The organism is Rhizobium sp. P1_B8 (assembly GCF_056406515.1).
Genome location: NZ_JBFTZZ010000006.1, coordinates 170,068 through 223,824 on the forward strand (window position 1 = coordinate 170,068; position 53,757 = coordinate 223,824).

Below are 53,757 nucleotides of genomic sequence, written 5' to 3' on the forward strand. Positions count from 1 at the left end.
CGGCGCTCGCCGAGGAGATGGTGCTGACCACGGCCGAGCTCTCCTTCCTGCCGGATCGCCGGGTGGCGCTCGAAAATCTTGCAATGCGCACCCAGATCGAGCTGGTGCGCTCGGTGACTCAGGCGCTGATCCAGGCCGATCGCTACGGCACGCCGGTCGCCCAGGCGCTACGCGTTCTCGCCCAGGAAGGACGCGACGAGCGCATGAACGAAGCGGAAAAGAAGGCGGCCGCCCTGCCGCCAAAACTGACGGTGCCGATGATCCTGTTCTTCCTGCCGGTGCTGATCGCCGTCATTCTCGGTCCGGCCGGCATCCAGGTGGCAGACAAGTTCTGACGGCTGCGCCGGCGCCGGAAAGCGGATACCGCTTCCGGCAGAGGACGATGTGCATCAAGGACTGTCGGTCCGATCCGCCGTCGGCAAACGCGCGTGACCGCCGCCGGCAGAGCTGGTAAACGGGATGACGACCATCGGCAAGCGCCGGCGCGCCCGCGGCGCCCCTGGCGTTCGTTCAATCCAAAAGAGAGGTTTCCGATGTCTTCTGCGGGCATTTTCGTCAGCATCATGGCAGCCTTGGCGGTCGGCGCGATGAGCCCCGGCCCGAGCTTCGTCGTCGTTTCCAGGATCGCCATCTCGCGTTCCAGGCTGGATGGCCTTGCGGCAGCATTCGGCATGGGCGCCGGCGGTGTCGTTTTTGCCGTACTGGCACTCGCCGGGCTGACGGCGTTGCTGTCTCAGTTCGAATGGCTCTATGTCCTGCTGAAGGTCGCAGGCGGCGCCTATCTCGTCTATATCGCTGTCAATATCTGGAGGAGCGCCGGTCAGCCGCTCGAGGTCTCCGACGCCGTCAACGGCAATCGCGCGCCGAGATTGAGCTTCATGACCGCGCTGCTGACCCAGCTCAGCAACCCAAAGACCATCATCGTCTATGCCAGCATCTTTGCCGCACTTTTACCGAGGACGGTGCCGGTCAGTCTCATCGTCGCGCTGCCGCTCGGCGTCTTCGTCGTGGAGGCGGGGTGGTATTCGATCGTGGCCTTCGCCTTTTCGGCCCGTCACCCGCGGCGGCTCTATCTTGCCGCCAAGAGCTGGATCGACCGCACCGCGGGTGCCGTCATGGCCGGTCTCGGCCTTCGGCTCATTCTCGCCGGCGTAAGTGATCGATAAGCTGACGCGCGAGTGACTTCGGACGCTTCATGTTTAGAGGAGATCCGGTCAGTTGGTATTGCTGTCGCTCGGGGTCTTGTCCTTGGCGGCGAGTTTCTGCCAGGAATTCTGCTGCGAGAGCATGCCTCTGAGATAGGCGACATTGGCATCGGCCTGCTGCGGCGAAAGTTCGCGCCGGGCGATCTGCTCGGCTTCCGGGAATCGTCCTTGCAGGCCGACGACGAGGGCAAGGTTCTGCCTGACGCGGCTGTCGGCTGTGGGTTGACCGGCGGCGGAGCGCAGGTAGGTTTCGGCCGTGCGCAGATCGCCGGTCAGCACATAGGACATGCCAAGGTTGGAAAGGATGGAGGGCTCGTTCGGCTGGATGTCGAGCGCGTCGCGGTAGCGCTGCCTGGCATCGCTTGCCCGGCCCATCTGGTCGAGGATCGCGCCTTGGGCCGAAATCAGCTTCCAGTCCGGACGGTCGGGTGTTTGGGCGCGGCCGATCGTGTCGAGCGCCTGCTGGAACTGGCCGGCCGCCGCCTGCGCCTTGCCGTAGGCGGCCAGCACGTTGCGGTCGCCGGGATTGGCGATGGCCACTTGCTGCATGACGGCGAGCGCCTGGGTGTCGCGGCCGTTCATGCGCAGCAGATTGGCATAATTGACGCCGGTGACGGGATCGCGCGGGTTCTTTTCGTAGGCCTGGCCGAGCCGGTCCGTCGCCGAGCGCAGCTCCGTCGCATCCATCTCTTCAACCGGCTTGGTGAGCTTCGGCACCGAGCCGGTTGTCATCCGGTCCTTGGTCGTCGAGCAGCCGGCAAGCGCAAGGACGATCAGCGAGGCCGCAGCGCCCTGCAGGATACGATTCGTGAATGTGGTGAGCGAGGCAGGCATGATGCGTTCCTGGATTCCGAAATCGGCGCCTGACCTCGAAGCGGAACAGGGAAAGGTTTGACGCAATCTTCGCTCCAGCAATAGTCTGTTAACCCTAACAGACCGTTAAGGAACGATTCCTTACGACCGCCGAAGGACAATCATGGCCCCCTATCAGTTCATCGAGAGACCGACCCCTTTCAACACGAAGGGCGGTTTGACGCTGCCGATCTTTGCCGTCACGCCTGCCCATATCGAGACCGGCACGATCGATCCGATCGCGCTCGATTGGGCGCGCCGGGCAGGCTACAAGGCCGAAAGTGGGTCGCTGCTGCTGATCCCGACGGCCGAAGGCCATCTCGGCGGCGCGCTTTACGGCCTCGGCACCAATCCATCCGAGCAGCCTTACATCACCGGCCGGCTCGCTCGTGCGCTGCCGGCCGGTGACTGGCACATCGAGACCGCGCCGCTGACGGCAAATCGCCTGGCTCTCGGCTTTGGGCTCGGCAGCTACCGTTTCGACCGTTACAAATCCGAAAAATCGCCGGCGGCGACGCTGATGATCCCCCGTGATGCCGACGCCGCCGACATCAAGCGCCAGCTCGCCGGCGTCTTTCTCGCCCGCGACCTGATCAATACGCCGACGAATGACATGGGGCCGGTACAGCTCGAGGCCGTTTTCCGTGGCCTGGCCGGACATTACAAGGCGGAGATATCGGTTATTACGGGTGACGACCTGCTCAAGCAAAACTTCCCGCTGGTCCATACCGTCGGCCGCGCCAGCGCCGATGCGCCGCGCCTTCTCGAAATGCGCTGGGGCAAGAAGGGCCATCGCAAGGTGACGCTCGTCGGCAAGGGCGTCTGCTTCGACACCGGCGGTCTCGACATCAAGCCTGCCGCCTCCATGCTGCTGATGAAGAAGGACATGGGCGGCGCGGCGAATGTGATGGGGCTTGCTCTGATGATCATGGACGCCAAGCTGAAGGTCGACCTGCGCGTCATCGTCCCTGTCGTCGAAAACGCGATCTCGTCCAATGCCTTCCGGCCCGGCGACATCTATCGGAGCCGCAAGGGCTTGACCGTCCAGATCGACAATACCGACGCCGAAGGCCGTTTGATCCTTGCCGATGCGCTTGCCTATGCGGACGAGGAAGAGCCCGATCTGCTGATTGATATGGCGACGCTGACCGGCGCTGCCCGCGTGGCCCTTGGCCCGGATCTCCCGCCCTTCTTCACCGACGACGCCAATCTGGCGCATGACCTGACCGAAGCGAGCCTGGAAACCGACGATCCGATCTGGCGCCTGCCGCTCTATTCCGGCTACGAAAAGGATATCCGCACCAAGTTCGCCGATCTTACCAATGCCCCTGCCGGCGGCATGGCGGGGGCGATTACCGCAGCCCTCTTCCTCAAGCGTTTCGTCAGCAAGGCGAAGAGTTGGGCGCATTTCGACATTTACGGCTGGGCTCAAGCCGAACGACCGCATTCGCCGGGCGGCGGCGAGGCACAGGCGATCCGCGCGCTCTTTCACCATATCCGCGAGAGCTTGCGCTGATGCCATGCTAAAGCGCGTCGCGATCTTTCAGATCCGCTCCTTGCGCTTTAAGTCTTTGTTCTACGCATGTCGTATCGCAAAACCGCTGCACACTTTTGCGCAACATGCTTTAGAAATAAGCGCTGAGGCGCATCGCGTGATCCCTGTTCACGCGCTGCGCCTCGCTGCCGATCGTTAAAATTTTATTCACCCTGCCAGGCGGCAATTTCCAGCGCCCCTTGCATGTGCATGGCAACTACCGGAAAATGGAACGCTAGCGAAACGATCTTCCGGAGGGGCCGTGCCGATCGAACTGACCGCCTCGCAGGCGCTGGGGCTCTGGCATGGCGCGGCGCTCGATCAGGTCCGCCACGACGATCGCGATTTGACGTTGCGCCAGATGGCGATCCTGCTGCATATTTATCTGGTGCCGCCGCCGCACACGGTGCGCGGGCTTGCCGCCACACTTGATGTCACCAAGCCGGTCATCACCCGCGCCTTGGATACGATGGGCGAGATGGGGCTGGTCGACCGCGTGCGTGACGATGCCGACCGGCGCAACGTGATCATCAAGCGCACCGTCGGCGGTGCGCTTTACCTGGAAAAGCTCGGCGATCTCATACGAGATCAGGCCCGCCGGCTGCCGATCTGAAAGGAACGCGAATGACGATGCTCGACCGCCGCCTGCATGCCTACCGGCCTGATCTCGCGGAAGCCGGCCTCGAAGGCAAGGTCGAGGCGTCGCGCTTTGTGAAGGGCGCGCCGGCGCGTGTCGCCGTTCCTGTCCTGGCCGTGCGCCCTGAACCGGACCTTGCCCGCGGCATCGATACGGAACTGCTTCTCGGCGAGGATGTGACGGTTTTCGATCGCGCCAACGGCTGGTGCTGGGTGAAAGCCGTCGCGGACGGTTATGTCGGTTATGTCGCTGCGGACGCGCTCTTAGAAGGCAGGCCGGCGCCGACCCATATCGTCACCGTGCAGCGCAGCTTCGTCTATCCCGAACCGGAACTGCGCAAGCCCCACCAGGCCATCGTGTCGATGGGAAGCCGCGTCTACGTCGCCGGCGAGGCGGAAGCGCGGGGCAATCGCTACGTCGTGCTCGAGGACGGAACGGCGATCTTTGCCAAGCACGTCCAGCCGATCGGCGCTCTCGATGGCGCCGATTACGTGGAGATCGTCGCCCGTTTCCTGGAAACGCCCTACCTCTGGGGCGGACGTTCCGGCCTCGGCATCGATTGCTCCGGCCTCGTCCAGCTGGCGATGCTGATGACGGGCAGAGCTGCGCCGCGCGATACCGACCTGCAGGCAGCAAGCCTCGGCCAGCCGATCGACCGCTCCGAAATCCACCGTGGCGACCTCGTATTCTGGAAGGGCCATGTCGCCGTCTTCGAGGATACGGAAACCATTCTGCACGCCAACGGCCATAGCATGACGGTGGCGCGCGAGAATTTCGCGGCCGCCGTCGAGCGCATCGGCTGGCTCTACGAGCAACCGACCGGCTATCGCCGCCCGATCAGCTGATCGGAGGTCGCGGCCAGGATCTTACCCCGCCGGTCCAGTCCTCGAAGGCTTTCGACAGCCTCAGCACCCGCATGTCGTCGAAACGCGGCCCGACGATCTGCAGGCCGATCGGCATCCCTGATCGGGAGAAACCGCAATTGATCGAGGCGGCCGGCTGCTCCGACATGTTCCACGGCACGGTGAAACCGATATGCTCGAACGGCAGGGCCGGATCGTTGGTCGGCGATGCCCATTCGGCCGGATAGGAGATGATCGGATTGGTCGGCGAAAGCAGGGCGTCGACCTCGGTAAACAGCTGTCCGCAGCTCTTGCGCATCTCGATCGTCTGGTTGAAGCCCCTGACCGCATCGACACCGCTGATGTCGGCGCCGCCCATCGCCCAATCCCTGATATAGGGCAGGATGCTGTCGCGCCTGATGTCGTCGAGCTCGGCGATATCGCCCCAGAACCGGGACCGCCAGAATTTGTCGAGGCCATCCAGCATCGCGCGCGTCAACACCGGCTGGACTGATACAATGGTCGCACCGGCCTTCTCGAACTGCTGCGCCGCCGCTTCGACCGCGACCCTGATCTCGTCCTCCACCGTAAGCCCGCAGCCGGCATCGAGCATTAGCCCGATCTTCATGCCCGATAGGTCGATGTCGAGATCCATCCAGTTGAAATCGTTCGGCGGCAGACTGGTGCCGTCGCGCCAGTCCGGCCGTGACAGCGTCGCCATCGAAAAGGCCGCGTCCTCGACTGTGCGCGCCATCGGCCCGACGCAGCGCCCGACATAATAGGGATCGGCCGGAATGCGCCCATGGCTCGGCTTGAAGCCGAAGATGCCGGTCCAGCCGGCGGGAAGGCGCACCGAGCCGCCGATATCGGTGCCGATATGCAGCGGTCCGTAGCCGGCCGCCGCCGCTGCGGAAGCCCCGGCGCTCGATCCGCCGGGATTCTGCGCGGTGTTCCAGGGATTGCGGCTGAGAGGATGAAAGCTCGAAAGCCCGGAGGAAAGCATGCCGTAATCGGGGCAGGTCGTCTTGGCGAAGATCACCGCGCCGTCTTCGCGCAGCCGGGCGGCGGCCGGTGCGTCGGCGTCCGCCGGCTTCAGTTCCACTGCCCTCGTGCCGAGCGGCACCGGCTGGCCCTTCGTGGCGATCAGCTCTTTCAGCGTCACCGGGATGCCGTCGAGGGGGCCTAGCGTTTCTCCCTTGGCCCAGCGCTCCGTCGACGCTTTCGCCTGCGCGCGCGCCGATTCCGGATCGTAGAGGTAGAGTGCCGAAATCGAAGGCTCCCAGGCCGCTATATGGCCTTCGAGGGAAAGCCAGTATTCGAGAGGGGAGAGGCTCTTATCGGTGAAGCGCCGCCTGAGTTCGCGAATGGTAAGGTCGGTTTCGGTCATGGCATGGTCTTTCGGGCTTTTCGTCTTGGGAGGACATCAGCGGCTCGCCTCGCGCGGGTCGAGCAGATCGCGCAAACCGTCGCCGAGCATGTTGAAGCCGAAGACGGTGAGCGCGATGGCAAGGCCCGGCAGGATCGCCAGCCAGGGGGCGAGCGCCAGATAGGTTTGCGCATCGGCAAGCATCCGGCCCCAGGTCGGCGCCGGCGGCGCCATGCCGAGCCCAAGGAAGCTGAGTCCCGCTTCGGTGAGGATCGCCAGCCCCAGCTGGATCGCGCCATGCACGATGATCTGGCTCATGATATTCGGCAGCACATGGCGTAGCGAAATGGTCAGGCGCGTATTGCCGATCGCGCGCGCCGCCGTCACATAGTCGCGGCTCCAGGCCTGCAGCGAGGTCGCGAGTGTGACGCGGGCAAAGACCGGGATCATGAAGACGGCAATCGCGGTGATCGCGGTGAACCGCCCCGGCCCGAGAAAGGCGCCGAGCACCATGGCGGACAGGATCGGCGGCAAGGCGAAGATGACGTCGCAGATGCGCATCAGCAACGCCTCGAAAGGACCGCGGATCGCCGCCGCCGAAATGCCGGCGATCGAGCCGAGCGTCCCGCCGATCGCCACCGCGGCAATGGCGATCGACAGCGAATTCCAGCAGCCTGCCATCAGCATCGAAAGCACATCGCGGCCGAACTGGTCCGTGCCGAGCAGGCCGAAGGCAAGCGGTGGCTGTAATTTGTGGATGATCTGCATTTTCGCCGGCGGCAGCGGCGTCCAGACGAGCGACAGCAGTGCAACGGTGACCAGCAGGCCGATGATGACAGCCCCTGAGATCAGGTTCATTCGCCGGCTAAGTCTAAAGACCCGGCGGCGGCTCATGATTGCGGTGGATACGATCGGTGCCATGTGTCAGGCCGCCTTTCTCATCCTGGGATCAATCGCCAGATAAGAGAGATCGACGATGAAATTCATCACGATGACAAGACCTGCGAAAAACAGCACGACATCCTGCATCACGATGATGTCGCGCTGGGAGAGCGCCTGCAGCGCGAGCCGCCCGAGGCCGGGCAGGTTGAAGACGTTTTCCACCAGCACCGCGCCGGCGACGAGAAAGGTGAATTGCAGCCCGATCATTGTCAGGATCGGGATCAACGCGTTCGGCACGATATGCCGCCACAGCACTGCACTGCGTGACAGTCCCTTCGCCACGGCGGTGCGGGCAAAATCCTCATGCATCGTATCGAGCACCGCCGAGCGCGCCACCCGCGTCAACACGCCCGCTTGCGGCATCGCCAGCGCGACGGCGGGCATAACCAGCGCCTGCAATGCCGGCATCAGCCCGGCGCTCCAGCCCGGGAAGCCGCCGGCCGGCATCAGCCCGAGCATAGTCGAAAACAGGATGATCAACAGCAGTGCCACCCAGAAGGCGGGCACGGCGATGCTGATCTGCGAAAACAGCGTTGCGATGATGTCGAAGACACCGCCGCGGCGCGAGGCGGCTAGCACGCCGAGCGGCAAGGCAATCGCCACAGAAAGCATAATCGCCATCAGCGCCAGCGGCAGCGTCACTGCCAGCCGCTCGACGATCAATCCCGCGACTGGCACGCCATAGGTTAAGGAATTGCCGAGATTGCCGGAGAGCACGCCGGTCAACCATTGCCCGTAACGCAGCAGCAGTGGCTGATCGAGCCCGAGATCGTGGCGTAACGCCGCCAGCGTTTCCGGTGTTGCCGAGGTGCCGAGCATAATCGAGGCGGGATCACCGGGGAGAAGGTCCATGACGGCGAAGATCAGAAGCGAGACGACGACCAGGGTGACGAGGAGACCGGCGAAGCGGCGGGCGAGGAGTGAGATCATGCGTGCCACACTTTCGATGTGGAACGGGGAGGGCTGCGACCGGCGTCGAACGGCTCGTTATGCGGCTTCCCCTCGTTCATGCCTCTCAATCCGCCTTCACTGTTCGCCTACTCGTCCCAGGAAACGCCGGAGAGCACGTTGGAAGGGATCGGCTCGTTCTCCCACAGTCCCTTCAGCTTCTTGTCCCAGACGCCGAGTTTCGGCATGACGAAGAGGTAGAGCGCCGGCACGTCCTCGGCGAGGATCTTCTGCGCGTCGCCATAGATCGCGTTCTGCGCGGCGGGATCGGTCGTCTCCTGGACCTTCTTCATCAGCGCGTTGAAAGCGGGGTTCTTATAATTGAAATAATAGGGATCGCGGGCATAGATGTCGATGTCGAGCGGTTCGGCATGGGCAACGATCGTCATGTCGAAGTTGCGGTCCTTCATGATGTCCTGGACCCATTTCGCCGGAAATTCGGTCGGCTCGATATTCATCGTTACGCCGATCTCGGCAAACATCGCCTGCATCACCTGGGCGCTGCGCGGCGCATAAGCCATCTGCGGCGATTTGATCGTGAAGGTGAAGCCGTTGGGATAGCCAGCTTCGGCGAGCAACGCCTTCGCCTTCTCGACGTCGTAGGGGAGCACATTGGTCGTGTCCTGATAACCCGGATCGTTCGGCGTGTAGTGGCTGCCGATCGGTGTGCCGAGGCCCGACCATGCGCCGTCGATTACCGTCTTGCGGTCGATCGCCATCATCAGCGCCTGGCGGACGCGTTTGTCGTCGAACGGCTTCTTGGCATTGTTCATGCCGGCAACGACCTTGAGCTCGGTATTGCCGATCTTGGTGACCAGCCTCGCATCGCCGTCGAAAGAACTCATCAGCTCAGGCGCGGCAAATTCCGGAAAGGCATCGAGATCGCCGGATTTCAGCGCAGCCGCCTGCGCCTGCGGATCGGCGATGAAGCGGAAGGTCACCGTGTCGAGCTTGGCGGCCGCATCCTTTTTCCAATAATCGGCATTCCTGGCGAGTTCGACCTTGTCGCCCTTCGCCCAGCTGGCGAATTTGAACGGACCGGTGCCCACTGGCGTCGTCTTGTCGTCGGCAGCCGTCTTCGGTGCGACCATCACCGAGGCTGGCCAGCCGAGCCAGTAGATCAGGCTGCCGGTTGGTGCCGAGAGATGCAGCACCAGCGTTTCGGCATCGGGTGTATCGACCGAGGCGATCGAAGCGAAGAAGCGCTTCTGCGGATTGACGGAATCGGCGCCGCGGGCGCGGTCGAGCGAAAACTTGGCAGCAGTGGCATCGAAGACCTCGCCGTCATGGAATTTGACGCCGGTCTGCAGCTTGAACGTATAGGTCAGGCCATCGGGAGAGATCTCCCAGCTTTTTGCCAATTGCGGCTGGATCTTGCCGGCCTGGTCGATCGTCACCAGCCCCTCGAACACGTTCTGCCAGGTCACCTGGCCGATTGCGACTGGTGCTGCGATCGTCGGGTCGAGACCGGTTGGCTCGACGCTCATGCCAAGATTAAGCGTGGACTTCGCCGCCTCGGCCGGCGTCATCGCCGTCATCACCAGGCCGGCCGAAAGCGCAGCACCGAGCGAAAGCCGCCGGGCGAAACGCGCTGAAGGCGCAAACGAAAGCTTGATCATCATGTTCCCTTATCTGGCCGCGCGTCGATGACGAAGACCTTTTGCGAGGAGAGTGACACTATGCCGGTGCACACACAATGACGATTTTGTGTGCTCAGTGTAGCCGAAAAAGCTACACCGCAAATCCGCGGGCAATGCAAGCGCGAAGCGTCAGTCTTTCGTCTCGGTCCGGCGGTTCGTGCGCTCGCGCATGAACCTCTCGATGAAGTCGAGCAGTTTCGTCGCGGCAAAGGACAGCTGCCGGTCCGGTGCAACGCAGAGATCGACATGGGTGCGGATGCCGGTCTTGCCGGCGAGCGGAATGGCAAGGAGCTGACCCGCCTCGATCTCGCGGCGAACGGTCAGCGCCGGCAGCAGTGTGGCCGCAGCCCCGCTGAGCACCAGTTCCTTCAGCATTTCGAGCGAGCTGGTGACGAAGACGGGATCGAGGCTCAACCCCTCCTTCTCGAACAGCGCATCGAAGGCCTGGCGGAAGCCAAAAGATTGATCCGGCAGCGCCAATGCGTAGTCGGCGAGTTGCCCGATAGGGATCTCGGCATGCGCGGCGGCCGGGTGCTGCGGCGTGACGATGAGATCATAGGCGATCTCGGAGCGCAGCCGCACCTTGGTGCCGGACATCGGTGGCGCAAACAGCGTCACCGCAATATCCGCCTCGGCGCTGTTGACCGCATCGACCGCCTGCCGCGCGCTGGTAATCGTCACGGTAAAACGCAGCTTCGGATATTTCAGGCTGAATTCGGCAAGCGCCGGCGCCAGCAGATTGGCGACGGTCGCCCCATTGGCATAGATGCTGACACGGCCGCGCTGCAGGCCCTTCAGGTCTTCGATCAGCTGCTGCACGTGATCGAGTTCGCGCAGCGTCCGGCCGGCGCGGGCGGCAAGCAGTTCGCCGGCGGCCGTCAGCTTGACGCCGCGGGCGCTGCGTTCGACGAGCGGCGCGCCGAAATGATATTCGAGGTTCTCGATCTGCCGGCTGATCGCCGTCGGCGCGACATTGAGGTTCTCGGCCGCCTGGCGCATCGAATTGGTCCTGACCAGCTCGTCGAAATACATCAGCGCCCGGATCTGCATTCACGTCTCTCCGCCATTCGGCATATTAATCTGTAGAGAGTCTGACCCTATTCAATCAGCCGCTGCTCGGATAGCGGTCGCGCCAGGCCTTTTGCGCGCCCTCGACCGGAAGGGCGGTCGCGGCGTAGACGCCGCGGGCAATCGCCCGGGCCATGACGATGGTCGCGAGGTGGCAAAGCTCCATCAGGCTCACCATGTCGTCTCTTCGATGCTTGGCCGTCGAAGCGGCAAAGACGGTGTCGCCGTCGAGCGGCAGATGCGCCGGCAGCAGTGCTCGGGCGAGGCCGTCATGGCCGGCGAGCGAAAGCCGGTGCGCCTCGGCCTTCGTCAGCTGCGCATCGGTCACGACAGCGCCGATCGTCGTTGCCGGCGTGTTCATGCCCTTGAGCCGCATCCGGTGGTCGGCCACATCAGGCATGCCGAGCCCACCGAATTCCGCATCCTTTTCAAAAGGCGCCGCCCAGAAATGCGGTCCGTCGCCGATCGTTGCGGAGCCCAGCGCATTGACGGCGACGATCGCCGCAACGCGATGCCCGGTGCTGCTGACGGCGCTGGCCGAGCCGAGCCCGCCCTTGACGGTGGCCGTCGTCGCTCCTGTGCCGGCACCTGTCGTGCCGAGCGCGAATGCGCCCTTGGCGGCGGCCGTCAACGCCGCATAGCCCATATCGCGATAGGGCGAGTGAAGGCCCCAATCCTTGTCGCCGCCATTCAGCAGGTCCATCAGAATCGCCTGTGGCACGATCGGAATGCGCAGCGGCCCGACGACAAAACCGCGGCCGAGTTCGCGCAGGCCCGCCTGCACGCCGCCGGCGGCATCCAGCCCGAAGGCCGAGCCGCCGGAGAGCACGAAGGCATCCACGGCATTGACGGTCATCGACGGATCGAGCAGGCCGGTGTCGCGCCCGCCGGGCGCACCGCCGAGCACCGTGCCGGATGCGACGGCCGGTTCGTCGAAGACGATGACCGTGACGCCGGAACCGAGCGCAAGGTCGGTTGCATGGCCGACGGAAACGCCTTCGATGTCGGTGATGAGGTTCAGAAGATCGGGCAAGGGCGGATCCTTATGCGGAAAGGCCGCCGATAGGACTGCAATTGCCTTCAAAAAACAAGACCGGCCCCATTTTGCGGGACCGGTCGGACATCGGGAAAAGCCGCGAATGCTAATCGCGGCCTCATGCCCTCAGGCATGAAGCGGCTTCGGATGACGGCGGGTCATCAGGTCATGGATGGCCAGCCGCACCTCGTCGGGCGAGCCGAAACGCTGCTCGTCAAGGTCGTGGACATGAAATTTCACGGCGATGAACTTCAGCCGGTCTTCATCGGGAATGACGATCCCGACGGGAACGCCTGCATATTCGATAACTTGCTTCTTCATAGATAGAACTCCTGCCGCGCGACATGCGCAGCCATGGCGAATTGACTTGTCTGGTACCGTTGAAAGGAGGACGAACGTCACATTCGACAGTTCGGGCGGGAGAGGGCGCCCGGACGGTCATTGCCAAGCACAGATCGCCCAAGGAGATCGGCGAGAATATCGATGTCTATCATGCTCGTTCCTTGTGTTGGCGTTGCACTTGAGAGGTCCCGGTACAGCCCGGGGCCGGTGATGGCTGTCTTCAATAATCTACTATCTTGGTAGAGATTACCCGATAGCCTATCGGAAACATATTCCGAAACGTGTCAAAATATCGACGATCTGAAAAAATTCATTCCGTCGTAGCCCGAACTTACAGAAAGAAACATATCAGTCCTTCGTTAAATTCGCATGACAGAATCGGAAGTTCGATCGATCACAGCGGCAGACATAGGAAGCCTTGCTGTATCAGGCAATGGCCCGTTTCATTAAAAATCGACATGCCTCGAAATGACCGATTTGGTTAATGCTGGAAGCCCTGTGTCACCAGCCTTCTTCGAGCACCTTCTCCAGCATGTCCGCGAAAAAATCGGCGCTGTTGATGCTGAGGCAGAGCGGCGGTTTGATCTTCAGCACATTTTGGTGATCGCCCGTCGGCTGCATGATGACGCCGAGTTCGAGAAGCCGGTCGCAGATTGCAGCCGTCTCTTCCGTCGCAGGCTCCAGCGTCGTTCTGTCGCGGACGAATTCGAGGCCGAGATAGAGGCCCATGCCGTGCACGGCGCCCGCAATGGGATGACGGTCGATCAGCGCGGCGAGCCGCGCCTTCAGATGATCGCCGACCGTCCGGGCATTTTCCTGCAGCTTTTCCTCGGCCATGATGTCGAGCACCGCCATGCCGGCGATGCAACTGACCGGGCTGCCGCCGGTGGAGGAAAAGAAAGTGCCCTCCTTCTCCAGCGATTGCGCAATCTCCCGCGTGGTGATGACGGCGCCGAGCGGATGGCCGTTGCCCATGCCCTTGGCGACGGTGATGATATCGGGCACGACCCCTTGCTGCTCGAAGCCCCAGAAATAATGTCCGAGCCTGGAATAACCGACCTGCACCTCATCGGCGATGCAGAGGCCGCCGCGGGCGCGCACCTGCGCGTAGATTTCCCTGAGATAACCGTCCGGCAGCGGAATGCCGCCGGCATTGCCGTAGACTGATTCGGCGATGAAGCCCGCAAGGCCTTCGCCCGCAGCATCAATTGCTTCCAGCACCGGCGTCGCCATGCTGAGATAATCCGCTGCCGTATCGGGACCTCGGAAGTCGCCGCGATAGGTGTTCGGCGAAACGACGGTATGCACCCAGTCCGGCCGGGTGGTCGGTGCCTGCGGATTGTCGGCGATCGAGGTGGAGACGGCGTCGCTCGCCGCCGACCAGCCATGATAGGCTTCGAGCAGGCAGAGCATTTTGCGCGCGCCGCTATGGGCTTGCGCCAGCCGAAGCGCCAGATCGTTCGCCTCCGAGCCGCTGTTGACCAGGAAGACCGCGTCGAGCCCGTCCGGCGACAGGGCGGCGAGGCGTTCGGAAAATTCCGTGATCGCGGCATAGTGGAAGCGCGAATTCGTGTTGAGCCGCAGCCATTGGGCGTGGATCGCTGCCGCGAACCTGGGATGGCCATGGCCGAGAATGGTGACGTTGTTGACCATGTCGAGATAGGCGCGGCCCTCGACATCGAACAGATGCTCCCGCCAGCCGCGCTCGATCTGCGGCGCCGCCGCGTAATAGTTCTTCTGCGGCCTTGCGAGATGCGCCTGCCGCCTGGCGAGCAGTTCGGCGGTATCAGATCTCGGTGCATCGGCTTCCGGGCTGAGAAGGAGCGAGGGTGAGGGGCAGAGCGCCGACCAGGCCGCGGCCGTGCGCGGCGTGGCAAAAAGCGGCGGTTCGAGACCTGCGACGCTGCAAAGCTGGACGCGCAACCCGCCGAGCGACGCAGCCTCTCCGAAAACCGTGCCGAGCGGATCGCCGGCGGCCACCTCAGCTCCATCCTCGACCGAGAGATCGAGCCCATCGAGATGCAGGGTCATGCTGTCGCTGGCAAGCGTCAGATGCTGGTCCTTCCAGCTGATGCGGCCGGCAAAGGGTGCAGCAATCGCGTTGCCTGCCGCGAGGCAAATGTCGATATGCAGGGCGCAGGTTGCCTGTCCCGTCGCATTTCCCAAGCTCGCGCGGGAAAGCCGATATTCGCCATAGCGCGTCGCTGCGATGCCGTTTTCCGTTGCCACGCGGGCAAGCAGCCGCCAGTCCATGTCGGTATTCAGCCAGTTGCCGGCAGAAAAATGCGGGCTCCGCACCCCAAGATCGACATAAGCGATCCCGGCGGGATCGATGTCCGGCAGCAACGGCAGCCATCCCGATGCTTCCGGGGCGGCAACGTCTGCGCCGGCCGCCTTGAGGATCGCGGCTTCCATGAGTTCGAAGGGAACGGACATCGCCGTATCGAAGATCGCCCGCTCGTGCTTGAGGTTGCCGCGGACATAGTCATTATCGGGATCGACCGAAATCTGCTGCTCGCTGCTGGCGACGAGAATGACCGCGCGCGCGACGGTCAACGGCCAGAGCGCCTTCAGCTCCTCCTCGGTCAGCGGATAGATCGCCTGATAGGCGGTGACGGCTGGCAGGATATAAAAAGGGTCGCCATCCGCCTGATGCAGCAGCGAAGCGCATGTGACGGCGAGGTCGCCGACCAGCCAGCCGCGGATGATGTCGCCGAAATCGATCACCCCGTCGGGGATCGTATGGCCACGGGCGTCGCGGTGGCCGACGACATTGTCGCCGGTGACGTCATGATGCACGGCCTGCAGCCGAAGCGATGGCGCCAAGGGCTGGATGCGGCGAATGGCCATCACCATGGTCTTGGCGATCCGGTCGCGCGCCGCACTGTCGGTGATCGCGGACAGCAGCTGCACCGCGACCGGCCCGGCGCGCCTGAGATCCCATTGCAGGCTGCGGTCGAGACCGGGATGGTTGAAATCGGCAAGCGCCAGCGCCAGCCTGGCGCAGAGCGCGCCGAGGGCCGCAACGGAGGCCGGTGCCAGATAGGTCAGTTCTGTCAGCCCCTGGCCTTCCAGATATTCCAGCAGCCGGACCTGATAGCCCCGCCCGCGCACGGTCAGGACGACGATCTCCCGCCCGTCATTAGTGGGGATCACCTGCGGAACGCGCGGCGCATCTTGCCGGCTTTTGAGGTGACGGATCGCCGCATTCTGCGCTTCGAGCTCGCGGGTCTCGTAGGCTGCATGGCAGATCTTCAGGACGTAGCGGCCACGATCGTTATCGACGCGATAGTTTCGATCCTGCTGGCTGCCGAGTTCGGTAAGCGTGCCGGAGAGGCTGTAATGAGCAAGGAGTATCTCTTCCGCGTCGCTAGCGGTGACGTCGGGACGCGGCAGCGCCATGCGATCAACAAGCGCCTCGTCGGTCATGACACCTCTCCGCAGCATGATTCGATTACCTATTGAACGAGATAATCAAGTACTTGCCGCCGGCAGGCAACGGGAGATTGTCATTCGCCAGCAAAAGAGATGCAGGGTCTATGCGGCGCTCAACCCATGCGTTCGGAAGCGTAGCCGCCGGGGCTTGCCGGAAAGACCACGGTGCGGTTGCCGTTCAGGAAGGTGCGGTGGTGGATGTGAGCGTGGATGGCGCGGGCCAGCACCTGGCTTTCGACGTCGCGGCCGATCGAGACATAGTCGTCGGGCGACTGTGCATGGGTGATGCGCGCCGTATCCTGCTCGATGATCGGGCCCTCGTCGAGATCGGCGGTGACGTAATGCGCCGTCGCCCCGATCAGCTTCACGCCGCGGCCGTAGGCCTGCTTGTAAGGATTGGCGCCCTTGAAACTCGGCAGGAAGGAATGGTGGATGTTGATGATCCGGCCAGACATTTTCTGGCACATCGCATCCGAAAGCACCTGCATGTAACGGGCGAGAACGATCAGCTCCGTACCCGTCTGTTCGACGATATCCATGATCTGGCCTTCGGCCTGCAGTTTGTTCTCCTTCGTCACCTTGATGTGGTGGAAGGGGATGTCGTGGTTGACCACGACCTTCTGGTAGTCGAAATGGTTGGACACGACGCCAACGATATCGATCGGCAGCGCGCCGATCTTCCAGCGGTAGAGCAGGTCGTTGAGGCAATGGCCGAAGCGCGACACCATCAGCAGCACCTTCATGCGGGCGTTGCCGTCATGGATCTCGGCATCCATGGCGAACCGCTTGGAGATCGGCTCGAAGCCTTCCTTGAGTTCGGCAAGGGGCACGCCTTCCTCGGAGATGAAGCTCACCCGCGTGAAGAACTTGCCGGTATCGAGATCGTCGAACTGGGAACTATCGACGATGTTGCAGCCCTTGTCTGCCAGATAGCTCGAAATCGCCGCGACGATGCCGCGTGTCGATTTGCAGGATACCGTCAATACGTAACTTGTCATGTCTTTCCCTCTCCAAGGCCGCCGCCGTGCTTAGATCAAAGCCCGGGCCGCGAATAGGCCGGCGCACTTTCATTCATGCGACAAATTGCAAGAGAAACCATCACGTTTCTGCAAGTTCTCTCATTTGCCAAGTCTGAAGCTTAGGAGAAGTTGCGCGAAAAACTGTACCGTCAGCGCCGCTTGGATGCGTATTCTCGCCTTCGACGCGCTTTAGGCCGGCGGCCGGCTCGCCACGGCCGCTTTCCGGCGAGGCGTCGTGATCTCATGGATAATTGCGCCGCCGATCGACGAGAGCACCAGCGAGAGGATGACGAAGAGCACGGGCTGCTGCAGGATGCCGATCGGCAGCCGATCGGCGGCGACCCTGAGAAAAGCCAGCGTGAAGGCGTGGGTGATATAGATGCTGTAGGAGCAGTCGCCGAGATAGTTCAGCCATCCCACAACCGGCAGCCTGGAAAAATCGATGGAGACGGCGCCGTACATGATGAAGATCGCCGGAATACCCCAGGCGTAGAACCGGCTTTCCGGCGGCATCAGCGCCTCGTTGATGAAGAGAAAGGCGGAGCCCACGGCAAGGGCTGCCCAAGCCCAGCGGTTCGGTAGCAGGACCTTCTGTCCGTAGAGCCAGCCGAGCACGACACCGGCGAGAAACTCCAGCATGATCGGCTCGCGGTAGAACCGGGTCACAGTCGTTTCCGGCAGCAGCCGGCAGGTGATCAGGATAACGGCAAAGACGGCAAACATCGCCGGGATGCGGCGAACTTCCTGCAGCGGCAGCAGAAGCGCAAAGACCAAGTAGAAGAACATTTCGTAATTCAGCGTCCATCCCGGAACGACCACCGGCGTGATCGTGCTGGGATCGGCGGGATTGGCCCATGGCAGGAACAACAGCGAGGCGATGAGATGCGGCAGGTCGAACACCGTCGATTTCAACAATGACGGGGCCACCAGCGCCACAGTCGCCGAAAACAGCGTCGCCAGCCAGTAGAGCGGTACGATCCTTTTGATGCGCCGCCGGGCGAAATCGACCGGGCTCATCGCGCGTCCGCTCGTCGTCAACCACATCACGAAACCGCTCAGGACGAAGAAGATGTCGACGCCGGTTTCACCATAGATGAAGGCGGTGGCGTCGACCGCGGGATTGACCTTGGCGAGCTGCAATATCGCGTGGAAATAGACAACCATCAGCGCCGCGATGGCACGCAGATATTGAAGCTGGACAAGCATCGAGCGTCTTGCTCCCTCGGGCTCGCGCGGACAGGCGCCGCTGCGGTCAACTCAATACATCTGCCGGATGACCCTGCCGGATGCGCGGGCTGTCGTGGAAGCGCATATATCCGACGACGAACCATAGGAGACCGGCGATCTTCATCGAGAAGACCGCGGTTCCCCCGATCATCATATTCAGAAAAATGAAAAGAGAAAGTGAATGGGCGCAGCGCCGCTGCGCCGCCGTGCGCCCGGCGGGAAAGAGGCAGACGAACAGCCACAAGGCGATGACGCCGAAGATCGTCGCCGCGTAGATCAGGTAGACATAGCCGCTGTCGGCGAATTCGGCGACCCGGTCGACCGAAAGTCCAAGGATGGCAAGCGGATCGAGCTCCATGATCTTCTTCATCGTCAGGTTGATGCGGCCGGTGAAATTGTCGCCCGTCGCATTGGGTTTCATCACGTAGACGAGGAAGCCGGCGGCGACGATCAGCGGCATCAGCGCCAGATTGAAATTCTTCGGGATCTTCGGAAAGACGAAGTAGCCGGCGATGCAGGCAAAGCAGAAGATCAGCATCGTGCGTGTGTCGTTCGTCACCAGGATCAGCACGGCGGTGCTGATCATCAGCAACCGGTCCCAGCGGCCAAGCCTCTCCCACATCGAAATCAGGTAGACCGCGATCACGCCGCAGAAATTGGCCAGCGATACCTGTTCGAGGAAGATCGAGGAGGAACGATGGTCGATGATGCCGAAGGAGAAGCGCTCGGGAAAGCCGAGCGCGTTCTGAAAGAGGCCCGTCGTGTTGTAGCTCAGCGGCAGCAGCCCGCGCGTATTGGCGAAATAATCGGACGGGTGGACGATGCTGACATAGAACGGCACGCTGATGATCTCGAAGATCAGGAAGATCATGACGGCAAGACTTGCCCAGCGAAAGGCGAGCTTCATCGTTTTCTCGTTGCTCCAGCCGCCGAGCCCGGTAAAGCAGAAGATGATCAGCACGTTGCGGAAGTGATCGATGAACAGCATGCGGTTGAGCACGCTGACATAGATGGTCACGATGAGCGTGAACAGCAGGAACAGAAAGGCCGGCAGGTCGGTCTCGTAGATCCCCTTGTGCAGGATGTAGATGATGGCGCTCGCCATGATCAGGCCTTCGCTGACGGCGACATGCGTCATCGAAAGCGGCACGATGTTGTGGTTGATGAAGGCCAGAATGCCGTTGTAGAGCACGGAGAGCAGGCCGAGCCAGAGCACCGTATGATCGGTGCGTGATGCCCCGCGGGCAGCATCAAGCCGGTTGCCGGCTACAGTGAACGTCGCTGTCCTGTGATCGGCGACTGCCATGCTCATTTCCCCGCAGGCTTGACGGCGGAGCAAGTGCCGGTATCGGCTTTTGCCGCCTCGGCAAGAAGCCGCATCTGCGGCCGCTCGAGGCCCTTGCGCGGCTGGACGTTGAAGGGCTCGTCCGCCGGCCACCATTCGCCGGCCGCCCAGTAGGACCAGCCGAGCCAGACGTCGCTATTGTCAGTCATGGTGGCGTAGATTTCGGTCAACCCGCTCATGCAGTCCTTGTCCGCGGAGGCGCCGAATTCACCGAGAAAGCCGCGCTTGTGGTTCCGCTTCAGCCAGGTGGTCACCCCGGCGATCGCCTCGACCGCAGCAGTCGAGCCTTCGCAGGTCGGATGGGTGCCGGAGGAATCGGCATCGAGATACTGGTGAACCTCATAAGCGTAGAAATCGAGTGGATCGCGCACGCCGAGCATCACCGTGCCGTTGGCGCCGCCGATCACGTCTTTTTCCCAGCTTGACGCGCCGCTCCAGGCTGTGCCCGGCACCAGGATGAGGTTGCGCGCGCCGACGGCGCGGATGCTGCGGATCGCCGCATTGGCGGCATCCAGCCAGTCGGTCGCCTTGATGTCGTGCGGTTCGTTCATCAGGCCGAAGAGAACACCGTCCTGATTGGCGAATTCAACGGCGAGCCTTGCCCAAAAATCCCCGAAGGCGGCATCCGTTGCCGGCGCCGTGCCGACCTGGGTCTTGTCGTAATAGCCGAAATTATGCGGGTCGAGCAGAACCGCCATGCCGTGTTTGCGAATGAGGCCGATGGTATCCTTGAGCCGCTTGAGCTCGTCCTCGTCGAGCCGCCCGCCGAGTGCGGACTGCAGCCGCTCCCAGCGGAAGGGCAGTCGGATGATCGTCATGCCCTTTTTGGCGAAATAGCTAATCGTGTCTTCGCCGGGATAGGTATAGTTGGTGCCATAGATGCCGCCGCGCTCGCCATATTCGCCGCCGGACAAATTGACGCCGCGGTAGCACGGGGCCTCAGCCGCAAGGACCGGCGACGGGGTGAGAGCGACCGCAAGCAGCAGCGCTGTCAGATGTCGTGTCGTCCTCATGGCCATCCTCGCTATCGCGGCAATCGCAACGTCGGCGTCGCTGAAGTTATTTTAACGGTCCGTTAGCTAAGAATTTCTAAAGTATCAGCACCTCGGCTTCAGTCTTTCACGCTGGGCGGGACACGAGTGCGCGTATGAACCAGTATGACAGGAACAGGGTAAGCCGGCTCCCTGGCTGGCGCAGTTTTGAGCCATCTCAGACTGCGCCGGAAGGCGTGCGCATGCGCAGTCCCGTCATCCGCCCGGATGATTTCGTCCGGCCGTCGCCCGAACCCGCTTCGCCCCCTTTCGTGCCGCCGGAAAATACTACGGAAACCCGCCAGTATGAGCGTCCGGCACCTCCGCCGCCGCTTCCAAAACAACCTGTCGTCGACGCGCCGTCGAACGCAGCATCCGCGCCTGCGGCACCACTTCTCGACCTCCGCTCGAGTATCGCCGCGATCTGGAGCCGACGGCTGATCGTGCTGGGCCTGGCGCTTCTCGGAGCTGTGGCAGGCGGGGCGGTGGCGCCGCGCATCGCCCAGAAATTCACCGCCGTCAGCAGCCTCTATTTCGACCCGCGCCAGATCGGCCTTGCCGATACCGGCGCGCAATCTTCGGGTCCCTCGCCGGAAATGATCTCGGCGCTGATCGATAGCCAGGTGCAGATCCTGACCTCGGGCAATGTGCTGCGGCGCGTCGCTGAAGCCATGAAGCTCGACCAGGATCCCGAATTCACCGGCGGCCGCACGGATGGCGCCGCCGTGATCGGCACTCTGCAGAAGGCGCTGGTCATCACCCGTGAGGCCAGCACCTATGTCGTCTCGCTTGCCGCCACGACCAATGATCCCGAAAAATCCGCAAGGCTTGCCAACCAGGTCGTCACCTCCTTCACCGAGGAAGAGAACAGTGCTTCGAACGGCATTTACGAAAACACCTCCTCGACGCTCGACGGACGCCTCAACGACCTGCGCCAGAAGGTGCTGGAGGCCGAGCAGGCTGTCGAAACCTTCCGCGCCGACAACGACATGGCCGCGACAGAAGGTAACCTGATTTCCGATCAGCGGCTCGTGTCGCTGAACACGATGCTGGTGACGGCACAGGAAAAGACCATCCAGGCGAAGGCGCGCGCCGATGCCGTCGCCAATCTCCGCGTCGAGGACATCGTCGCCGGCAACCAGGCGGAGGGCGGCGTCACCTCGCCGCTCGTCAGTCTGCGTCAGCAATATGCCACCCAGGCCGCCGCCGTCGGCAGCCTCGAAAGCCAGATGGGCACGCGTCATCCGCGCCTGCAGGCGGCCCGCTCCTCGCTGCAGAGCATATCAGGCGAAATCAAGGGCGAATTGCAGCGTCTCGCCACCTCGGCAAGGGGCGAATACGAGCAGGCCAAGGCCGCCGAGGACAGCATCGCCAAGGAACTTGCCGTGCAGAAGGCGCTGCAGGCGAGTACCTCCGACAAGCAGGTGGAATTGAACGAATTGCAGCGCAAGGCGACGGCGGCGCGCGATATTTACGAGACGGTGCTGAAACGCTCCGGCCAGACGAGCGAGGAGCAGAACTTCAACCAGAGTAACATTCGCGTCATTTCGCCGGCCGAGCCGCCGGTCAAGGGAGACGGTCCCGGAAAGACGATTCTATTGGTTGCCGGCGTCATCGGCGGTTTTCTCGCGGGTTTCGTCATCGGCGCCGGTTTTGCGATCCTCGCCGGTCTCTTCGGCCATCCCGTCATCAGAAGTTATTTCAGGAAGTCCCCCGCTGCGGCCGCTTGATGACGGTCGTCGGTTTTCCTACATCGGAAGTGCGGCCTATCGCCGGCAGGAGAGTTCCCATGCGGCTGTTGATGATGCCTCTGATATCGCTCGTTGCCGTGTCGAGCCTCGCCCCGGCGTCCGCCTTTGCCGTCGACTGGACAAAATCCGTCGATTCCGGGGTTCAACCCCTCTATCCCTATAAGGGTCTTCCCGGCGTCAAGGCGCAGCCGGACAAGAAAGAGGAGGATTCCTACAATTGCCGCACCGAAACCGTGCAGATCCGCCGCCGTTACGACGAGATCTTCCGCTCCGGCGGCATGCCGACGCTGATGTATGTCTGCGAACGCGACGGCTTCATCTCGATGGACGACAAGGTCCCCCTGCGCGGCCACTATCAGCCGGTGCGGTGAACGCTTCGGGCCGACTGCTGCAATGTCGTGCGGTTGTGGTGAACTCCAGCGGCTGACGGCATAGGCAGCGGCTGATCTGGACAGGACGGCGCCGGATCCCATTCCGCTGGCCGATGGCTGCTGACAAAGGCGGGCGTGTCGGCAGAAAGAAAAAATCCCACTTCGGAATCTCGAAATTCCCCCGCTTCGGGATTCCGAAGTGCTACATACATTATGGTGGGAGTTCCCAGGCGCTGCCATACCTTGGCCGGATCGTTGCGGCTAAGTCTCCAGATTAAGCTGGAGTGGAGCGTCGTCTGCCTTGACGACCTTGGACTTGCGCTTTGTTGCCGCACGGCGTGCTGGCTTGGTGGTTTTCGGCAGAGTGTCGGAGCCGAACTCGTCTGCCTCGGAGCTGGGCAGCAGCAGGCCGGCCGCAGGCGCCGCAGCGGCTACCTCAATGACCGGCTTGGGGGGCGGTATTTCAATGGCCGGCTTGGCAGCTGACACCTCGCGGACCTTTATAGGCTCGGGGTGGCTGGCGGCGGGTGCGGCGTATCGGATCATCAGCAAGACTCCATTTTGTTCGCTTTATGTTCGCATTTGGGGGTGAGGGAGTCAATGCAGGCCAGCTATCAAGAGCGGCGGGAATAAGCGTCTAGAAGTGAGGACTTCGGAGAATTCTTGGGAGCTATTGAGCGAACAAGCCCTTGCGCGGATCGCGACTGGCCTTTGTTGCAAGGCACCTGCGCAACTTTAGTTGAAAAGGCTTAACTCCTTGATCTTGGTAACGATCAAGAATGGAATGGTGCCCAGAAGAGGACTCGAACCTCCACACCCTTTCGGGTACCAGCACCTGAAGCTGGCGCGTCTACCAATTCCGCCATCTGGGCGACGGAGAGCGATGTAAGGGGGTGGCCCCTGACTGTCAACTGGGTTTTTGAAGTTTTTCTGACAGTTGGCGAAAAAGCGGCCGATCACATGCGAGGGAGCGCCGAAGGGTGGGCATAGCGCTCCGGTTGGCACGCCCTATATAGAGGAAATATCGAAAGGAATGCATCATGCTTGCTCCCCGCACGCTTCTGCTCGCCGGTCTGTTGGCCGTTTTGTCACCCGCCATCGCCGGGGCCGATTCGCTGAAGCTGGGCAAGCCCGGGGTCGGGCCGCTCAATACCGGCTCGACGCTTTGCGATTTTCGCGGCTGCTTCGGGTTCGGGCCGCAGCAATGGCATCGCCCCGCCTATGTCCAGCCGAACTACCGCCCGCGCGGCGCGGGGCCGACCTATTACCGGCCGGGCGCTGCCGGGCCGCCGCAGCTGACCTATGATCCGCCGCCGGTGCAAAGGGTGCAGCCGAAGGCGCGCGACATGAACAGCCATGCCGCCTGGTGCAGGAACGAATACCGCTCCTACAATCCGAGGACCGATCGTTTCCTCACCTATGAGGGCATCTACAAGACCTGCCGCTCGCCCTATCGCTGATTGTCGTGATCAGCTTTCGAGCGAGGCGCGGTCGACGTGGCCGAGATCGCGGCCGGGCTCGACGATGTCGCGGACCCGCTGCTTCAGCTCCTTCGGCCCGGGAAAGCCGCCGTCGCGCTTGCGCTCCCAGATCAGATCGCCATTGACGCGGATCTCGAAATTGCCGCCGGTGGCGGGGATCAGCGCCACTTCGCCGAGGCTGTCGGAAAAGGTGTGCAGAAGCTCCTGCGCCATCCAGCTGGCGCGCAGCAGCCAGTTGCACTGGGTGCAGTAGAGGATCGTGACGCGGGCTTTTTCGGTCATGGCGATGTCCTTTCGTTTGTTGAGATTTAAGCCCTGTGGCGCGTGCGCGCAATCGCCCTCGCTAGAGCATGATGCCGAAAAGTGTGAGCGGTTTTCGGGCGACATCATGCTCCAACTATTTAATTAAGAACAGGATTCAGATTTTGGGCCGAACCGGCCTAAAGCCTGAATCCTGTTCTGGCGTCTTGCGCGCCGTCCTCCGCCATGGTCTCTTCCGATGGTCGGCCATACCAGGAAGAGCCCATGCGCGTCGCAGTCATCGAAAATATGCGAAATACCGGCCTCGGCGCGCTTGCCGCAGCGCTCGACGAGGCGGGAGCGGAGATCGAGTGGTTCCGGGTGTGGCAGGACGGCATCCTGCCGCTGGATATATCGGGCCATGACGCGCTCGTCGTTCTCGGCGGCGAGCAGAGCGCGCTGGATGACGAAACCCATCCCTATCTGCCAGAGCTCGTCCGGCTCACGCGCCGCTTCGGCGATGCCGGCAAGGCCGTGCTCGGCATCTGCCTCGGCAGCCAGATTCTCGCCCGCGCTTATGGCGCCGACAATCACTTAGGGATCGCCCGCGAATTCGGCTGGCACCGGATCGGCGTCACCGCCGATGGCCGGGCCGATCCGCTGCTGTCGGCGCTTGGCGGCGAGTTCACCATCTTCGAATGGCATGCCGACACGTTTTCCCTGCCTGAGGGCGCGGTGCGTCTCGCCTCGAGCCCCGTCGCCGAGAACCAGGCCTTCCGCATCGGTCGCGCCGTCTATGGCACCCAGTTCCATTTCGAGGCCAATTCGGACGTCGTCGAGCAATGGAAGGCCGAATTTCCCGACACGATCGCGCGTATTGCGCCGGGCTGGCTGGAGAACCATGCAGAGCTGGCGGCAAGGCATGGCGGAGCCGCCGATGCCGCGGGCCTTGCCATTGCGCGCGCCTGGGTCAGCCTGATCGAACGGCAAGAGGTCGAAATGCTGTCGCAGGCCTCGGCGTGAGGGGTGATGCGATGGCGGCCAGTGAACGCGAAAAGATGGCGGCAGGCGAATGGTATTGCTGCCTCGATGACGAGCTCGATCTCTTGCGCCGGCAGGCGCGCATGGCCGTCCATGCGCACAACACGCTGCCGCCGGATGAGCGCGGCGCGATGGCTCCGGCCCTGAGGGCACTCTTTGCGCAGGCAGCGCCCAATGTCTTCATCGAAGCGCCGTTTCACTGCTCCTACGGTATCAACATCACTCTCGGCGAGCGCGTCTATTTCAATGCCGGCTGCACCATTCTCGATTCCGGCCGGGTGACGATCGGTGATCGCAGCATGTTCGGCCCGGGGGTGCAGATCTATTGCGCCGAGCATCACAAGGAGCCGGCACTTCGCAGCACGGGCATCGAGATCGCCAGGCCCGTCACCATCGGCAACGACGTCTGGATCGGCGGCAGCGCCATCATCCTCGGCGGCGTCACCATCGGCGACGGTGCGATTGTCGGCGCCAGTGCGGTGGTGACCAGGGATGTGCCGGCCGGCGCAACCGTGGTCGGCAGTCCGGCCCGCATCCGCTAACGCCGGCTCCTATCCCGTGCTGGCCCCTCGCCATCTCGACAGCGGCGATCATTCCGCTAGATGAGAGGGCAAAAGGGGAGGAAAGCATGAGCGAACTGAATTTACCGATGGAGGGCGGCTGCCGTTGCGGCCGGGTGCGATTGAAGATCAGCGCTCCGCCGCTGCTGACCATGGCCTGCCATTGCACGGGGTGCCAGAAGATGACATCAAGCGCCTATTCGCTGAGTGCGGCCATCCCCAGCGAAGGCTTCGAGGTGACGCAAGGCGAGCCGGTGATCGGCGGCCTGCATGGCGTCACGAAGCATTATTTCTGCCCGCATTGCATGAGCTGGATGTTCACCCGGCCGGAAGGCATGGACTGGTTCGTCAATCTGCGCGCGACCATGCTGGATGATCCGAGCTGGTTCACGCCTTTCATCGAGACCTGGACAAGCGAGAAGCTGTCCTTCGCCGAGACCGGGGCGGTGTACAGCTACGCGGCGCTGCCTGAAATGGACGCCTATGAGGGGCTGGTGAAGGAATATATGGGCAGGGGATGAGGCTCTCAGAAACCCTGGAAGAGAAAATCGACGGCGGCGATAATTCGATCACTGTCGGCGGTAAGATCCGCCACCACGCCTCCAATCTCCTTTACGGAAATTGCGCTGGTGAATTGGGTAGCCATCACATAGGGCAGGTCATTGATCACGAATTGTGGATTGAGCTGACGCATGATTTTGGGAAGAGCTTGCAATGGAAGCATCGGCGCCATGATCCGCGTTGTCAGCTCACCAAGCAAGTCGGACTGCAGATCGAGGGCAAGCGCGTCGGTATGCATAAGATTGTAAACATGAAACCGAGCCATCAGAACTGTCGATATTTCTGAAACGGCAGACCGTGCTTTTCGACATAGGCATTGGAAGCGGCGATAGCCTCGGCGTTCTCGATACGCCAAAGCCGCTCGCGCTCCGCCTTTATGGCCTGTGCGATACCATCTTCCGCCGCCCGGGATATGTTGATCTTGAGCTCGCGCGCCTGGGAAACGAGACCTTCATCAAGAGACAGGTTCGCTGCTTTTCTTGGTCGCTGAGCCATAACGATCTCCTCAATTTTATGCGCACATTGTATGCGCATAAAATACCGTTGAGAAGCGTTATTCGTCGCCCATCTTCAGCGCGGCGATGAAGGCTTCCTGGGGGATCTCCACCTTGCCGAACTGGCGCATGCGCTTCTTGCCGGCCTTCTGCTTGTCGAGCAGCTTGCGCTTGCGGGTGGCGTCGCCGCCGTAGCATTTCGCGGTCACGTCCTTGCGCAGCGCCGAGATCGTCTCGCGGGCAATGACGTTGCCGCCGATCGCCGCCTGGATCGGGATCTTGAACATGTGCTTCGGGATCAGCTCCTTGAGCTTCTCGCACATGTCGCGGCCTCGCTTTTCCGCGGCCGTCCGGTGCACCATCATCGACAGCGCGTCGACCGGTTCGCCATTGACGAGGATCGACATCTTCACCAGGTTGCCCTCGCGGTGGTCGGTCAGCGTGTAGTCGAAGGAGGCATAACCCTTCGAGATCGACTTCAACCGGTCGTAGAAATCGAAGACGACTTCGTTGAGCGGCAGATCGTAGGTCAGCATCGCGCGCGTGCCGACATAGGTGAGTTCGATCTGGATGCCGCGCCGGTCCTGGCAGAGCTTCAGGATACTGCCGAGATAGTCGTCGGGCGTCAGGATCGTCGCGCGGATCCACGGCTCGTGGATTTCCGAGATCTTGACGACATCGGGCATGTCGGCCGGATTGTGCAGCTCGCGCTCCGTGCCGTCGGTCATGTACATCTTGTAGACGACGGAGGGTGCGGTGGCGATGAGGTCGAGGTCGAACTCGCGCTCCAGCCGTTCCTGGATGATTTCGAGATGCAGCAGGCCGAGGAAGCCGCAGCGGAAACCGAAGCCGAGTGCCGCTGATGATTCCATTTCGAAGGAGAAGGAGGCGTCGTTGAGGCGAAGCTTGCCCATGGCGGCGCGCAGATCCTCGAAATCGGCGGCATCGACCGGGAAGAGGCCGCAGAACACCACCGGCTGGGCCGGCTTGAAGCCCGGCAGCGCCTGGGCCGTCGGCCGCTTGTCCTCGGTAATCGTGTCGCCGACGCGGGTATCGGCCACTTCCTTGATCGAGGCGGTGATGAAGCCGATCTCGCCGGGGCCGAGGCGGTCGATATTGACCATCTTCGGCGTCAGCACGCCGACGCGCTCCACCTGGTATTTCGCATCGGTGCCCATCATCCGCACCGTCTGGCCCTTGGTCAGCACGCCGTCGATGACGCGGACCAGAACCATGACGCCGAGATAGGCGTCGTACCAGCTGTCGACAAGCAGCGCCTTCAGCGGCGCCTTTTCGCCGCCGGGGCTCTTCGGCGCCGGCAGCTTGTGGACGATCGCTTCCAGCACATCGGGAATGCCGAGGCCGGTCTTTGCCGAAATCAGCACAGCCTCCGAAGCGTCGATGCCGATCACTTCCTCGATCTGTTCCTTGATGCGGTCGGGTTCGGCGGCCGGCAGGTCGATCTTGTTGAGGACGGTGACGATCTCGTGGTTGTTGTCGATCGCCTGGTAGACGTTGGCGAGCGTCTGCGCTTCGACGCCCTGGCTGGCATCGACGACAAGCAGCGAACCCTCGCAGGCCGACAGCGACCGTGAGACCTCATAGGCGAAGTCGACATGGCCGGGCGTGTCGATCAGGTTGAGAATGTATTTCTCGCCGTTATTCGCCTGGTAATGCAGGCGCACGGTCTGGGCCTTGATGGTGATGCCGCGCTCGCGCTCGATATCCATATTGTCGAGCACCTGCTCGGACATTTCGCGCTCGGCAAGGCCGCCCGTCGTCTGGATCAGGCGGTCGGCCAGCGTCGATTTGCCGTGGTCGATATGGGCCACGATCGAAAAGTTGCGGATATGGGACAGCGGAGTGGTGGAATTGGTGCTCATGCGCGCCATATAGCAGCGCCGCCCCCTGCCGCAAAGCGGTAATTATCCCGCTGTTTACGCTATTTCGTCCTGTGTCGGGCGCGTATCAGACCGGCCACGTCTCCAGCCGCCAGGCTGAATCCCAGAACATCCATTCATATTGCGAGGCGCGCACGAAGACGTCGGTCATTTGCGCCCGCTCCACCGTCGATGCGGCGCGGGCGGCAATGTCGGTCAGCGCGATGACTTCGCGGGCACCGGCGGCAAATTGCGGATCGCCATAGGTGTTGATCCAGGCCTGGAAGGCATTGCCCTCGATAACAGGCCGGTTCTTGATCGCTTCGCCGACGTGCCAGTAGATCCAGAAGCAGGGAAGGATGGAGGACAGCGCCACCGCGTAGGAGCTGTGATAGGCGGTGGCAAGCAGGAAGTTCGTATAGGCAAAGCCGGCCGGCGAGGGCTCGGCCGAAGTGACGTCCGCAGACCTGATGCCGAATTGGGTGAGGAAGCCGGCATGCAGGCCCTGCTCGACGGTGATCGCCTTCTGCGCCGAACCGAGGAAGCGCAGGACCTGCGCATTGTCGGGCGCTTTGGCCGCGACGATCGCCAGGCATCGCGCATAATGCTTGAGGTAGAGCGCATCCTGCAGGATGTAGTGCCGGAAAACCTCCGGCGGCAGCGTGCCGTCCGAAAGGCGCTGCAGCAGCGGCAACGCCTCGATTTCAGCCATGATCGGCGCGATCCTGTCCCAGGCGGCAGCCGTGAAGCTTTCCGTCGTTTCCGTGCTCTGCATGCTGCCGTCCATCACTCTCTCCTCGGATTACGCCGCCATATATGGACGGCGCAGCGGCGAAAGCAAGCCGCGTTTTGGCCGCTTTTCGTAGACACTTGATTCCATCATCAGATAATGTATTTCTCTTATAGTGGAATCACGGGACTGAAAAATGGAACCGGAACTGGAACAGGCGATCGGCATCCGCATCCGCACGCTACGGCAGGAAAAGGCTCTGACGCTCGATGATCTTGCTGCGGCCTCCGGCGTCAGCCGGGCGATGATCTCGCGCATCGAGCGGGCGGAGGCGAGCCCGACCGCCTCGCTGCTGGCGAGGATCTGCGCCGCGCTCGGCCTGTCGCTGTCGGCCTTCTTTGCGGAAGAGGGGCAGGCTTCGCCGCTCGCCCGGAGGCAGGAGCAACAGGTCTGGCGCGATCCGGAGACCGGTTATATCAGACGGTCTGTTTCACCCCCGGGCACGGCTTCCGATGTCGATATCGTCGAGGTTGAATTCCCGGCCGGCGCCCGCGTCAGCTTCCCCCCGCATGCGAGCGCCCATGGCATGACACAGCATATCTGGCTGTTCGACGGCGAGCTGGAGATGACGGCGGCTGAGATCGTCTACCGGCTGCGGCCGGGCGATTGCCTCTTCATGCCGGTCGGCGAGGGTCACGTATTCCACAATCCCGGCAACACGCCGGCGCGCTATTGCGTCGTGCTCGATCGCGGCGGCCGATAACAGCATTCAATTCAGGAGAACAGCATGCCTGCTATTCGCACCCTTTCCGCCGAGGAGGCCCGCGCCGCCATTCCGGCCCTTTCGCAAGTGCTTGTCGATTGCGTCGCGGGCGGCGCCTCCGTCGGCTTCATGCAGCCCTATGGGCCCGAAGATGCCGAGCCCTATTGGCGTGATGTCGCCGATGCCGTTGCCACCGGCGGCAATCTGCTGCTGGTTGCCGAACTCGACGGCAGGATCGTCGGCACCGTCCAGGTGGGTGCCGCGCAGATGCCGAACCAGCCGCATCGCGGCGATCTGAAGAAGCTGCTGGTGCATCGCTCCGCCCGCGGCAAGGGGCTCGCGCGGCTGCTGATGGATGCCGCTGAGCGTGAGGCGGCAAGCCGCGGCAAGACCCTGCTCGTGCTCGACACGGCAACCGGCAGCGATGCCGAGGCGATCTATCCGCGCCTGGGCTGGCAGCGTGTCGGTGTCATCCCCGATTACGCGCTGTGGCCGGAAGGCGGTTTCTGCGCCACCACCCTGTTCTACAAGCGGCTTACCTGATTGCGCCGGCCCCGCTCATGCCGGCCTGGCGAAGACCGGAAGCGCGCCGCCAAGCGTCGTGCCCGCCGTCCATTGCGCCGCATTCCAGCCGAATTGCTGCGCTGCTTCGATATTTTCGGCCATATCGTCGATGAAGGCGATGTCGCCGGGCAGCACGCCGGCCCGCTCGGTCGCCAGCCGGAAGAAATCGGGAGAAGGCTTGCTGTGTCCGAGTGCTGCGGAATAGATGATGTCGTCGAAATGTGCGCTAAGGCCGATCTGCTCCATCAGGTAGCGTGCCCGCCTATGCTCCTGGTTGGTCGCCAGCAAGAGAGTGATGCCGCTTTGCCTGAGAGCAGCGAGTTCTTCGAGCAGATTGCGGTCGAGACGGGAATCGTTTTCGAACCAGTAGTCGATCAGTGTTTCGGCGCTGAGGTGGGGCGCAATCTTTGCGAGAACGCCGGCGAGCCTCGGCTCCAGCGCCTCGCGGCCGATGATGATATCGCGCCAGTGGCTCTGGAAGAATTCCTGCTGCAGCAGGTCGACACGCAGGCCGAGGTCGCGTTCCAGATAGGTGAAGTGAGGCAGGCCGTCGGCGGGGCGACCATGAATGAGTACGCCGTCGACATCGACCATCAGCACTTTCATGCGGAATATTTCCTCGTTCTCAAAACACCGGCGAAGGTGGCGTCATCCGCCTGGACGTTCAAGACGGCGCGCCACTTTTTTGTCGCGGCCGAGCCGTGTAAATCTCCATCGTCAATCAAGGGCAGGATCTGAAATGCGCGTCATCTATTCCGAAGACCACAAGCTGCGCGATGCCAGGACCGAGCTGCACGCCGGCCAACTGGTGACGCCCTTCGAGGCGCCGTTTCGCGCCGAATGGATCCTGGCGGCGGTCAAGGAGGCGGGCTTTACCGACGTGGTGGCGCCCGATGCGCATGGATTGGAAACGGCGCTGAAGGTGCATGATCCCGCCTATCTGGATTTCCTCGCCACCGTCTGGGACCGCTGGGTGGCGGCCGGTTTCACCGGCGAGGCGATCGCCAATTCCTTCGCCGTTCGCCGCACCAGCCAGCGTGTACCCGACAATATCGTCGGCGCGATCGGCCATTACGCCAATGCCGCCGATACCTCGATCACCAAGGGCTCCTACGAGGCGGCGATCGCCTCCATGCGCTGCGCGATCACGGGCGCCGATTGGCTGAATGCCGGCAATCGTTTCGCCTTCGCGCTCTGCCGCCCGCCCGGCCACCATGCCGGCATCGATCTCTTCGGCGGTTATTGCTTCATCAACAATTCGGGCGTCGCCGCGCAGCGGCTGCTCGACCATGGTGCGAGGAAAGTCGCGGTGCTGGATGTCGATTTCCACCATGGCAACGGCACGCAGGATCTCTTCTATCACAGAGGCGATGTCTTCACCGCCTCGTTGCATGGCGATCCCATGCATGCCTTTCCCTATTTCCTCGGCCATGCCGGCGAGGAAGGCGAGGGAGAGGGCGAAGGTAGCAACCGCAACTATCCGATGCTCCCGGGCACGCCTTGGAATGTCTGGTCTTCGGCCCTTGCCGATGCGCTCACCCGCATCAAGACCTTCGGCGCCGAGGCGATCGTCGTGGCACTCGGTGTCGATACCTTCGAGCGCGATCCGATCTCCTTCTTCAGCCTCACCTCCGATGATTTCATCCGCATGGGCGCGATGATATCAGCCGCCGGCCTGCCGGTGCTCGCCTGTATGGAGGGTGGCTACGGCGTGCCGGAAATCGGCCTCAACGTCGCCAATGTCCTCAAGGGACTGGAAGCCTGATCTCTGCCGATGACCGACGAGACCGTTCCATCCGACGTTCCGACACCCCGCATGCTAAGCTGGGCGCGCAACTCCACCATCTATCGGCTCGAGCGGCGGATGATGACGGAAAAGCAGCTGTTTGACGCCATTGCCCGCAAGGCGAAGGAGAAATTCGAGGATATCAGCGCGGTGCAACTCAAGGCCGTTGCCGATTTCGCCGTCAAATTTGCCTATGACAACAAGGTGCTCGACGATAGCGCCTATGCGGAGATCAGCACGCGCTCGGCCGTGCGCGGCGGTAAATCGAAGCGCGCGATCGCCCAGAAGCTTGCTGCCAAGGGCGTCTCCAGTGACAAGGTCGAAGTGGCACTTGAGGAGGCTGACGATCTCTATGCCGCAGCGATTTTTGCCCGCAAACGCGCCTTCGGCCCCTTCCGCCGGGTCGAGCTCGACGAAAAGCGAAAGGCGAAAGAGCTTTCGGCTTTCGCCCGCAACGGCTTCAGCTTCGACATCGGCAGGAAGGTCTTCGACATGAGCTTTGAAGAGGCCGAAGAGGTCATCCTTGCTGGCCGATCTTTGGCGCCTCAGCATCAGCGCTCTTGATCCCGGCATGAAAAGTTTGAATTTGGTTCTCACCCGTCTTCGGCCTAGAACCGCGCCAGGATCGGGGGCCACATGGACATCAAGAATATCGAGACCGGGACGGACGGCACAGCCTTGATTGCGCAGCCGGGCGTATCGCCGACTTCGGGCGGCTTGGCGGCCGGTGTCGTGATGTGCCTGATGTCAATGTCTTCGATCCAGTTCGGCGCAGCACTGTCTTCGTCAGCCATTGCGACCTATGGCGTTGCCGGCGCCACCTGGCTGCGGCTGGCTTTCGCGGCGATCATCCTTGCCGTCGTCGTCAGGCCTTCGGTGCTGCGTTATAGCGGCGCCCAATGGCGGGCGACATTGCTGCTCGGCACGACGACGGCTGCCATGACGCTCTGCTTCTTCGCGGCGATCCAGCGGCTGCCGCTCGGCCTGGCGATCGCCATCGATTTCCTCGGGCCGCTCTCGGTCGCCGTCTTCGGCTATGGTCTGACCTGGCGGCTCGCCTGGCCGTTGATCGCTGCGGCCGGCATTCTCTTTCTCGCCCATGACGGCGAAGGCTGGGTCGGCAATCTCCCGGGCGTCCACTTTGCCCTCGGCTCGGCCGTGGGATGGGCGGTCTATATCCTGCTGACGAAGAAGGTCGGCGCTGCCTTCAAGGGTCTGGAAGGCCTCTCGATGTCGCTGATCGTTGCCGGCCTCGTCGCAACCCCCTTCGGCCTTGCCGAGACAGGGGGCGCCTTCACGCTGAAGGGACTGGTCGAGGTTCTCGGCCTTGCCATCCTCGTGCCGCTGTTGCCCTATGCGCTGGAAATGGTGGCGCTGCGGCGCATGCCGTCGGCATCCTTCGGCATCCTGATGAGCCTCGAACCGGCGATCGGCGCGCTCGCCGGCTTTCTGATCCTCGCCCAGCCGATGACCGCGCTGCAGATACTGGGTACGGCGCTCGTGGTGGCGGCCAGCGCCGGCGCCACCGCCTCGGCGGCGAAGTCTTAGAGCTGAATGCCTGCGTTATTTCGTTAATTTGGATCAGGCGGGTTTGCGCTTGGGATCGTCGAGAGCCGGATTGTAGAACAGCGACAGCACCAGGCTCTTGGCGATCCGTTCCGCCGTCGCCATGAACCAGGCCTTGGCCTCCGGCGACGGGGCGATGTCGTCGAGTGTTGCGGCAAACAGCGACAGCCACTTCGGAAAGAGATCCGGTGTCAGGTTTGCCACATGAGTATGCGCCTGCACCGGCTTGCCGCCATAGGCGCCGCTGCGGAAGGCGACAGCCGACCAGAAGCCCTTCATTTTCGCCATATGCTCCGGCCAGCGGCCGGCCAGCTTGGCGTCGAACACCGGGCCGAGATCGGGATGCGTTAACACGCGCCCGTAAAAGGTCTCGACCAGCCTGTCGATGAAGGCCGCGTCGACGCCCATGTCCCGCATCTCGGCCTCCGCCCTTTCGCGGATCGCCGCGACATGAGCAGGGCGGCCCTGAATGTCATTGTCCATTCCAAAACCCCGGCGCCGCGTGATGCGGCAGCCTCCATATAGGTGTTTATGGCGGCGAGCCAAAGTCGCCCGTGCCGCTTGCGGCAATCTGTCAGCGCTGTAGCACTTTGAATTGCCTCACGCACTTGACCGTCATCGCCGTGTTCTTTAGATTTAGAATAATTCTAAAAATTGGAGAAGATCATGCTGGCGCGGTTTTTCAGATCCTCGAAACGATCTTTCGAGTCGCTGTCCGAGCAGGAGATCCTTGCCCTTGGGATCGCCTCCGAGGAAGACGATGCCCGCATCTATCTTGCCTATGCAGACAGACTGCGCCGCGAATTTCCGGCCTCGGCCAAGGTCTTCGAGGACATGGCCGAGGTCGAGGACACGCATCGCAAGTCGTTGATCGAGATCCATCGCCAGCGTTTCGGTGAGCGCATTCCGTTGATCCGGCGCGAGCATGTGGAGGGCTTCTACGAGCGCAAGCCGGACTGGCTCAGGGCAAACCTTTCGCTGGATGCGATGCGCAGGGAAACCGAGGCGATGGAGGAGCAGGCCTATCGCTTCTATGTCGAGGCGGCAAAGCGGACCTCGGACGCCTCGACGCGCCAGCTTCTCGGTGATCTCGCCCTCGCCGAACAGGGGCATGAAGATATTGCCCGCATGCTGGGCGACAAACATACGCCGGAAGACGTCAAGCACGACGAGGACGAGACGGTGCGCCGGCAATTCGTGCTGACCTATGTGCAGCCTGGCCTTGCCGGGCTGATGGACGGCTCTGTCTCGACGCTGGCGCCGATCTTCGCCGCCGCCTTCGCCACGCAGGATACGTGGCAGACCTTCCTCGTCGGCCTTTCAGCCTCCGTCGGCGCCGGCATTTCGATGGGCTTCACCGAAGCCGCACATGACGACGGCAAGATCTCCGGCAGAGGCTCGCCGGTCAAGCGCGGCCTTGCCTGCGGCATCATGACGGCGCTCGGCGGTCTCGGCCACGCACTGCCCTATCTGATCCCGCATTTCTGGACGGCGACGATCACCGCTGCCGTCGTTGTCTTCTTCGAACTCTGGGCCATCGCCTTCATCCAGAACCGCTACATGGAAACCCCCTTCCTGCGCGCCGCCTTCCAGGTGGTGCTCGGCGGCAGCCTGGTGCTCGGCGCCGGCATCCTGATCGGGAATGGGTGAGTTGCGGTCGGGCATAGCCCGAGCAATCGATCCAGTGAATCGATTGCAGCAACGAACGCCCTGAGCCTAAAGCGAAGGGCCGGGAGACGGTGCGTCATACTCGGCATCAAAAGCGGTCCGTGCCCTTCGCTTGCGCTCAGCGCATTCGCGGCTTCGCCGCTCACCCCCTCATCTGCCTGCCGGCATCTTCTCCCCCGCTGGGGAGAAGCGGAGTCGTGGCACGTACGTCTTATTCCCCCTTCTCCCCAGCGGGGAGAAGATGCCCGTAGGGCAGATGAGGGGGTTGAGGAGCGTTGGCGACGAACGCGTTAAGCGCAAGCGAAAGGCCGGCTAGCGGCAGCCCGCTCCTCTCCGCATAAGGAAAGGGAGAACCATCACCCACAAAACAAAAAGGCCGGCAAACCGCCGGCCTTTTCCACATTCTCTATTGCAACCCTTACCGGAGGGCGCCGACCAGGACGTCGCGGCCGTTCTCGATGGTGACCCAGCGGCCGGCATTGTAGCTCGACTGGCGCTTGACGAAGGAATAGGGCGTCGCAAACCACGGCTTGACGTCGGAGGCGAGGTTGTCGAGCACGAAATCGCCCTCGGCAGTGCGCAGCGTCAGCACCGCATGGCCTTCGCCATCCGGCTTGCGCACGACGGTCATCAGCAGGTCGGCCGCCGAAAAGCCGCGCTGGATCAGCATGCGGCGCTTCAGCAGAGCGAAATCCTCACAGTCGCCGGCGGTGGTCGGATAGGCCCAGACCTCATCCTTGCCGTAGATTTCCTTGTCGGTCATCGGCGTGATGGTGCGATTGACCGTGGCGTTGACCAAACGGACGAGCGACCACTTCCCCGGGTTCATGGCGACCGGGCCTGCGTTGCGGTTTGCGCCACATTCATTGCGGTGGATCTGACAGAAATCGTAGTGGCCGATCGGCTGTGAGGTGGCATTGCCCGTTACCATTGAAGCATTTCTGCTTGGGGCCGGTATGGCGGCCGTTGCCATCGCAAACACGGCCATCATGGCCACAAAAATACCCTTGATCCGCACGCCCGCTCTTTCCTTGCATCGCCCCTTATTTATTAACAAAGTGTTAATGGAGAGGGCCGGAAAGAGTCAATCGTTACTTCTTGGTAGGACCTTGCGACTCGCCGACATGGTTAAAATGCAACGGCTTGGGGACCTGTATCAGGCGAATTTATCCGCCGATGCCATTCAAGCGGGCATCTGCCTAATTGTTGATGAACGGATGATGCCTTTGACGGCGCTCACGAGCAGCGCGATGTCGCCGGGGCGGGAAAGGCGATGGTCGCCGTCGCGAATGAAGGTCAGCACCACGTCGTCGGCGGGAAGATGTTCGACCAGTTTCATCGCATGCGCATGCGGCACATCAGCGTCTTTCATGCCCTGGAGGATATGCACCGGGCAGCCTGTTTCGATGATGCCGTCGAGTACCCGGTTCTCGCGGCCATCCTCGATCAGCGCCCGCGTATAGATGTTCGGTTCCGGACTATATTGCGAGCGCTCTTCGAAATAGCCGCGCTCGGCCAGCGACTTGCGCTCCTTGGCCTTCAGGTTCGGCTCGATCAGCTCCGAGGTGAAATCGGGTGCGGGCGCGATCAGCACCATGCCTTCGAGTTTTGGGCCTTCGAGCTTTGGGTCGCCCTGCCGCGCAAGCTCCTGCGCCAGCCTGAGCGCGATCCAGCCGCCCATCGACGAGCCGACGAGGATCACGCGTTCGGGCGCGACATGGCGGATGACGGCAAGCGCCTCCTCCAGCCAGCGCGAGATCGTGCCGTCGCCGAAGCTGCCGCCGGAAAGTCCGTGGCCGGAATAATCGAGGCGGATGCAGGCGGCGCCAAGTTCCGCCGCCAGCCCGTCGAGTTCCACTGCCTTGGTGCCGCTCATGTCGGAGCGGTAGCCGGACAACCAGACGAGTGCCGGTGCGCCATTGCCGGCCCGCGCCGGGCGGACAAGCATGGCGATCTCACGCGCCGCCTCACCCTCGCCGACCATCAGGAACTGCGGCTGGGCATTGGACAACTGATCGGACATCGGCGAAACTCCTATTGTTTTGGCCTATAAAACAGATTCTTGGCAGGCTGACAGCGGGTGATTTTTCCGCTAAAGGATGATATTGACTCCGTTGCAGCGATGACGCGACACGTTTGTGCACCCCTGATTGGGAGCGCGATGCTGCAACGTTCCGAAACAACGCGAGGAGAATACGACCATTCGCAGACCTTTTAAAACCGACGCGCCCGTGAAGGACGGACCGCGCTCGAACCGTGAAATCCGCATTCCCAAAGTCCAGCTGATCGGGGCTGACGGTGAGAATATGGGCGTCGTGCCTACCGACCAGGCTTTGAGAATGGCGGAAGAAGCCGGCCTCGATCTCGTCGAAATTTCCCCCAATGTCGAACCGCCGGTGTGCAAGATCCTCGATCTGGGCAAGCTGAAATATGCTAACCAGAAGAAGGCTGCCGAGGCGCGCAAGAAGCAGAAGATCGTCGAAGTCAAAGAAATCAAGATGCGCCCGAACATCGACACCCATGATTATGAGGTGAAGATGAAGGCGATGGGTCGCTTCTTCGACGAAGGGGACAAGGTCAAGGTGACGCTGAAGTTCCGCGGCCGTGAAATGGCCCACCAGGAACTCGGCATGAAGCTTCTGCAGCAGGTCAAGGCTGATACGATCGAGTTCGCCAAGGTCGAAGCCGAACCCAAGCTCGAAGGCCGCCAGATGATGATGGTGCTGGCGCCGAAGTAAGCGCCAGGCAGTTTTTCGCCCAAGGCCGTCCGCAAGGGCGGCTTTTGTGCTTTCTGCCATTCTGCTTTGCGCCATTGTGTTTTCGGGTGAGCGAAGATTCCTCCGCCGCCCCGTTGCACTTTCATGACGCTGCGGTTATAAGCGCGCGTCCGAACTGACCGGCAGGGCATGCCGTGGCAGTTTCGAATGCTTGCGGAACGGTTCGTCGCCGATGCCGCAGATCAACAACAAACGCTCCCGCACCTTGTTGCGACGGCCGGAGAACCGGACTTCGCAGGAGGGCTTTTTTGATAAAGCGCGCAGGGAGGACAGAAGGAGTAGCAAAATGCCCAAGATGAAGACGAAGTCCTCTGCCAAGAAGCGGTTCAAGATCACCGCAACCGGCAAGGTCAAGGCTGCCGCTGCTGGCAAGCGCCATGGCATGATCAAGCGTACCAACAAGTTCATTCGCGATGCACGTGGCACCATGGTTCTCGCAGAACCGGATGGCCGCAAGGTTATCAAGAATTACCTGCCGAACGGTCTCTGAGACTCGTCCGCGAACGCTAGATTTAAGGAGATCATGATATGGCACGTGTAAAAAGAGGCGTCACCTCTCATGCCAAGCACAAGAAGGTTCTGAAGGCAGCAAAGGGCTTTTACGGCCGCCGCAAGAACACCATCCGTACCGCCAAGGCTGCTGTCGATCGTTCGAAGCAGTACGCTTACCGCGACCGCAAGGTCAACAAGCGCAACTTCCGCGCGCTTTGGATCCAGCGCATCAACGCCGCTGTGCGTGAATTCGGCCTGACCTACGGCCGCTTCATCGACGGCCTGAACAAGGCTGGCATCGAAGTCGACCGCAAGGTTCTCTCCGACATGGCGATCCACGAGCCGGAAGCATTCGGCGCGCTGGTCAGCGCTGCCAAGAAGGCTCTTGAATACCTCAAGGAAGCCGGCACGGCGAACGAGTTTGAAGGCGCGGTCAAGTAACCAGCGCTTCCCAAGCTTTTGAATTTATGATTTTGGGAAACCCGCGCTGGTTTGGGCTAGCGCGGGTTTTTCTTTCTTTATATTCCTGGCGCCGGCCGGCGCCGCCTGCCTCCCGATCGCCCGCCTGATACTGGACGGAAAGAAGTGACAATGTCAGATATCGACCAGCTCAACACATCGCTGCTCGCCGAAATCGCCGCCGCCGATGACGAAACGGCCTTGGAAGCCGTGCGCGTTTCCGCCCTCGGCAAGAAGGGCTCCGTCTCCGAACTGTTGAAGACGCTCGGCGCCATGACGCCGGAAGAGCGCCAGAGCAAGGGCGCTGCGATCAACGTTCTGAAGAACGCAGTGACCGAGGCGCTTGGCGCCCGCAAGGCGACGCTGCGGCAAGCGGCGATCGATGCGCGGCTGAAGGCCGAGACGGTCGACGTCAGCCTGCCGGTGCGCTCTTCGCCGGCCGAACGCGGCCGCATCCATCCGATCAGCCAGATCGTCGACGAGATCACCGCGATCTTCGCCGACATGGGCTTCTCGATCGCCGAAGGTCCCGACATCGAGACCGATTATTACAATTTCACCGCGCTGAATTTCCCCGAGGGCCATCCGGCCCGCGAGATGCACGACACCTTCTTCTTCAACCCGGATGAGAATGGCGAGCGCAAGGTCCTGCGCACCCATACCTCGCCGGTGCAGGTGCGCACCATGGAGGCGCAGACACCGCCGATCCGCATCATCATTCCCGGCAAGACCTACCGCCAGGACAGCGACGCCACGCATTCGCCGATGTTCCATCAGGTCGAAGGCCTGGTCGTCGATAAGAAGGCCAATGTCGCCAACCTCCGCTGGGTGCTGGAAGAATTCTGCAAGACCTTCTTCGAGGTCGACAGCGTGACGATGCGTTTTCGCCCGTCCTTCTTCCCCTTCACCGAGCCCTCTTTCGAGGTCGATATCCAGTGCGACCGCTCCGGCCCGATCGTCAAGTTCGGCGAGGGTACCGACTGGATGGAAATCCTCGGCTGCGGCATGGTCCACCCGAACGTGCTGCGTTACGGCGGGCTCGATCCGGACGAATATCAGGGTTTTGCCTGGGGCATGGGCCTCGACCGCATCGCCATGCTGAAATACGGCATGCCCGATCTGCGCGACTTCTTCAACGCCGACGTCCGCTGGATGACGCATTACGGCTTCCGCCCGCTCGACATGCCGACGCTGTTCGGCGGCCTCAGCGCTTGAACGGAGAATTGGGACGATGAAATTCACGCTCTCCTGGCTGAAAGAGCATCTGGAAACGGATGCCGGCCTCGATGAAATCTGCACGCGCCTGACCGAGATCGGACTGGAGGTCGAGGATGTCGACGACAAGGCGGCATTCAAGCCCTTCGTCATCGCGCGAGTCGTCTCGGCGGAAAAACATCCCCAGGCCGATCGGCTGAAGGTGCTGATGGTCGATACCGGTTCCGGCGCGCCGGTCCAGGTCGTCTGCGGCGCCCCGAATGCGCGCACCGGTCTCGTCGGCGCCTTTGCAGCGCCCGGAACCTATGTTCCCGGTATCGACGTGACGCTCGCTGTCGGCAATATCCGCGGTGTCGAAAGCCATGGCATGATGTGCTCCGAAAAGGAGCTTGAGATTTCCGACAGTCACGACGGCATCATCGATCTGCCCGAAGATGCGCCGGTCGGCCAGAGTTATGCCGCCTATGCTCATCTCGACGATCCCCTCATCGAGATCAACCTGACGCCCAACCGGCCGGATTGCACCAGCATCCACGGCATCGCCCGTGATCTCGCCGCTTCCGGTCTCGGTACGCTGAAGACGCGGCCCGCACCGTCCTTCGCTGTCGAAGGCGAGACGTCGGTGAAGCTGACGCTCGATCTCGACGACCCGAAGCTTTGCCCGGGTTTTGCGCTCCGCCTCGTGCGCGGCGTCAAGAATGGCCCGAGCCCGCGCTGGATGCAGCAGCGGCTGATCGCCATCGGCCTGCGCCCCATCAACGCGCTTGTTGACGTCACCAATTATATGACCTTCGATCAGGGGCGGCCGATCCACGTCTTCGATGCCGCCAAGATTAAGGGCAACCTGACCGTCCGCCGTGCCGCCGAAGGCGAGACGGTTCTGGCGCTCGACCAGCGCGAATACAAGCTCTCGCCGAACAACGTCGTCATCTCCGATGAGGATGGCATCGAATCGATCGGTGGCATCATGGGCGGCGAACATTCCGGCTGCGACGAGAACACCGTCGACGTGTTGATCGAATCCGCCCTCTGGGACCCGATGAACATCGCCAAATCAGGCCGCAGCCTCGGCATCATCACCGATGCCCGCTACCGCTTCGAACGCGGCGTCGATCCGGAATATATGGTCCCCGGTCTCGAACGCACGACGGAACTGGTGCTGGAACTTTGCGGCGGCAAGGCCGCCAAGGCCGAGATCGTTGGCTACCAGGGTCATGAACAGAAGATCGTCGATTTCCCCTATTCGGAGGTCAAGCGCCTGACGGGCCTCGACGTCTCGAATGCGGAAAGCAACACGATTCTGACGCGCCTTGGCTTCACGGTCTCCGGTTCCGGCGAGCGGGTCTCCGTCGCCGTTCCCTCCTGGCGTCCCGATGTCGACGGCAAGGCCGATCTCGTCGAAGAGGTCATGCGCATCCACGGCGTCGACAATATCAAGCCGGCGCCGCTCGAAAGTCACGCGGCCGTCAACGGCAAGATCCTGACGACGCTGCAGATCCGCACCCGCCTTGCCAAGCGGGCTCTGGCCGCGCGCGGCATGCTCGAAGCCGTCACCTGGTCCTTCATTCCGGAAGACCAGGCAAAGCTGTTCGGCGGCGGCTCGCCCGCCCTCAAGCTTGCCAACCCGATCGCCGCCGAAATGTCGGATATGCGCCCCTCGCTGCTGCCGGGCCTGCTGTCAGCCGCCCAGCGCAATGCCGACAAGGGTTACGCCGACGTCGCCCTCTTCGAGGTCTCCGGCACCTATGAGAACGATCGGCCGGACGGTCAGCGCCGCGTTGCCGGCGGCATTCGCCGCGGCACGGCCTCGCTTGCCGGCGCCGGTCGCGCCTGGTCGAACGTCGCCAAGGGCGGCGGCAAGCCGGTCGATGTCTTCGACGCCAAGGCCGACGCGCTCGCCGTCATCGAAGCCTGCGGCCTGCCGATGGGCAATATCCAGATCGAGCAGGGCGGGCCGGAATGGTATCATCCCGGCCGCTCCGGCACGATCAAGATGGGGCCAAAAGTCGTGCTCGGCTATTTCGGCGAATTCCATCCGCTGACGCTGGAAGCGCTTGATGTCTCCGGCGCGCTCTGCGGCTTCGAGGTCTATGTCGACGCGATGCCGGACGCCAAGCGCAAGGCGACGCGCACCAAGCCGGCGCTCGAACTGTCGCCTTTCCAGGTGGTCCGGCGCGACTTCGCCTTCGTCGTCGACAAGACGGTGGAAGCAGGCGCGATCGTCAAGGCCGCAACAGGCGCCGACCGCAAGCTGGTGACCGGCGTCAATGTCTTCGACATTTTCGAGGGCGCATCGGTTGGCGAGGGCAAGAAGTCGGTGGCGATCGAGGTGCAGATCCAGCCGGTCGAGCGCACGCTGACGGACGAGGATTTCGAGGCGCTGACGCAGAAGATCGTCGCCAGCGTCACGAAATTCACCGGCGGTGTCCTCAGAAGCTGAGCTTCACCCAGCGTCGTCAAATAATGGACCGGTCGCCAATAGCGGCCGGTCTTTTCACAGATGCAGATGGAAGAGTTTGCCGACGATCGTCCAGCGGCCGTCGATCTTCAGCAACGAGAGATAATCGGTAAAGCGCATTCCGGCGAAATCGTCGGTGACCTTGACGCTTGCCGCATCGCCCTCGACGTCGACGCTCTGGATATCCATGTAGGGCTGCGTGCCGGGCGGCGCCGGCTCTTCCGCCAGGATCGCGGCGATGAATTCGTCCCGCGTCAGCCATTCGACGGCATTCTCATAATGGCCGATGATCGAGCTTTTAGGGTGAAAGGCCTTTTTCAAGGCTGCCTCATTGGCGAAGGCCATGCCTTCGACATAGAGATGAACCGTCTGTTCGACTGCCTGCCTGTCCGACATATTTTCATCCCGTTCTTCGAGATGGCGTTAGATAGTTTCGCCAGCCCCGAAGGCAAGCCCGGCCGGTTGTGGCCGACCGGGCTTTTCAGGTTCAGATGTTCGTCATGGCAAGCGAGGCGTCCGAATAGCGCTTGCCGGCAACCTGCCCGGCTGGGATGACCTCTTCAAGCCTCGCAAGTTCCGCCGGGCTCAGCACGATATCGGCGGCCGCGGCGTTCTGTTCGAGATGATGAAGCTTGCGGGCGCCGGGGATCGGCACGATGTCGTCGCCCTGGTTCAACACCCAGGCCAGCGCCAGCTGTGCTGCCGTCACGCCTTTCTCGGCGGCAAGCCGCTCGAGCGTCGCGACGAGAGCGGCATTGGCGTCGAAATTATCCGCCTGGAAACGCGGCACCTGCCGGCGGAAATCGTCCGCGTCGAGATCCTCCGCCTTGCGGATCGCCCCGGTCAGGAAGCCGCGCCCCAGCGGGCTGTAGGGCACGAAGCCGATGCCGAGTTCGCGGCATGTCGCAAGCACCTCCTCCTCGGGATCGCGCGTCCAGAGCGAATATTCGCTCTGGAGGGCTGCGATCGGATGGACCGCATGGGCGCGGCGAATGGTGACGCTGCCGGCTTCCGAAAGCCCGAGCGCGCGGACTTTCCCTTCCTTCACCAGCTCTGCCATGACGCCGACCGTCTCTTCGATCGGCACGTTGGGATCGACCCGGTGCTGGTAGAAGAGGTCGATGGTCTCGATGCCGAGGCGTTTCAGCGAGGCCTCGGCCACCACCCGCACGTGCTCGGGGCGGCTGTCGACGCCGGCGATGGCGGCAATACCCGGCTTGCTGGCGTCGATCTTGAAGCCGAATTTGGTGGCGATCACCACGCGGTCGCGGAACGGCTTCAACGCTCTGCCAAGAAGAACCTCGTTGGTAAAGGGACCATAGACTTCGGCGGTGTCGAAGAAGGTCACGCCGAGATCGATGGCGCGATGCAGTGTCTTGATCGATTCCGCGTCGTCGCTGGCGCCATAGGCAAAGCTCATGCCCATGCAGCCAAGACCGACGGCAGAGACGGTCAGATCGTTTCCGAGTTTCCGGGTTTTCATGATGCGCTCCTTGAGCTGAATTTGAACCGCTAACGGATCGTTGCGGTACCGGCAGACCATATCGCTGCGGCATCAATCAGAAAATACATGCAGTTTCTAACAGGTTGTTCTATCATTTCGATCAATGAACAGAACACAGCTCTCACAACTCGCCGTTCTCGCCGCCGTCTCGGAGCATCGCAGCTTCCGGGCCGCGGCGAAGGAACTCCTCGTCGCACCCTCGGCCGTCAGCCATGCGATCTCCAGCCTCGAAGAAAGTCTGGGAGTGCGGCTGCTGGCGCGCACTACCCGCAGCGTGGCGCCAACGGAGGAGGGCCGCCTGCTTCTCGAAAGACTTCGTCCCGCACTCGAGGAGATCGATATTGCCTTGGAGGCCGTCCGCGATACGCGCGGCAAGCCGGCCGGAAACCTGCGCATCACTGCGCCGCGCTTCGCCTCCGATCTGCTGCTCGCCCCGCGCCTCGGCGACTTTCTCAACCTCTATCCCGATATTACCCTGGAGATCGCCAATGAGGATGGCTTCACCGATATCGTCAAGGAGGGTTTCGATGCCGGTATCCGGCTGGAGGAGAGCCTGGAGGCTGATATGATCGCGGTCAGGGTCTCGCCCAATCTGACGACGGTGATCGCCGCTTCGCCCGAATATTTCGAGCATCATCCGAAGCCGGAGCATCCGCGCGATCTCGTCCATCATCGCTGCATCAAGCGGCGGTTCACCAATGGCTCCATTTATCGCTGGGAATTCGAAAAGGACGGGCAGGAACTTGTCGTTTCGGTCGACGGGCCGCTGATCGTCAGCGAGGACCGGCTGGCCCTGCTCGCAGCGCTGAACGGTGCGGGTCTTGCCTATCTCTTCGACATGCGGGTTAATGCCGAACTGGCGAGCGGCAAGCTTGTGCGGGTGCTGGAGGATTGGTGCGCGCCCTATTCCGGGCCGTTTCTTTATTATCCCACCCGGCGGCAGATGCGCCCGGCGCTACGCGCCTTCATCGATTTTTTCAGATACAGCGCGCAGGATACGGGCGGCCGGTAAGGAATGGGGACCGGGCCGCCCGTTCTCATTAGAGCGCCGCGTGTCCTTTCGGACGTACAAAGGACACTCTACTCTTTGAATCCACGCATCGTGCTTTCCGAAAATCGATTCCGATTTTCGGGCCGATGCGCTGGTCCATCAGGCAGCCTTTGCCTTCTGGTTTGCCGCCGTGGTGGCGAGCTGGGAGAGGGTCTTGTCGGTGGCCGTTTCCTGCTGCAGCGTCTGGTCGAGCAGGCCGACGACCTCCTTCAGACCGAGCGTCGCGGCCCAGGTCTTCAGCGTGCCGTAGCGGGCGATTTCATAATGCTCGACGGCTTGAGCCGCAGAGATCAAGCCGGCATCGAGAGCTGACGTGCCCTTGAATTCCTCCATGATTTCCTCGCCCTCGGCGATGATGCCCTGGATTGCCTCGCAGGTCTTGCCCTGGGCGCGTTTGCCGATCAGCTCGAAAACCTGCTGCAGGCGTTCGACCTGCCCTTCGGTTTCCTCACGGTGTTTTTCGAAGCCCTTCTTCAGTTCCGGGGATTGGGCGGCGCGTGCCATCTTCGGCAGCGCGCGCAATATCTGCCGTTCGGCAAAGTAGATGTCCTTGAGGGTGTCGTAGAAGAGATCTTCCAACGTCTTTTCCTTGGCCATTTTCTCGATCCTTGTTCTGGGGAAAACCGCGAATGCGGCGACACATTAAGAAGAGAAGATCGCGCTAATTGTTCCCGATCGATTTCGGGTGGACTGGAAATTGGTGCCGGGCGATGATTCCTGCCGTCGATGTGGGAGGGAAAGTCATGCGAAAGCCGAATTCGATGAAGGGTCTGGAGGACCTTGGCCGCGTGCGGCTGTCGCAAAACTTCTTCCTCCGCGATTTCCTGCATTCCGAAATCGCCGATTTTTACCGTATCCCCAATGTCCCCGAGGATCCCGATCTGGCGATCGAGGCGGGCAAGAGGCTCTGCGAGGACTTGCTGGAGCCGCTAGAGGCAACGTTCGGGCGCCTGCATATCCGCTCCGGCTATCGTTCGCCCGCGGTCAACAGGTTCGGCAATGAGAACAAGCTGAACTGCTCGACCAATGCCGCCACATCAGCGCATCACATCTGGGATATGAGGGACTTCGACGGCTGCATGGGCGCAGCCGTCTGCATTGCCGTGCCATGGATGATCGACCATTACCACGATGAAAGCGACTGGCAGCGGCTCGCCTGGTGGATTCACGACCACCTGCCTTATGCCTCGCTCTGTTTCTTCCCGAAGCTATGGGCATTCAATATCCAGTGGCACGAACGGCCGAAACGGGTGATCCAGAGTTATATCAGTCCGCGCGGCATCCTCACCAAACCCGGCATGGCCAATTGGGAAGGCAATCATTCAAAATGGTATGCGGGTTTTCCATCGCTTGCAGCGCCGCGCGTCTTTTCGAGAGCAAAGGACGCTGTAACACTTTGAATTGCTGGATAATTTTATCCCTAAATCGGTTCCGATTTAAGGAATTATGCAGTGAAGCTGATGCGATATCGGATGTGACCGTCGCTTTCGACATAGCTGTCGTAAAGCGCCCGCGCCGTCTTGTTCTGCTCGCTCGTATGCCAGTAGAGCCGTGACCAGCCCTTGGCTTTGCAGGTCGAAACGAGATCGTCCATCAGCGCCCGGCCGAGGCCTTTGCCGCGCGCCTCGGCATCGACGAACAGGTCTTCGAGATAGCAGTCCCTGCCGCGGATCCACGTGCCCTCATGCGTGAGATAGAGCGCAAAGCCCATCATCCTGCCGTCGACCTCGGCGACACGCATCGCGATTGCCGACGCCGGATCAAAGACCCGACGCCATGTCTGATCGGTGATATCGGCATCGACCGCGACTTCGTAAAAGGCAAGGTAGGCCGCCCAAAGTTCGCGCCAGCGGGCTTCGTCCTCGGGGCGGGCCTCGCGTATCTTCACGGTCATGGCGTCTCTTTCTTTCAGGCGCCGGCTTGGTCGAGCAGCGCCATCGCGTCATCGGAAAGCGCAAGTGTCGCCGATTTCGCCAGGCTTTCAAGCTGCGAAAGGCTGGTCGCGCTGGCGATCGGCGCCGTCACGCCCTTCTTGCGCAGTAGCCAGGCGAGCGAAATTTCCGCGGGCTTGGCGCCGGTTTCGGCAGAAATCTTGTCGAGCGCGGCCAGGATGCGCAGGCCTTTGTCATCGAAATATTTCGAAACCCGGCCCTCGCGCGCGCGGCCTTCCGTATCGGCCTTGCTGTGGTATTTGCCGGTGAGGAAGCCGGCGGCGAGGCTGAAATAGGTGATGACCCCGATGTCTTCCTTGACGCAGAGATCGGCAAGCGGCCCCTCGAAGCTGGCGCGCTCATAGAGATTATATTCCGGCTGCAGCACATCGTAACGCGGCAGGCCGGCCTTCTCGGCAGCGTCAAACGAGGCCTGAAGCAGTTTCGCATCATAGTTCGAGCAGCCGATGGCGCGGATCTTGCCCTGCTGCTTCAGCTTGGCAAAGGCGCCGAGCGTTTCCTCGTGCGGCGTATCGGCATCTGGCCAGTGCGAGAGATAGAGGTCGATATAGTCGGTCTGCAGCCGGCGCAGCGAATCCTCGACCGCCTTGAGGATATAGGTCTCCTTCAGCGTCTTTCCCTGTCCCATGTCGGAACCGACCTTGGTGACGATGACAGCCTTGTCGCGGGAAACCTTGGCTTGGCTTAGCCAGCGCCCGATGATCTCCTCGGAATCGCCACCCTTGTTGCCCGGAACCCAGGCGGAATAGACATCGGCCGTATCGATCGTGTTCAGGCCCGCATCGAAGAAGGCGTCGAGAATGGCGAAGGATGTTTTCTCGTCGGCCGTCCAGCCGAAGACATTGCCGCCGATGACGATCGGCGCGACCGAAAGACCTGTTTTTCCAAGCCGGCGCATTTCCATAACGCTCTCCAGAAGTGTGAAGGAATTGAAATCGCGAATACGGCAGAACGCCGCCCTGACAGAACCTAGCGCATTCCGGGCATCCGGGAAGGCAAACTTCCGTGATTTCAGGTCGCGCCATTGCGCCGCAGCCAAGGCCTGAATATGGTTCGCGGAAATCAGTTTGGGAGGCTTGGATCATGCTGCGCTTCGGTATCATTTCAACGGCGAAGATAGGCCGCGACAATGTCGTTCCGGCGATCCAGGATGCGGAAAATTGCGTCGTCACGGCGATTGCCAGCCGTGATCTGACGCGCGCAAGGGAGATGGCCGATCGCTTCTCCGTGCCGCATGCCTTCGGCTCCTACGAGGAGATGCTGGCCTCCGACGTCATCGACGCCGTCTACATCCCGCTGCCGACCTCGCAGCATATCGAATGGTCGATCAAATCAGCCGATGCCGGCAAGCACGTGCTTTGCGAAAAGCCGCTGGCGCTGAAATCAGGCGATATCGACGACGTGATCGCCGCTCGCGACCGCAACCGGGTGGTGGTCACCGAAGCCTATATGATCAACTATTCGCCGGTCTGGCAGAAGGTGCGCTCGTTGATCGATGAGGGCGCGATCGGGTCGCTCCGGCATGTGCAGGGCGCCTTCACCTATTTCAACCGCGACCCCGCCAATATGCGCAACGTTCCCGAGCTCGGCGGTGGCGGCCTTCCCGATATCGGCGTCTATCCCGTCATGAGCACGCGCTTTTCCACTGGCAAGGAGCCGCTCTGGATCCAGGCGATCACCGAGCGCGATGCGGATTTCGGCACGGATATCTATTCGAGCGTCAAGGCCGATTTCGGCGATTTCGAGCTGAGCTTCTATATCTCGACGCAGATGGCCAACCGTCAGGTCATGGTCTTTCACGGCACCGAAGGTTACATCGAGGTCAAGTCGCCGTTCAACGCCAATCGCTGGGGCCTGGAAGAGATCGAGCTTGCCGACCGCAGCCACAGGGAATCGCGCATCTTCCGCTTCCAGGACAGCCGCCAGTACAAGCGGCAGGTCGAGGCCTTCGCCCGGGCGGTGACGAACGGCAAGGAAGAGATCGTCACGCTCGAAAATTCGAAGCTGAACCAGAAGGTGATCGACGCGATCTATCGCGCCAGCGAGAAGGACGGCTGGGAGGCAGTCTAGCGCATAACCCCGAAAATCGGGATCGATTTTCGGAAAGGATTATGGGCCAATTTAAAGTGTTAGAGCGTCCTTTGCGCGTCCTTTTGGACGCGCGGCGCTCTAATCACTCGGCGCGGAAGACGAAGCGCGAATAGCCGAAAAAGCTGAAGACCATCGAGGCGAGGTTGGCGACCACCATGGCCGCAAGCGGCTGAAGTGCCGGCTGCGACAGCAGAAGCGCGCAATAGAGTCCGTAATTGACCAGCGCTGCCGTCACCCCGACCGAGCCGTAGCGGAAACCTTCGGCGGCAAGCGAACGGCCGGTGCGATCGAAGGTGAAGCGCCGGTTGAAAGCCCAGGTCGCCGCCATGGCGAAGGCGATCGCGGCGAGCCGCGCCAGAAACGGCCCGTGCGGCGTCAGATGGAGCAGCGCCGACAGGATGCCGGCATCGACGAGGAAGCCGATGCCGCCGGCAATAGTGAAGCGGATGAGCTTTTTCATGCCGCGTCCGCCTTGCCGGGACGGGCGCGCGATACCGGCCCTGCGTCGCTGAGCGGCGCCTTCAGCGCGCTCAGCCTCTCCAGGCCCATATAATGGATACGAAGCTGTTCGGCGCGGGCACGCGCAACGGAATCCAGGATGACGCCGGCGGTAAACAGCATGAAGGATATCATCATCAGCGCCGTCGACAGCACCCAGGTCGGCATGCGGCTGACGAGACCCGTCTCGAAATATTCCGCCAGCACCGGCGCCATGAAGCCGAGGCTCGCCAGCATGAAGGTGGCGCTGATTGCGCTGAAAAAGGCGAAGGGCCGGGTTTCCTTCATCAGCATCGCGAACATCCAGAGGATCTTGCCGCCGTCGCGGAATGTCGAAAGCTTGGAATGCGAGCCTTCCGGCCGGCGACCGTAGTCGAGCTCCAGCTCGCTGACCGGCAGCTTCAGCCGGGAGGCATGCACGGACATCTCGGTTTCGATCTCGAAGCCGCCTGATACAGCCGGGAAACTCTTGACGAAGCGGCGCGAAAACGCGCGGTAGCCGGAGAAGATATCGGTGAAGTCAGGGCCGAAGATCATCCGGTAGAGCAGGTTGAAAAGCCGGTTTCCAATCGCATGACCCTGACGGCCGGCATCGTCATGCACGCCGCGGCGAGTGCCGACCACCATGTCGGCGCGCTCCGTCAGCAGCGTGCGCACCAGCTCTTCGGCATCCTCCGGGGCATAGGTGCCGTCACCGTCGGCGATGATGTAGATGTCGGCGTCGATATCGGCGAACATGCGGCGCACGACATGGCCCTTGCCCTGGCGCCGCTCGCGCACGACATGCGCGCCGGCAAGCATTGCCTGCAGAGCGGTGCCGTCGGTGGAATTGTTGTCGTAGACATGGATCGCAGCATCGGGCAGCGTCGCCCGGAAGCCCTGGACGACAGGGCCGATCGTCGCCGCTTCATTATAGCAGGGAAGCAGGACGGCAATATTCAGATTGTCGGTACGCGATCGGGCCATGACTCTACTCGTTACACTTAAAGCCGCGCCCAGCCTAAATCACGCGCCGTTAATAAGACCCTATGACGCAGGCAAAATCGGCAGCTGCCACAAACGGCTTTACACTTTCTTGATCGGCGGCGGCTAAGCTTCGCTATCTGGAAACGAACCGCTAACCACAATGAACGCTGTGCAGTCGATCGCCCATGCATCCTCCGTGACCGGCGCCCCCAGGGGCGGGGTACGCGGCCTGCTGACGCGTCTCTGGCCAACCGTCATCGCCTATAGCGTCATCCTTGCCGCCGCCATCCTCATCACCAAGCTTTCCGGTGCCACCGATTACGTCGGCCCCGACAATGACGACGGAATGCGTCTCGTCGAAGTTCGAGATTTTCTGGCTGGGCAGGGCTGGTTCGATCTGATGCAATACCGTCTCGGCCTCGACGGCGGCACGCTGATGCACTGGTCGCGGCTGATCGACCTGCCGATCGCCTCGCTGATCTGGTTCTTCGGCCTGTTTGCACCCCACGAGACGGCCGAGGCGCTGGCGCTCGGCGTCTGGCCGGTATCGCTCATCCTGCCCGCCATGCTCGCCATGGCGGTTGCCGGTCGGCGCATCGGCGGCGTTGCCGCCATGCACATCAGTCTCGGCTTGACCGGTCTTGCGATCTACACCGGAAACCGTTTCGCGCCGGGCGCCATCGATCATCACAATGCGCAGCTGGCTTTGGTCGCGACGATGATCGCGATGCTGCTGGATCCCGAGCGTCGCGCCTGGAGTTATGCGGTCGCCGGCATCGCTGCAGCGGTTGCCATCGCCATCGGCGCCGAGACGACACCTTTCGTCGCCGCGGTCTGCCTGACCATTGCCCTGCTCTGGGCATGGGAGGGCGAAGATTTCGCTGCCGCCGCGAGGGCCTTTGGGCTGGCGCTGGCGATTGCGATCAGCATCCTCTTCTTCGCAACAGTGCCGCCCCGGCTTTATTCGATGGTCACGTGCGACAATCTCTCGCTCGGCTATTACAGCCTGGCGGCGATCGGCGGCGGGTTGCTGTTGTTTTCGGCGGTTTTTGCCAGCCACCTGCGCCGGCCCCTACGCTTTGCCGCGCTCGCCGTCGTCGGCGCCGGAGTTTTCGGTTCGGCGATCGTGATCGCACCGCAATGCCTGAGCGATCCGCTGGCCAGTCTCGATCCGATGCTGGTCGAGCTCTGGCTGAGGAATGTATCGGAAGCGCAGTCGTTTTTCGTTCTCGGGCGCACCGATCCCTTCTCGATCGGTGGCTTCTATGCGGCCGGCCTGTTCGGTATCGCCGTCTGCATCTTCCGCGTCGCTCAACGTGACCGCGTGCAGATCCACCTGATCCTGCTCTTCCTGCTGATGACGAGCTGGGCAATCGCACTGGTCCAGGTGCGCGGTTCCACGTTCTCGAACCTGATCTCGATCCTGCCGCTTGCCTTGCTGATCATCGATATCAAGCGCATCTCCAACGGGGACAGCGAGAATGTCGCCGCCGCCTTCATCTATATCGTGACCGTGCTCGCCAGTGCTCCGGCCGCCTGGGCCGTCGGAGGCGGGTTTGTCTCGCTGCAGATGGAAAATGCTGCCCAGAAGAAGGCAGCGAAGCCGGCAAAGGAAATTTCCTGCACATCGCAAGCGGCGCTGGCGCCGCTCGCTGGGCTACCGGCCGGACTGATCTCCGCGCCATCGGAAATGGGCGTGCCGATCCTGCGCTTCACCAAGAACCGGGTTCTCTCCGCGCCCTATCATCGCAATCAGGGCGGCATGCTGACGGAACTGCATATCGGCATGGCGGAGCCGCAGGAGGCGGAAGCCTTCCTGAAGGGGACTGGCGTGACGGCGCTTGCCTTCTGCCCCGGCGACCTGCAGACGCGCGAGATCGCCAAGCTGAAGCCGGATGGGCTCTATGCGCAGCTCGGCACGGGGAATATCCCGCCCTATCTGGAACCGCTTCCGAAGGCGGCCGACGTGGGCGTACAATTCTTTCGCTATCGGCCGGCGATGAATTGACGACGGCAAGTTTCAAGGATGGAATAAAGCATGTCGCGCAAAACTGTGCGGCGGTTTTGCGATAGCGACATGCGTTTGAGATAAGGGCCTAAAGCGCGAGGAGCGATCTGAAAGATCGCGACGCGCTTTCAGTGTGAGACACGCGTGGCGCGACGGAGGCGCTGATTGGCAAAGAGCCCGAGCACGAAGAGCATGAGGCCGCCATTATAGCCGAGCACGGCATAGACGAATGCCAGAATGGACACCGGGCCGGGCGAGGTTATCGCCGCCAGCGCGAATGTCATTCCGATCAACGCGGCGACCAACGCGATCACGCCAGCCGAGCGCATTTGCCCGGCGCTGATGCCCAATGCTGCTGCTG

General features: G+C 62.1%; 57 protein-coding genes and 1 tRNA gene (2 of these 58 cut by a window edge). 26 read left to right on the plus strand and 32 right to left on the minus strand.

Annotation, left to right across the window (positions count from 1 at the left end):
- Together AC1D2N_RS10400 and AC1D2N_RS10405 are read left to right on the plus strand one after the other, a co-directional pair.
- Nucleotides 1-335, plus strand: the 3' end of a protein-coding gene (locus AC1D2N_RS10400; RefSeq protein WP_130653417.1) for a type II secretion system F family protein. It extends 652 nt beyond the left edge of the window; 335 of the gene's 987 nt are visible here — the last part of the coding sequence; the start codon falls outside the window, past its left edge; the stop codon is at nt 333-335.
- Nucleotides 336-533: 198 nt separating this feature from the next.
- Complete coding sequence (locus AC1D2N_RS10405) at nt 534-1,166, plus strand: LysE family translocator (protein WP_130653418.1); 633 nt, start codon at nt 534-536, stop codon at nt 1,164-1,166.
- Nucleotides 1,167-1,214: 48 nt separating this feature from the next.
- Here AC1D2N_RS10405 and AC1D2N_RS10410 read toward each other — a convergent pair whose 3' ends face one another.
- On the minus strand, nt 1,215-2,039 hold the full coding sequence (locus AC1D2N_RS10410; RefSeq protein ID WP_130653419.1) for a tetratricopeptide repeat protein: 825 nt from the start codon (nt 2,037-2,039) through the stop codon (nt 1,215-1,217).
- Nucleotides 2,040-2,181: 142 nt separating this feature from the next.
- Between AC1D2N_RS10410 and AC1D2N_RS10415 the strand changes: the two genes are divergently transcribed.
- From AC1D2N_RS10415 to AC1D2N_RS10425, 3 genes are all read left to right on the plus strand, one after another.
- Nucleotides 2,182-3,573, plus strand: coding sequence for a leucyl aminopeptidase (locus AC1D2N_RS10415; protein ID WP_018244351.1), 1,392 nt, complete (start codon nt 2,182-2,184; stop codon nt 3,571-3,573).
- A 280-nt stretch (nt 3,574-3,853) separates the two neighbouring features.
- Nucleotides 3,854-4,204: a MarR family transcriptional regulator gene (locus AC1D2N_RS10420; RefSeq protein WP_003544522.1), complete on the plus strand. Its 351-nt coding sequence runs from the start codon at nt 3,854-3,856 to the stop codon at nt 4,202-4,204.
- An 11-nt stretch (nt 4,205-4,215) separates the two neighbouring features.
- Complete coding sequence (locus AC1D2N_RS10425) at nt 4,216-5,073, plus strand: C40 family peptidase (protein WP_477981219.1); 858 nt, start codon at nt 4,216-4,218, stop codon at nt 5,071-5,073.
- Here AC1D2N_RS10425 and AC1D2N_RS10430 read toward each other — a convergent pair.
- The 12 genes from AC1D2N_RS10430 to AC1D2N_RS10485 all read right to left on the minus strand — a co-directional run bounded on the left by AC1D2N_RS10430 (nt 5,066) and on the right by AC1D2N_RS10485 (nt 20,451).
- Nucleotides 5,066-6,457: an amidase gene (locus AC1D2N_RS10430; RefSeq protein WP_028731794.1), complete on the minus strand. Its 1,392-nt coding sequence runs from the start codon at nt 6,455-6,457 to the stop codon at nt 5,066-5,068. The two genes, AC1D2N_RS10425 and AC1D2N_RS10430, sit on opposite strands and share 8 nt — an antisense overlap.
- Before the next feature lie 36 nt (nt 6,458-6,493).
- On the minus strand, nt 6,494-7,357 hold the full coding sequence (locus tag AC1D2N_RS10435; RefSeq protein WP_130653420.1) for an ABC transporter permease: 864 nt from the start codon (nt 7,355-7,357) through the stop codon (nt 6,494-6,496).
- A 3-nt stretch (nt 7,358-7,360) separates the two neighbouring features.
- Complete coding sequence (locus tag AC1D2N_RS10440) at nt 7,361-8,308, minus strand: ABC transporter permease (protein ID WP_028731792.1); 948 nt, start codon at nt 8,306-8,308, stop codon at nt 7,361-7,363.
- Between the two features lie 107 nt (nt 8,309-8,415).
- Nucleotides 8,416-9,945: an ABC transporter substrate-binding protein gene (locus tag AC1D2N_RS10445; RefSeq protein ID WP_197728280.1), complete on the minus strand. Its 1,530-nt coding sequence runs from the start codon at nt 9,943-9,945 to the stop codon at nt 8,416-8,418.
- 150 nt (nt 9,946-10,095) lie between these two features.
- Nucleotides 10,096-11,016 (minus strand): LysR family transcriptional regulator, encoded by a 921-nt coding sequence (locus tag AC1D2N_RS10450; RefSeq protein WP_018447954.1) that lies wholly within the window; start codon nt 11,014-11,016, stop codon nt 10,096-10,098.
- Between the two features lie 55 nt (nt 11,017-11,071).
- Complete coding sequence (locus AC1D2N_RS10455; RefSeq protein ID WP_130653422.1) at nt 11,072-12,067, minus strand: P1 family peptidase; 996 nt, start codon at nt 12,065-12,067, stop codon at nt 11,072-11,074.
- Nucleotides 12,068-12,196: 129 nt separating this feature from the next.
- Nucleotides 12,197-12,391: a hypothetical protein gene (locus AC1D2N_RS10460; protein ID WP_003544544.1), complete on the minus strand. Its 195-nt coding sequence runs from the start codon at nt 12,389-12,391 to the stop codon at nt 12,197-12,199.
- 522 nt (nt 12,392-12,913) lie between these two features.
- Nucleotides 12,914-15,841, minus strand: a complete 2,928-nt coding sequence (locus AC1D2N_RS10465) for an aminotransferase (RefSeq protein ID WP_130653423.1) — start codon at nt 15,839-15,841, stop codon at nt 12,914-12,916.
- A gap of 119 nt (nt 15,842-15,960) precedes the next feature.
- Nucleotides 15,961-16,845 (minus strand): formyltetrahydrofolate deformylase, encoded by an 885-nt coding sequence (gene purU, locus AC1D2N_RS10470; RefSeq protein WP_018244360.1) that lies wholly within the window; start codon nt 16,843-16,845, stop codon nt 15,961-15,963.
- 210 nt (nt 16,846-17,055) lie between these two features.
- On the minus strand, nt 17,056-18,072 hold the full coding sequence (locus AC1D2N_RS10475) for an acyltransferase family protein (RefSeq protein WP_130653424.1): 1,017 nt from the start codon (nt 18,070-18,072) through the stop codon (nt 17,056-17,058).
- A gap of 46 nt (nt 18,073-18,118) precedes the next feature.
- Complete coding sequence (locus AC1D2N_RS10480) at nt 18,119-19,399, minus strand: hypothetical protein (protein ID WP_130653425.1); 1,281 nt, start codon at nt 19,397-19,399, stop codon at nt 18,119-18,121.
- Nucleotides 19,400-19,401: 2 nt separating this feature from the next.
- On the minus strand, nt 19,402-20,451 hold the full coding sequence (locus tag AC1D2N_RS10485) for a glycoside hydrolase family 5 protein (protein WP_130653426.1): 1,050 nt from the start codon (nt 20,449-20,451) through the stop codon (nt 19,402-19,404).
- Nucleotides 20,452-20,585: 134 nt separating this feature from the next.
- On the opposite strand from AC1D2N_RS10485, the gene AC1D2N_RS10490 reads away from it, so the two are divergent.
- Both AC1D2N_RS10490 and AC1D2N_RS10495 read left to right on the plus strand, forming a co-directional pair.
- The gene (locus AC1D2N_RS10490) at nt 20,586-22,199 is read left to right on the plus strand and encodes a GumC family protein (protein WP_018244364.1); all 1,614 of its coding nucleotides are present in this window, start codon (nt 20,586-20,588) and stop codon (nt 22,197-22,199) included.
- Nucleotides 22,200-22,258: 59 nt separating this feature from the next.
- On the plus strand, nt 22,259-22,591 hold the full coding sequence (locus tag AC1D2N_RS10495; RefSeq protein WP_018244365.1) for a hypothetical protein: 333 nt from the start codon (nt 22,259-22,261) through the stop codon (nt 22,589-22,591).
- A gap of 261 nt (nt 22,592-22,852) precedes the next feature.
- On the opposite strand, the gene AC1D2N_RS10500 is transcribed toward AC1D2N_RS10495, so the two are convergent.
- Both AC1D2N_RS10500 and AC1D2N_RS10505 read right to left on the minus strand, forming a co-directional pair.
- Nucleotides 22,853-23,137: a hypothetical protein gene (locus tag AC1D2N_RS10500; RefSeq protein WP_028731783.1), complete on the minus strand. Its 285-nt coding sequence runs from the start codon at nt 23,135-23,137 to the stop codon at nt 22,853-22,855.
- A 239-nt stretch (nt 23,138-23,376) separates the two neighbouring features.
- A tRNA-Leu gene (locus tag AC1D2N_RS10505) sits at nt 23,377-23,463 on the minus strand.
- Nucleotides 23,464-23,631: 168 nt separating this feature from the next.
- On the opposite strand from AC1D2N_RS10505, the gene AC1D2N_RS10510 reads away from it, so the two are divergent.
- On the plus strand, nt 23,632-24,051 hold the full coding sequence (locus tag AC1D2N_RS10510; RefSeq protein WP_130653427.1) for a BA14K family protein: 420 nt from the start codon (nt 23,632-23,634) through the stop codon (nt 24,049-24,051).
- 9 nt (nt 24,052-24,060) lie between these two features.
- On the opposite strand, the gene AC1D2N_RS10515 is transcribed toward AC1D2N_RS10510, so the two are convergent.
- On the minus strand, nt 24,061-24,354 hold the full coding sequence (locus AC1D2N_RS10515; RefSeq protein ID WP_003544579.1) for an Rdx family protein: 294 nt from the start codon (nt 24,352-24,354) through the stop codon (nt 24,061-24,063).
- Nucleotides 24,355-24,558: 204 nt separating this feature from the next.
- On the opposite strand from AC1D2N_RS10515, the gene AC1D2N_RS10520 reads away from it, so the two are divergent.
- The 3 genes from AC1D2N_RS10520 (at nt 24,559) to AC1D2N_RS10530 (ending at nt 26,434) form a co-directional block, all read left to right on the plus strand.
- On the plus strand, nt 24,559-25,335 hold the full coding sequence (locus AC1D2N_RS10520; RefSeq protein ID WP_197728281.1) for a type 1 glutamine amidotransferase: 777 nt from the start codon (nt 24,559-24,561) through the stop codon (nt 25,333-25,335).
- Nucleotides 25,336-25,346: 11 nt separating this feature from the next.
- The gene (locus AC1D2N_RS10525) at nt 25,347-25,895 is read left to right on the plus strand and encodes a sugar O-acetyltransferase (protein ID WP_130653429.1); all 549 of its coding nucleotides are present in this window, start codon (nt 25,347-25,349) and stop codon (nt 25,893-25,895) included.
- A gap of 86 nt (nt 25,896-25,981) precedes the next feature.
- The gene (locus AC1D2N_RS10530) at nt 25,982-26,434 is read left to right on the plus strand and encodes a GFA family protein (protein ID WP_018244370.1); all 453 of its coding nucleotides are present in this window, start codon (nt 25,982-25,984) and stop codon (nt 26,432-26,434) included.
- Between the two features lie 5 nt (nt 26,435-26,439).
- Here AC1D2N_RS10530 and AC1D2N_RS10535 read toward each other — a convergent pair whose 3' ends face one another.
- The 4 genes from AC1D2N_RS10535 to tenA form a co-directional block, all read right to left on the minus strand.
- Nucleotides 26,440-26,739, minus strand: a complete 300-nt coding sequence (locus AC1D2N_RS10535; protein ID WP_130653430.1) for a CcdB family protein — start codon at nt 26,737-26,739, stop codon at nt 26,440-26,442.
- Nucleotides 26,739-26,969 carry a type II toxin-antitoxin system CcdA family antitoxin gene (locus AC1D2N_RS10540; protein WP_018447942.1) on the minus strand — a complete coding sequence of 77 codons (231 nt, stop codon included), beginning with the start codon at nt 26,967-26,969 and terminating at the stop codon, nt 26,739-26,741. Before AC1D2N_RS10540 ends, AC1D2N_RS10535 begins: the two co-directional genes overlap by 1 nt.
- A gap of 58 nt (nt 26,970-27,027) precedes the next feature.
- Nucleotides 27,028-28,860, minus strand: a complete 1,833-nt coding sequence (lepA, locus tag AC1D2N_RS10545) for a translation elongation factor 4 (protein WP_017962846.1) — start codon at nt 28,858-28,860, stop codon at nt 27,028-27,030.
- A gap of 76 nt (nt 28,861-28,936) precedes the next feature.
- Complete coding sequence (tenA, locus tag AC1D2N_RS10550; protein ID WP_130653431.1) at nt 28,937-29,635, minus strand: thiaminase II; 699 nt, start codon at nt 29,633-29,635, stop codon at nt 28,937-28,939.
- Nucleotides 29,636-29,774: 139 nt separating this feature from the next.
- On the opposite strand from tenA, the gene AC1D2N_RS10555 reads away from it, so the two are divergent.
- Together AC1D2N_RS10555 and AC1D2N_RS10560 are read left to right on the plus strand one after the other, a co-directional pair.
- Nucleotides 29,775-30,341: a helix-turn-helix domain-containing protein gene (locus AC1D2N_RS10555; protein WP_128408874.1), complete on the plus strand. Its 567-nt coding sequence runs from the start codon at nt 29,775-29,777 to the stop codon at nt 30,339-30,341.
- A gap of 24 nt (nt 30,342-30,365) precedes the next feature.
- Nucleotides 30,366-30,884 carry a GNAT family N-acetyltransferase gene (locus tag AC1D2N_RS10560; RefSeq protein WP_128408873.1) on the plus strand — a complete coding sequence of 173 codons (519 nt, stop codon included), beginning with the start codon at nt 30,366-30,368 and terminating at the stop codon, nt 30,882-30,884.
- Nucleotides 30,885-30,899: 15 nt separating this feature from the next.
- Here the strand turns inward: AC1D2N_RS10560 and AC1D2N_RS10565 are convergent, their stop codons facing one another.
- A complete protein-coding gene (locus tag AC1D2N_RS10565) occupies nt 30,900-31,511 on the minus strand; it encodes an HAD-IA family hydrolase (RefSeq protein ID WP_130653432.1) in 612 nt (203 codons plus the stop codon).
- Between the two features lie 133 nt (nt 31,512-31,644).
- Between AC1D2N_RS10565 and AC1D2N_RS10570 the strand changes: the two genes are divergently transcribed.
- The 3 genes from AC1D2N_RS10570 (at nt 31,645) to AC1D2N_RS10580 (ending at nt 34,239) form a co-directional block, all read left to right on the plus strand.
- A complete protein-coding gene (locus AC1D2N_RS10570) occupies nt 31,645-32,670 on the plus strand; it encodes a histone deacetylase family protein (RefSeq protein ID WP_130653433.1) in 1,026 nt (341 codons plus the stop codon).
- Between the two features lie 9 nt (nt 32,671-32,679).
- On the plus strand, nt 32,680-33,255 hold the full coding sequence (gene recX, locus AC1D2N_RS10575) for a recombination regulator RecX (protein ID WP_130653434.1): 576 nt from the start codon (nt 32,680-32,682) through the stop codon (nt 33,253-33,255).
- Nucleotides 33,256-33,327: 72 nt separating this feature from the next.
- Entirely contained in the window at nt 33,328-34,239 is a 912-nt protein-coding gene (locus AC1D2N_RS10580) for an EamA family transporter (RefSeq protein ID WP_130653435.1), read from the plus strand.
- 33 nt (nt 34,240-34,272) lie between these two features.
- Here the strand turns inward: AC1D2N_RS10580 and AC1D2N_RS10585 are convergent, their stop codons facing one another.
- Nucleotides 34,273-34,740 carry a group III truncated hemoglobin gene (locus AC1D2N_RS10585; protein WP_018447934.1) on the minus strand — a complete coding sequence of 156 codons (468 nt, stop codon included), beginning with the start codon at nt 34,738-34,740 and terminating at the stop codon, nt 34,273-34,275.
- Nucleotides 34,741-34,923: 183 nt separating this feature from the next.
- Between AC1D2N_RS10585 and mbfA the strand changes: the two genes are divergently transcribed.
- Nucleotides 34,924-35,907, plus strand: coding sequence for an iron exporter MbfA (gene mbfA / locus AC1D2N_RS10590; protein WP_018244381.1), 984 nt, complete (start codon nt 34,924-34,926; stop codon nt 35,905-35,907).
- A 436-nt stretch (nt 35,908-36,343) separates the two neighbouring features.
- Here mbfA and AC1D2N_RS10595 read toward each other — a convergent pair whose 3' ends face one another.
- Both AC1D2N_RS10595 and AC1D2N_RS10600 read right to left on the minus strand, forming a co-directional pair.
- Nucleotides 36,344-36,943, minus strand: a complete 600-nt coding sequence (locus AC1D2N_RS10595) for a transglutaminase-like cysteine peptidase (RefSeq protein ID WP_018244382.1) — start codon at nt 36,941-36,943, stop codon at nt 36,344-36,346.
- Nucleotides 36,944-37,108: 165 nt separating this feature from the next.
- Nucleotides 37,109-37,948 (minus strand): alpha/beta hydrolase, encoded by an 840-nt coding sequence (locus tag AC1D2N_RS10600; protein ID WP_130653436.1) that lies wholly within the window; start codon nt 37,946-37,948, stop codon nt 37,109-37,111.
- A gap of 178 nt (nt 37,949-38,126) precedes the next feature.
- Here AC1D2N_RS10600 and infC point away from each other — a divergent pair, with 178 nt between their 5' ends.
- The 5 genes from infC (at nt 38,127) to pheT (ending at nt 43,308) form a co-directional block, all read left to right on the plus strand.
- The gene (infC, locus tag AC1D2N_RS10605) at nt 38,127-38,663 is read left to right on the plus strand and encodes a translation initiation factor IF-3 (RefSeq protein WP_075225634.1); all 537 of its coding nucleotides are present in this window, start codon (nt 38,127-38,129) and stop codon (nt 38,661-38,663) included.
- Between the two features lie 325 nt (nt 38,664-38,988).
- The gene (rpmI, locus tag AC1D2N_RS10610) at nt 38,989-39,192 is read left to right on the plus strand and encodes a 50S ribosomal protein L35 (RefSeq protein ID WP_003570998.1); all 204 of its coding nucleotides are present in this window, start codon (nt 38,989-38,991) and stop codon (nt 39,190-39,192) included.
- 38 nt (nt 39,193-39,230) lie between these two features.
- Nucleotides 39,231-39,635 carry a 50S ribosomal protein L20 gene (gene rplT / locus AC1D2N_RS10615; protein ID WP_003544622.1) on the plus strand — a complete coding sequence of 135 codons (405 nt, stop codon included), beginning with the start codon at nt 39,231-39,233 and terminating at the stop codon, nt 39,633-39,635.
- 150 nt (nt 39,636-39,785) lie between these two features.
- The gene (pheS, locus tag AC1D2N_RS10620; RefSeq protein ID WP_018244384.1) at nt 39,786-40,868 is read left to right on the plus strand and encodes a phenylalanine--tRNA ligase subunit alpha; all 1,083 of its coding nucleotides are present in this window, start codon (nt 39,786-39,788) and stop codon (nt 40,866-40,868) included.
- Nucleotides 40,869-40,884: 16 nt separating this feature from the next.
- Nucleotides 40,885-43,308, plus strand: coding sequence for a phenylalanine--tRNA ligase subunit beta (gene pheT, locus AC1D2N_RS10625; RefSeq protein ID WP_130653437.1), 2,424 nt, complete (start codon nt 40,885-40,887; stop codon nt 43,306-43,308).
- A 54-nt stretch (nt 43,309-43,362) separates the two neighbouring features.
- Here pheT and AC1D2N_RS10630 read toward each other — a convergent pair whose 3' ends face one another.
- Complete coding sequence (locus tag AC1D2N_RS10630; protein WP_018244386.1) at nt 43,363-43,722, minus strand: nuclear transport factor 2 family protein; 360 nt, start codon at nt 43,720-43,722, stop codon at nt 43,363-43,365.
- A 91-nt stretch (nt 43,723-43,813) separates the two neighbouring features.
- Nucleotides 43,814-44,809, minus strand: a complete 996-nt coding sequence (locus AC1D2N_RS10635) for an aldo/keto reductase (RefSeq protein WP_028731768.1) — start codon at nt 44,807-44,809, stop codon at nt 43,814-43,816.
- A 124-nt stretch (nt 44,810-44,933) separates the two neighbouring features.
- Between AC1D2N_RS10635 and AC1D2N_RS10640 the strand changes: the two genes are divergently transcribed.
- Entirely contained in the window at nt 44,934-45,842 is a 909-nt protein-coding gene (locus tag AC1D2N_RS10640) for a LysR family transcriptional regulator (protein ID WP_018244388.1), read from the plus strand.
- A 138-nt stretch (nt 45,843-45,980) separates the two neighbouring features.
- Here AC1D2N_RS10640 and AC1D2N_RS10645 read toward each other — a convergent pair whose 3' ends face one another.
- The gene (locus AC1D2N_RS10645; protein WP_028731767.1) at nt 45,981-46,478 is read right to left on the minus strand and encodes a YciE/YciF ferroxidase family protein; all 498 of its coding nucleotides are present in this window, start codon (nt 46,476-46,478) and stop codon (nt 45,981-45,983) included.
- A gap of 113 nt (nt 46,479-46,591) precedes the next feature.
- On the opposite strand from AC1D2N_RS10645, the gene AC1D2N_RS10650 reads away from it, so the two are divergent.
- The gene (locus AC1D2N_RS10650) at nt 46,592-47,281 is read left to right on the plus strand and encodes a hypothetical protein (RefSeq protein ID WP_130653438.1); all 690 of its coding nucleotides are present in this window, start codon (nt 46,592-46,594) and stop codon (nt 47,279-47,281) included.
- 44 nt (nt 47,282-47,325) lie between these two features.
- Here AC1D2N_RS10650 and AC1D2N_RS10655 read toward each other — a convergent pair whose 3' ends face one another.
- Both AC1D2N_RS10655 and AC1D2N_RS10660 read right to left on the minus strand, forming a co-directional pair.
- The gene (locus AC1D2N_RS10655; RefSeq protein WP_130653439.1) at nt 47,326-47,775 is read right to left on the minus strand and encodes a GNAT family N-acetyltransferase; all 450 of its coding nucleotides are present in this window, start codon (nt 47,773-47,775) and stop codon (nt 47,326-47,328) included.
- 14 nt (nt 47,776-47,789) lie between these two features.
- Nucleotides 47,790-48,737 carry an aldo/keto reductase gene (locus AC1D2N_RS10660; protein ID WP_128408677.1) on the minus strand — a complete coding sequence of 316 codons (948 nt, stop codon included), beginning with the start codon at nt 48,735-48,737 and terminating at the stop codon, nt 47,790-47,792.
- 179 nt (nt 48,738-48,916) lie between these two features.
- Between AC1D2N_RS10660 and AC1D2N_RS10665 the strand changes: the two genes are divergently transcribed.
- Nucleotides 48,917-49,903 carry a Gfo/Idh/MocA family protein gene (locus AC1D2N_RS10665; protein WP_130653440.1) on the plus strand — a complete coding sequence of 329 codons (987 nt, stop codon included), beginning with the start codon at nt 48,917-48,919 and terminating at the stop codon, nt 49,901-49,903.
- Nucleotides 49,904-50,006: 103 nt separating this feature from the next.
- Here AC1D2N_RS10665 and AC1D2N_RS10670 read toward each other — a convergent pair whose 3' ends face one another.
- A complete protein-coding gene (locus tag AC1D2N_RS10670; RefSeq protein WP_130653441.1) occupies nt 50,007-50,384 on the minus strand; it encodes a GtrA family protein in 378 nt (125 codons plus the stop codon).
- A complete protein-coding gene (locus tag AC1D2N_RS10675) occupies nt 50,381-51,388 on the minus strand; it encodes a glycosyltransferase (protein ID WP_130653442.1) in 1,008 nt (335 codons plus the stop codon). The genes AC1D2N_RS10670 and AC1D2N_RS10675 overlap by 4 nt, the downstream gene beginning before the upstream one ends.
- A gap of 160 nt (nt 51,389-51,548) precedes the next feature.
- On the opposite strand from AC1D2N_RS10675, the gene AC1D2N_RS10680 reads away from it, so the two are divergent.
- On the plus strand, nt 51,549-53,396 hold the full coding sequence (locus AC1D2N_RS10680) for a hypothetical protein (RefSeq protein ID WP_130653443.1): 1,848 nt from the start codon (nt 51,549-51,551) through the stop codon (nt 53,394-53,396).
- A gap of 128 nt (nt 53,397-53,524) precedes the next feature.
- Here AC1D2N_RS10680 and AC1D2N_RS10685 read toward each other — a convergent pair whose 3' ends face one another.
- Nucleotides 53,525-53,757 carry the 3' portion of a hypothetical protein gene (locus AC1D2N_RS10685; RefSeq protein WP_018244396.1) on the minus strand. Its footprint extends 13 nt past the window's final position, so only the last 233 of its 246 coding nucleotides appear in the window; its start codon lies off the right edge, out of view; it ends in the stop codon at nt 53,525-53,527.

What these genes read in the sequence shown, in the direction of transcription:
- AC1D2N_RS10405 (WP_130653418.1), top strand. Translation starts at nt 534, where the DNA reads ATGTCTTCTGCGGGCATTTTCGTCAGCATCATGGCAGCCTTGGCGGTC.
- AC1D2N_RS10410 (WP_130653419.1), bottom strand. Translation starts at nt 2,039, where the DNA reads ATGCCTGCCTCGCTCACCACATTCACGAATCGTATCCTGCAGGGCGCT.
- AC1D2N_RS10415 (WP_018244351.1), top strand. Translation starts at nt 2,182, where the DNA reads ATGGCCCCCTATCAGTTCATCGAGAGACCGACCCCTTTCAACACGAAG.
- AC1D2N_RS10425 (WP_477981219.1), top strand. Translation starts at nt 4,216, where the DNA reads ATGACGATGCTCGACCGCCGCCTGCATGCCTACCGGCCTGATCTCGCG.
- AC1D2N_RS10430 (WP_028731794.1), bottom strand. Translation starts at nt 6,457, where the DNA reads ATGACCGAAACCGACCTTACCATTCGCGAACTCAGGCGGCGCTTCACC.
- AC1D2N_RS10435 (WP_130653420.1), bottom strand. Translation starts at nt 7,357, where the DNA reads ATGGCACCGATCGTATCCACCGCAATCATGAGCCGCCGCCGGGTCTTT.
- AC1D2N_RS10440 (WP_028731792.1), bottom strand. Translation starts at nt 8,308, where the DNA reads ATGATCTCACTCCTCGCCCGCCGCTTCGCCGGTCTCCTCGTCACCCTG.
- AC1D2N_RS10445 (WP_197728280.1), bottom strand. Translation starts at nt 9,945, where the DNA reads ATGATCAAGCTTTCGTTTGCGCCTTCAGCGCGTTTCGCCCGGCGGCTT.
- AC1D2N_RS10450 (WP_018447954.1), bottom strand. Translation starts at nt 11,016, where the DNA reads ATGCAGATCCGGGCGCTGATGTATTTCGACGAGCTGGTCAGGACCAAT.
- AC1D2N_RS10460 (WP_003544544.1), bottom strand. Translation starts at nt 12,391, where the DNA reads ATGAAGAAGCAAGTTATCGAATATGCAGGCGTTCCCGTCGGGATCGTC.
- AC1D2N_RS10465 (WP_130653423.1), bottom strand. Translation starts at nt 15,841, where the DNA reads ATGACCGACGAGGCGCTTGTTGATCGCATGGCGCTGCCGCGTCCCGAC.
- purU (WP_018244360.1), bottom strand. Translation starts at nt 16,845, where the DNA reads ATGACAAGTTACGTATTGACGGTATCCTGCAAATCGACACGCGGCATC.
- AC1D2N_RS10475 (WP_130653424.1), bottom strand. Translation starts at nt 18,072, where the DNA reads ATGCTTGTCCAGCTTCAATATCTGCGTGCCATCGCGGCGCTGATGGTT.
- AC1D2N_RS10480 (WP_130653425.1), bottom strand. Translation starts at nt 19,399, where the DNA reads ATGGCAGTCGCCGATCACAGGACAGCGACGTTCACTGTAGCCGGCAAC.
- AC1D2N_RS10485 (WP_130653426.1), bottom strand. Translation starts at nt 20,451, where the DNA reads ATGAGGACGACACGACATCTGACAGCGCTGCTGCTTGCGGTCGCTCTC.
- AC1D2N_RS10490 (WP_018244364.1), top strand. Translation starts at nt 20,586, where the DNA reads ATGAACCAGTATGACAGGAACAGGGTAAGCCGGCTCCCTGGCTGGCGC.
- AC1D2N_RS10495 (WP_018244365.1), top strand. Translation starts at nt 22,259, where the DNA reads ATGCGGCTGTTGATGATGCCTCTGATATCGCTCGTTGCCGTGTCGAGC.
- AC1D2N_RS10500 (WP_028731783.1), bottom strand. Translation starts at nt 23,137, where the DNA reads ATGATCCGATACGCCGCACCCGCCGCCAGCCACCCCGAGCCTATAAAG.
- AC1D2N_RS10510 (WP_130653427.1), top strand. Translation starts at nt 23,632, where the DNA reads ATGCTTGCTCCCCGCACGCTTCTGCTCGCCGGTCTGTTGGCCGTTTTG.
- AC1D2N_RS10515 (WP_003544579.1), bottom strand. Translation starts at nt 24,354, where the DNA reads ATGACCGAAAAAGCCCGCGTCACGATCCTCTACTGCACCCAGTGCAAC.
- AC1D2N_RS10520 (WP_197728281.1), top strand. Translation starts at nt 24,559, where the DNA reads ATGGTCTCTTCCGATGGTCGGCCATACCAGGAAGAGCCCATGCGCGTC.
- AC1D2N_RS10525 (WP_130653429.1), top strand. Translation starts at nt 25,347, where the DNA reads ATGGCGGCCAGTGAACGCGAAAAGATGGCGGCAGGCGAATGGTATTGC.
- AC1D2N_RS10530 (WP_018244370.1), top strand. Translation starts at nt 25,982, where the DNA reads ATGAGCGAACTGAATTTACCGATGGAGGGCGGCTGCCGTTGCGGCCGG.
- AC1D2N_RS10535 (WP_130653430.1), bottom strand. Translation starts at nt 26,739, where the DNA reads ATGGCTCGGTTTCATGTTTACAATCTTATGCATACCGACGCGCTTGCC.
- AC1D2N_RS10540 (WP_018447942.1), bottom strand. Translation starts at nt 26,969, where the DNA reads ATGGCTCAGCGACCAAGAAAAGCAGCGAACCTGTCTCTTGATGAAGGT.
- lepA (WP_017962846.1), bottom strand. Translation starts at nt 28,860, where the DNA reads ATGGCGCGCATGAGCACCAATTCCACCACTCCGCTGTCCCATATCCGC.
- tenA (WP_130653431.1), bottom strand. Translation starts at nt 29,635, where the DNA reads ATGGACGGCAGCATGCAGAGCACGGAAACGACGGAAAGCTTCACGGCT.
- AC1D2N_RS10555 (WP_128408874.1), top strand. Translation starts at nt 29,775, where the DNA reads ATGGAACCGGAACTGGAACAGGCGATCGGCATCCGCATCCGCACGCTA.
- AC1D2N_RS10560 (WP_128408873.1), top strand. Translation starts at nt 30,366, where the DNA reads ATGCCTGCTATTCGCACCCTTTCCGCCGAGGAGGCCCGCGCCGCCATT.
- AC1D2N_RS10565 (WP_130653432.1), bottom strand. Translation starts at nt 31,511, where the DNA reads ATGAAAGTGCTGATGGTCGATGTCGACGGCGTACTCATTCATGGTCGC.
- AC1D2N_RS10570 (WP_130653433.1), top strand. Translation starts at nt 31,645, where the DNA reads ATGCGCGTCATCTATTCCGAAGACCACAAGCTGCGCGATGCCAGGACC.
- recX (WP_130653434.1), top strand. Translation starts at nt 32,680, where the DNA reads ATGACCGACGAGACCGTTCCATCCGACGTTCCGACACCCCGCATGCTA.
- AC1D2N_RS10580 (WP_130653435.1), top strand. Translation starts at nt 33,328, where the DNA reads ATGGACATCAAGAATATCGAGACCGGGACGGACGGCACAGCCTTGATT.
- AC1D2N_RS10585 (WP_018447934.1), bottom strand. Translation starts at nt 34,740, where the DNA reads ATGGACAATGACATTCAGGGCCGCCCTGCTCATGTCGCGGCGATCCGC.
- mbfA (WP_018244381.1), top strand. Translation starts at nt 34,924, where the DNA reads ATGCTGGCGCGGTTTTTCAGATCCTCGAAACGATCTTTCGAGTCGCTG.
- AC1D2N_RS10600 (WP_130653436.1), bottom strand. Translation starts at nt 37,948, where the DNA reads ATGTCCGATCAGTTGTCCAATGCCCAGCCGCAGTTCCTGATGGTCGGC.
- rpmI (WP_003570998.1), top strand. Translation starts at nt 38,989, where the DNA reads ATGCCCAAGATGAAGACGAAGTCCTCTGCCAAGAAGCGGTTCAAGATC.
- rplT (WP_003544622.1), top strand. Translation starts at nt 39,231, where the DNA reads ATGGCACGTGTAAAAAGAGGCGTCACCTCTCATGCCAAGCACAAGAAG.
- pheS (WP_018244384.1), top strand. Translation starts at nt 39,786, where the DNA reads ATGTCAGATATCGACCAGCTCAACACATCGCTGCTCGCCGAAATCGCC.
- pheT (WP_130653437.1), top strand. Translation starts at nt 40,885, where the DNA reads ATGAAATTCACGCTCTCCTGGCTGAAAGAGCATCTGGAAACGGATGCC.
- AC1D2N_RS10630 (WP_018244386.1), bottom strand. Translation starts at nt 43,722, where the DNA reads ATGTCGGACAGGCAGGCAGTCGAACAGACGGTTCATCTCTATGTCGAA.
- AC1D2N_RS10635 (WP_028731768.1), bottom strand. Translation starts at nt 44,809, where the DNA reads ATGAAAACCCGGAAACTCGGAAACGATCTGACCGTCTCTGCCGTCGGT.
- AC1D2N_RS10640 (WP_018244388.1), top strand. Translation starts at nt 44,934, where the DNA reads ATGAACAGAACACAGCTCTCACAACTCGCCGTTCTCGCCGCCGTCTCG.
- AC1D2N_RS10645 (WP_028731767.1), bottom strand. Translation starts at nt 46,478, where the DNA reads ATGGCCAAGGAAAAGACGTTGGAAGATCTCTTCTACGACACCCTCAAG.
- AC1D2N_RS10650 (WP_130653438.1), top strand. Translation starts at nt 46,592, where the DNA reads ATGATTCCTGCCGTCGATGTGGGAGGGAAAGTCATGCGAAAGCCGAAT.
- AC1D2N_RS10655 (WP_130653439.1), bottom strand. Translation starts at nt 47,775, where the DNA reads ATGACCGTGAAGATACGCGAGGCCCGCCCCGAGGACGAAGCCCGCTGG.
- AC1D2N_RS10660 (WP_128408677.1), bottom strand. Translation starts at nt 48,737, where the DNA reads ATGGAAATGCGCCGGCTTGGAAAAACAGGTCTTTCGGTCGCGCCGATC.
- AC1D2N_RS10665 (WP_130653440.1), top strand. Translation starts at nt 48,917, where the DNA reads ATGCTGCGCTTCGGTATCATTTCAACGGCGAAGATAGGCCGCGACAAT.
- AC1D2N_RS10670 (WP_130653441.1), bottom strand. Translation starts at nt 50,384, where the DNA reads ATGAAAAAGCTCATCCGCTTCACTATTGCCGGCGGCATCGGCTTCCTC.
- AC1D2N_RS10675 (WP_130653442.1), bottom strand. Translation starts at nt 51,388, where the DNA reads ATGGCCCGATCGCGTACCGACAATCTGAATATTGCCGTCCTGCTTCCC.
- AC1D2N_RS10680 (WP_130653443.1), top strand. Translation starts at nt 51,549, where the DNA reads ATGAACGCTGTGCAGTCGATCGCCCATGCATCCTCCGTGACCGGCGCC.